The following is a 57671-nucleotide window of genomic DNA, read 5'->3' on the forward strand; positions in this document are numbered from 1 at the left end:
TGCCGGCCCACACGGCCAGTCCTGCGGGGACGACGGCGAGCGGCGCCCAGCGACGCAGCGTCATTCCCCACCAGCCGACGGCGAGCCAGCCGAGCGCGAGCCCGGCCAGGAACGGCCACGCGGTGTGAGTGAGGCCCGCGAGGGCGTCGGCCTCGCCGTGGGAGCGGCGACCGACCGCTGCGAAAACGAGCACGAGGACGACGTCGGCGAGCAGCGCTAGCAGGAACCCCGCCCTCGTCGTCGTCGGAGTCGTGCTGGTGGTGGGGCCTGCCGCGCGCCGGATCACTGCACGAGCCTAGGCTGACGACGATGAGCGTTCGCCGGGTCGTGGGCATCGAGACCGAGTACGGCGTCTCGGCGCCGGGCAACCCCGGAGCGGACCCGGTGACCCTGTCCAGCCAGGTGGTGGCGAGCTACGCCGCCCCCCTGGTGTCGGGGCGCCGCACGGGCCCCCGGTGGGACTACGAGGACGAGGCGCCCCTGCGTGACGCCCGGGGTTACGAGGTGCCGCGCAGCGCCGCCCACTCCAGCCAGCTCACCGATGCCCCCGGGCGCCGGGAGGTCGGCGACGGCTCCGCGCTGGGTGGTTCGGGCGGGTCTGGTCTGGGGGAAGACGCCGCCAGCGCCAACGTCGTCCTCACCAACGGTGCTCGCCTCTACGTCGACCACGCCCACCCCGAATACTCCTCCCCGGAGGTCACCGGGCCGCGGGCCGCGGTCCTGTGGGACCGCGCCGGGGAGATGGTCATGCGGCGGGCCGCGCAGCGGGTGGCCTCGTCGCCGGGGCTCGACCCGGTAAACCTCTACAAGAACAACACCGACGGCAAGGGCGCCTCCTACGGCACCCACGAGAACTACCTCATGGCCCGGTCCACGCCGTTCGGGGCGATCGTGCGGGGTCTGGTGCCGTTCTTCGTGAGCCGCCAGGTGGTGTGCGGCGCCGGTCGGGTGGGGCTGGGGCAGCGCGGTGAGGCGGCAGGGTTCCAGCTGTCTCAGCGGGCCGACTACTTCGAGACCGAGGTCGGGCTCGAGACCACCCTCAAGCGGCCCATCATCAACACCCGCGACGAGCCGCACGCCACCGCCGACAGGTACCGGCGGCTCCACGTGATCATCGGTGACGCGAACCTCTGCGACGTCGCCACCTACCTCAAGCTGGGCACGACGGCGCTGGTGCTCGACATGGTCGAGGCCGGCACCGCTCCGGACCTGGTGGTGTCCGCGCCCGTGGCGGAGCTGCACGCCGTCAGCCACGACCCCTCCCTGCGGCACCGGGTGCGGTTGTCCGACGGCAGCGAGCTCACCGCGGTGCAGCTGCAGTGGCGGTACCTCGAGGCGGCGCAGGCGCACGTCGCGAGCCGCGGCGGGGGTTCCGACGACGCCGCGCGGGCCGAGACCGCCGACGTGCTCGCCCGCTGGGAGCGGGTGCTCACCGACCTCGAGGCCGACCCGTTCCGGCTGGCGGGTCAGCTCGACTGGGTGGCCAAGTTGCGGCTGCTCCAGGGCTTCCGTGACCGTGACGGCTTGGAGTGGAACGCGCCGCGGCTGGCGCTCATCGACCTCCAGTACGCCGACGTCAACCCCGCCAAGGGCCTGCACGCCCGGCTGCGGGCGCGCGGCGCGGTGGAGGAGCTCGTCACGGACGCCCAGGCGGAGGCCGCCAGCACCGAGCCCCCGGAGGACACCCGGGCGTGGTTCCGCGGCCAGTGCCTGGCCCGCTACTCCCGCGACGTCGCCGCTGCCAGCTGGGACTCGGTGATCTTCGACGTCCCCGGCCGTGGGGCGCTCCAGCGGGTGCCGATGCTGGAGCCGCTGCGCGGCACCCGCGCCGGTACCGAGGCGCTGCTCGACCGTTGCCCGGACGCCGCCGCCCTGGTGGACGCGCTGTCCGGGCGCTGATCCTCTCGGGCGCTGACTCTCTCGGGTCAGCCCTGGAGCGCTCGCTCCAGGTTGGCGACCAGCTCGGTGTTCACGCGCTTGAGCCCGAGTGGAGCGAAGGTCCGCTCGAAGAAGCCCTTGACGCCGCTGGCGCCGTCCCACGTCGTCGTCGTGGTGACGGTGCACGACCGCTTGCCCGACGGGACGACCGTCCACCGCGTCACCATGGACGAGCGGGTGTCGCGCTCCACGAGGGTGCCGTCCTCCTCCTCGGTGACTTCGACGAGCTGCTCGCGTACGCGGCTCTTTGTCGCCTGGAACCGCCACCCGACCGTCGTGCCCGCGCCGGTGCCGCCGGCCTCTACGCGGTACTGGCTGTAGGCCTCCGGCATGGCCTCGCGGCGGGCCCCGGTGTAGTCGGCCAGGGCCGTGCGCAGCTGGTGGGCGGGGACGGCGGCGGTGTGCTCGCTGGAGGCGGTGACGCGGGGACTCATACGCCCATTCTCCCCGAGGGGATCACCGGGCCAGCGCCCCACCTCTCACGGCGATCACCGCGATCACCGCGATCACGGGGCGAGCGTGGTGCCGAGGCGCTGGAGCTGGTCGTCGTTCAGCGCGAGGCGGACCGCAGCGGTGTTCTCCTCGAGATGGGTGACGGACGTGGTTCCCGGGATCGGCAGGACGTGGGGCGCCCGGTGGAGCAACCACGACAGCGCGACCTGGGACCGCGTGGCTCCCAGCTCAGCGGCGACCGCGTCGACCGCACTTCCCGGGCGGGCGAGATCGCCGATGGCCAGGGGGAAGAAGGGGATGAAGGCGACCCCTGCGTCGAGGCAGTGGTCGAGCAGTGCCTCGTGGTGGCGCTCGGCGAGGTTGTAGTGGTTCTGCACCGACGCGATGGGCGTGACCCGTCGGGCCTCCTCCAGCTCCTCGACGGTGACCTCGGACAGACCCACGTGGCGGACCTTCCCCTGTTCGCGCAGCTCCGCCAGCGCCCCCACCTGGTCAGCGAGGGGGTAGGCGGGGTCGAGCCGGTGCAGCTGGACCAGGTCGAGGGTCTCGGTGCGCAGCCTCCGCAGGCCCAGCTCCACCTGCTGCCGCAGGTAGGCGGGATGACCGAGCGGCACCCATTCCGTGGGCGACGGACGGAGGTGCCCGACCTTCGTCGCGATCACGAGGTCTTCCGGATAGGGATGCAGAGCGGCCGCGATGAGCGCCTCGTTCTCTCCCAGGGCGTAGGCGTCGGCCGTGTCAAGGAGCTGGACCCCCAGCTCGACCGCGCGCCGCAGCACGAGGACGGCGTCGGCGGGGTCGGCGGGTGCCCGCCAGATCCGTGCGCCCGCCTGCGTGCCGTCACCCGTCGCGTCGGTGAGGCGCATGGCCCCGAACCCGACCCGGCGGACGGAGGTCTCACCGCCGAGGAGGAAGACGTCATCGGGTGTGGCTGTTGCTGCGGTGGTCATGGCGATCACGCTAGGAACTGACACCAGTGTCAGCTGCAAGCCCGCGGGAGGCAGAGAGTGCACGGACACCCCGATGAGCTGTCCATCGGCGAGCTCTCCCGCCAGACGGGGGTCAGCGTCCGCGCCCTGCGGCACTACGAGAGCACCGGCCTGCTCGACGCTGTGCGCACCACCGCGGGGCATCGACGGTTCCGTCGCGCCGACGTCGAGACCGTGCGCCGGGTGAAGCTGTTCCTGGCGGCGGGACTCCCGCTCGCCGTCGTCGACAAGATCATCGACTGCTTCGAGGACGGCGGCGCGCAGCTGCACCCGTGCGTGCTGGACCACCTTCGCTCTCACGCGGAGGCCGTGTGCGCCCGCCTCGAGGCGCTCGACGAGCAGCGGGACGCGCTCCGGCTGCTCGAGGAGCTCGTCTCGCCGGCGGCTCAGCCGGCGAGGGCACCGGTCGGCACCGGGCCGCCCGCCCACGGTGCGGGGCCCGAGGCGCCACGCAGTGCGAGCCCGTTGATCTCGTAGACGTCGACGTCGTCGAGGCGGTCGCCCGCACGGTCGTCGTCGTCATCGTCATCGTCGTCGTCGCGGGCCTGGAGGGTCACCTGCTGGCCGACAAGACCGTCGAGTTCGGTGGCGAACGGCTCTGCCGTGCCGTCGCCGTCGTAGTCCTGGAGAGCGGGGGCCGTGAGGATCCACTCCGACGGGCCGAAGTCGACCTCGATGCCGTTGACGGTGAAGTCGTCGTAGCGGTCGTCAGCGTCACTCGGGTCGTCAGCGTCGTCGTCGTCGCGCTGCAGCACCCCCTGCACGGTCTGCAGCGGGGCGACCGCCGTGGCGGTCGCGGGGATCGTCGGCCCGTTGGACGCGGCGGTCCCACCGCTGCTGGCGGCCGGGGTCAGCCCGGGGACGGCGACGCTGCCGACCGTGCGGCTGTCGTCGCTGCCGCAGGCAGACAGGGCGGCGGCACCGAGCAGGCCGGCGGTGACGAGGGCGAAGGTGCGCTGGCGGGTCATCTGCTGGGTCATCGTGTCCTCCTGGAGAGGGGTGGTGTTCCGGCACCAGCAACAGTTCCCGGCTCGTGTGGCGCCGACCTGTCGCGCACCTGACGCCTCTGTCATCTTCGCGCCAGGTGCGTGTCGGGGCAGGCCAGGCAGGATGTACGGCCATGGCGGTACTGGTGGTCGAAGACGAGGCGGGCATCACCGCCTTCCTTCGCAAGGGACTGGAGTCCGCGGGTTTCACGGTGCTCAGCGAGTCCAGCGGGCGCGCCGGCGCGCTCACCGCGCTCCGCGAGGACGTCGAGCTCGTCATCCTTGACCTCGGCCTGCCCGACCTCCCCGGAGAGCAGGTCCTCACGCGCATCCGCGCGGCGCGCCCCGCGTTGCCCGTCATCGTGCTGACCGCGAAGGACGCCGTCCCTGACCGCGTTGCCAACCTGGAGGCTGGTGCGGACGACTACGTGGTCAAGCCGTTCAGCTTCACCGAGCTCCTTGCCCGGGTGCGGGCCAGGCTGCGCCAGCCTGCCCAGCCGTCGTCGGTGGTCCTCAGCGCCGGTGGCCTCACCCTCGACGTCCGCACTCGTCGCGTGCGGGTGTACGAGGAGGGCGACGACGGCGCGGGGCACGCCCGCGAGGTGGCGCTCTCGTCGCGCGAGTTCGCCCTGCTGGAGACCTTGCTGCGCCACCCCGGCCAGGTGCTCTCCCAGGTGCAGCTGCTCGATCGGGTGTGGGGCTACGACTTCGACGGCGCCAGCAACGTGGTGGAGACCTGCGTGCGTCACGTGCGCCGCAAGGTGGGCGCCGAGCGCATCGAGACCGTCCGCGGCGCCGGGTACCGGCTGGTGGCATGACGCACGAGACCACCCGGCGCACCACCCACGGGGCGGTACGCCGGGGGGCCGCTCTGCACGTCAAGCTCACGGCGGTGGCGCTCGCGGTGATGGCGGCGACCCTCACGGGAGCGGCCCTCGCCACCGCCGAGCTGATCCGCGTCGGCGACCGCACCTCCCTCGACCAGCTCCTCCTTGACGAGACCGCCGTGCTCCAGCGCGACCTCCCGGACCTCGTCGTCCAGCAGGCGGGCGCCGACGGGGTGCTCACCTCCGAGGAGGCGGCGCTCGCTGCCAACGCCTACCTCGCGCTCCACGACGGCAGCGCCCGGCACATCGTCGTACTCCTCACCGAGGGGCGTCGGCAGCTCAGCAGCGGTCCAAGCGCGCTGGTGACGCTCGCTGGCTCCGAGGACGTGCCGCTCGGTGAGCCGGGCCGTGTGATGACCGTCCCGTCGGCTCTCGGCGACGTCCGCGTGCTGAACACCCCGATCGAGGTGGGCGGCCAGCGGATCGGCACCGCGCTGCTCCTCGGCTCGCTCGAACCGGGGCGCGCCCAAGCGCTCGACGCGCTGCAGCGCATCGCCCTGGCCGGCGGAGTGGGGCTTCTCGTCGGCGGGGCCGTGCTCGTCGTGGCAGTCCGGCGAGCCACCGCTCCGCTGCGTCACCTCGCGCAGGCCGCGCGGGCCGTCGACCTTGCCGCGCTGCCGGACCGGGTACCGCTGCTGCCCGGCGTCGCCCGCGGCGACGAGGTGGGCGTGGTGGCCCACGAAGTGCAGCGCATGCTCGACCGGATCAGCCGCGACGAGGCCCAACGCCGGCAGCTGCTGGCTGCCGTCTCGCACGAGCTGAGGACCCCGCTCGCCGTCGCCCAGGGTCACCTGGAGGTCTTCGAGCTCACCGCGGGCCGGGGCGGGACCGATCAGGACGACGACGCTGTGGCCGCCCGCGCCGCCGACGACGCCGCGGCCACCGCGGCGGTGCTGCGGCGGGAGCTCGACCGGCTGCGTCGCATCGTCGACGACCTCACCTCCGTCACGCGCGGCGGCTCTGCCGACGAGGCCGCGGCGGAAGCGGTGTTCGTGCCCGACCTGCTCGCGGCGGTCGCGGAGCGCGTGCGGGGGCTCGGTCTGACGGGCGTGCAGGTACAGGACGAGCGTGCCGCGCCCGCCGTCGTCGTCGTCGGCGACGAAGACCGGATGGTTCAGGCACTGCTGAACCTCGTGCTCAACGCCTGCACCCACACGCCGCCGGGCACCGGGGTGCGGGTAGCGGCGCGGCGCCGGGACGACGGATGGGTCGTGCTGGAGGTGGCTGACGACGGCCCGGGCCTGGACCCCGCGATCGCCGACGTCGCGTTCGAGCCTTTCGTGACGACGCGGGCCAGCGGTGACACCCGAGGCTCCGGGCTGGGGCTCTCGGTGGTGAGGTCGGTGACGCAGGCGCAAGGCGGCACGGTGGACCTGCGCACCGGGCCGACGGGGACGACGGTGGCGCTCGCCTTCCCCCTCGACGACGGTGATGACGACGACGGTGCTGGCGTGCGCTGAGGCTGAGCCGTCAGCTGTCGCCGAGCGTCGCTCCGGCGCGGCGGACGTCGGCGGCGAGCGTCGCGAGGCCCGGCAGCAGGTCGGCGGCGCTCAACCAGGGCTCGTCGAGCTCGAACTCGGGGTCCGCGAGGGTCTTCTCCAGGGCAGCGCGTACCGCCGGTTCGGCGCGCGGGTCATCGCGGCGCGCGAGTCCGAGGGCCGCCAGGCCACCGGTCTCACCGGGGGAGTCCAGCCGCCGGACCAGAGCATCGGCGACCGCCGGCGTGGCGGCGACACCATCCGGCTCGAGCTGCTCGGCGAGAGCGAAGACCGCCTGCTCGACGACGTCGTCGTCGCTGTCCGCGGTGGCGCTGACCAGGGTCTCGACCGCCCGCCGACCGGGGTCGCCCTGCACGATGCCGGGGTCGGAGCCCAGCGCCAGGGGCAGGCAGGCGACGGCCTGCCAGCGGACGTCGGGGTCGTCGTCGCCAATGAGGATCGTCAGGACGTCGAGCGCCGCGGCGGACGGACCGGCTGCCCCGAGGGCCTTCGCAGCGGCCCAGCGCAGGTCGGCGTCGTCGCCGGTGGACGCCTCCGAGGCATGTGCGGCCACCTGGTGACGGGCGCGCTCGCGCTCGTCGAGGGGCAGGGGGGAAGCGGGGCCGGCCAGCACCGCCGACAGCTCCAGGCCGACAAGCCGCGTCACGGGATCGGGGGAGGACCACCAGGTCGCGGCCTGGTCGAGAGCACGAGGACGACGGGCGTAGGCGGCCAGGGTCGCGGGGAAGGTGGCGCCGGTGCCCTCACGGGCCTCGAGCAGGTCTGCGGGGAGGCCTGCCACGGGTTCTGCGGGGAGCTCGTCGGGGGAAGAGGGTTGCGCGGGCACGGCGCCGATGCTGCCAGGCCCTGCGTCGATGTCACGCGCGAGCGGTCGCCCAGGGTGGTCGCACACGGTGACCAGAGGGTGATCGGACGGTGTGATCCTGCGGGTGCCCCTCGCGACGTCGGTGCCCGCGCCTACGATCGGCTCAGGACCGAGTTCGCTCGGCGCCTCACTGGCCAGCCGACACGTCACCTGGAAGGGGCAGCGATGCCAGGACAGGAGCAGCACCGCCCGTCGCGCCGCGACAAGGACGAGGTCGAGCACGAGGTCGAGCCCCTCCCGCGCTCCGGCTCGGGCACGGAGGAGGCGACGGCCTCGTCGGCCACCGACGACGTCGATGCCTTGCTGGACGAGATCGACGACGTCCTCGAGTCGAACGCGGAGCAGTTCGTCCGCCAGTACACCCAGAAGGGCGGCCAGTGACGGGAGCTCCGCTGCCGGCGGCGTTCACCACGCCCGGCAGCTCCTCGTTCACCGACTTCCTCGGCGCCCACGCCCCCGAGCTGCTGCCCGGGCGCCGCGCTGCCGCTGCTGCGCAGTCCACCCAGCACGACCAGCGCGCGGGCGAGCAGCTTGCTCCCCACGGCACGACGATCGTGGCCTTGACCTTCCCCGGTGGCGTGGTGATGGCGGGTGACCGTCGTGCCACGGCGGGGGCGATGATCGCCAGCCGCGACATCGAGAAGGTCTTCCCCGCCGACGCGTGGAGCTGCGTCGGCATCGCCGGGTCCGCGGGCCTCGCGGTGGAGCTGGTGCGCCTGTTCCAGGTGGAGCTGGAGCACTACGAGAAGATCGAGGGCGCCCTGCTCAGCCTCGACGGCAAGGCCAATCGCCTCGCCACGATGGTGCGCGGCAACCTCGGTCTGGCCATGCAGGGTCTCGCGGTGGTGCCGCTGTTCGCCGGGTACGACCTGGCCCGCGGCACCGGCCGGATCTTCAGTTACGACGTGACCGGTGGCCGCTACGAGGAGCACGAGCACCACGCCGTCGGCTCCGGCTCGCTGTTCGCCCGCGGGTCGCTGAAGAAGCTGTGGCGTCAGGGGCTCGACACGGACGGAGCGGTGCGGGTCGCCATCGAGGCCCTCTACGACGCCGCCGACGACGACTCCGCCACCGGCGGCCCCGATGTCGTGCGCCGGATTTGGCCCGTCGTCGCCGTCGTCACGGCCGAGGGCTACGTGCGCGTCAGCGAGGACGAGCTGGGTGGTGTGGCGGCCGCTGTCATCGCCGACCGCACCGCCGAGCAGGAAGGCCGCCGCCGATGAGCATGCCGTTCTATGTCAGCCCTGAGCAGCTCATCCGGGACAAGGCCGACTACGCCCGCAAGGGCATCGCCCGCGGTCGCTCGGTGGTGGTCGCCGAGTACGCCGGCGGCATCGCGTTCGTGGCGGAGAACCCGTCGAAGGCGCTGCACAAGGTGAGCGAGATCTACGACCGGATCGGCTTCGCCGCGGTCGGCAAGTACAACGAGTTCGAGAACCTGCGGGTGGCCGGCGTCCGCTACGCCGACCTGCGCGGCTACTCCTATGACCGCGCCGACGTCACCGCCCGTGGCCTGGCCAACGCCTACGCGCAGTCCCTCGGGGCCGTGTTCACCAGCGAACCCAAGCCGCTGGAGGTCGAGGTCGTCGTGGCCCAGGTAGGCCCCGAGGTAGGCACCGACCAGCTGTACCGCCTCACCTACGACGGGTCCGTCGCCGAGGAGCACGGCGTGGTGATCATCGGCGGCCAGACGGAGTCGGTGGTCGGTCCGCTGCGTGAGGGCTGGCGCGCCGATCTCGACCTGCCCGGGGTACTGGCGCTCGCGCTGCGGGCGCTGTCCGCCGATCCGGCGGGTGGCCCGGCGCGCACGCTCACCGCTGACCAGCTCGAGGTGGCCGTGCTGGAGCGCGCTCGCCCCCGGCGCACCTTCCGGCGACTGGAAGGACCGCTGCTGCAGGCGGTGCTCGACGGGAAGCCGGTTGCTGGAGCCCCTGCGGCTGCGACGGTTCCTCCGGCGACCGGTCACTCGGGGCTGCCGAGCGACACCGTCGACCTTCCCCCGGCCGACTGACCCGTCGCGCGGTTCCGGGCGCTGGGTGACTGGCGTGGGTGGATGGCGGCTGCGCCCTGCGCGGACGACGGACGCCGGTGAGGTGCTCGTGGTGTCGCTGGCGGCCTTCGTCAGCGAGGCGCAGCGCTACGGCGATCCACTGCTGCCGCCGCTGCGCGAGACGGTGGACGACGTCCGTGCCGCCATCGACGACCCCGCCCAGCGGGTCGTCGTTGCCGAGGCGGGCGCCTGGTCGGACTGGCGCCCCGACCGGATCCTCGGTGCCGTGCGCGTCCGGCTCGCTCTTGATGATGATGACGACGACGGCGGCGGTGAGGCCGGTGCTGCTGCGCTCGTCGGGCATGTGGGCCGGCTCGTCGTGGTCCCGGACGCGCAGGGGCGTGGTCTGGGGGCGGCGCTGCTCGCAGCCATCGAGGACGCCGCGAGGCGGGCCGGCGCGGTGCGGATGCAGCTGTTCACGGGGGTCGAGTCGGAAGGGCCGATTCGGCTGTACCAGCGCGCCGGTTACCGGGTGAGCGACCGTGAGGGCGATCTTGGGCGCGTCGATGACCGAGGCGTCCGCCTCGTCGTGCTCGCCAAGCCGTTGGCCTGAGCCGAGCACGGGGTCTGAGCCGAGCCCCCGAATGGATCAGAAGTCGGGTTCGTCGGGGAAGGTGATCTTCTGGCGGGCTGTGCGGGGTGTGCGCTCCTCGGGACTGGTGAGGAGGTCGAGGATCTGGCCGGGGGAGCGGTCGCTGCGGCGTCGTCCGCGCACTTCCTCTTCGGTGGGGTTGCGCGGTGGCCACGGCGTGGGCCGGTAACGCTCAGCGGGTAGCTCACGCCGACGTGGCCTGCCGTGGTAGCTGAAACCCAGCGGGGAACGCCACACCGACCCGCTGCGGTCGCAGCGCCAGTTCTGCCAGCGCGCACTCCAGCGCACCCACCCCTGGTCCAGGTCGTCGAAGGCGGGCAGGCCCGCGGCCCGGCGGGTGGTGTCGGTGCCGTGCTTGCGCAGGTGGTGACGGCGGCACTTGGGTTCCAAGTTGCACCGGCACGTGGTGCCGCCCCCGACGGCGGGCCCACCGGAGCGGAAGGCGATCACGTGGTCGACGTCGCAGCTTTGCGCCCGGCGCCGGCACCCGGGGTAGGAGCACTGCGTCCACTCCCGCCGCACCAGGCGGTCCAGCGCCGCTGGTGGGGTGTACCTGCCGCCGTCGACGTCGACCAGGGGACACCCGGAGGCCTGCACCGGGGTGCAGGTGCCCTCGGTGCACGGGTCGGTGGAGTCTTCGGCCGGGTCGCTGTCCCACCCCAGCGCCAGAGCATCAGCCAGCTCATCACCGGATCCGGCAGGGTCGCCAGCGGAGTCGCCAGCGAGCCTCTCGGCGGAGTCGCCGGCGAGCCTCTCGGCGGGGTCGCCAACGCAACCCTCCGCGAAGCCAGAGGGAGCACCGGACGCATCGACGACGACGTCGTCGTCATCGAGGTCGTCGACGTCGTCATCGAAGGGATCCCCGTGCAGATCGGGGAGCTGCTGGATCGGCCGGCCGTGGAACGTGGCCGCTGGGCCGGACCGGGCACCGGACCCACTGTCCCCACCACCGCCGCCATCACCCGGACCGCTACCACCCGGACCGTCCTCGGGACCCCGGGCGCCGTCGTCGTTGTTGTCGTCGTCGCCGTTGTCGTCATCTCCGCCGTCGTGGGGCTGGCTGCGGGGACCGGGCGGCGGGCCGGGGTCGGTCAACCACGAGGCGGGGTAGGTGTGACCGTCCACCGTGATCAGGTCACCGGTGAACGGATCAGTCAGCACCCGCCGCAACCGGCACCGCGACCAGACCAACCCCTGCCGCACCAACCACGCCGGCACCCACCCGTGCCCCTCCAACCACCCCGGCTGCTCATCGCCACCGCACAACGTCGACAACGCCGCGTGCATCTCCAACGACACCCGCGGACGCGGCGTCCCCGCCTCCGCCGGAGCCGCGTTCAACACAGCGGTGGCCAGCGCGTCGAAACGGTGCGCACCGATCCGGCGACGATCACGCACCACCACACCAGCACCCCCAGAGCCGCCAGCGCTGTCGGCGGTCGCGGCGTCTGCAGCGGCATCGGCGGCCTCGGCGTAGGGGTCACCACCATCAGCAGGCAGCCGCCCCTCGGTGATCGCCCGACGAGCCTGGGCCAGGTTCAACCCCGCCACCGCATCCACATGCTCGAACATCGCCGTCACCACCGGCGCGGGACCATCGATGATCAACCTGGCCATGCCATCGCGCAGAGGCACCTTGACCACCGACCGCGCAGACACCCTGCGCCGGCTACGGCGACGCACCGCCGCAGCATCCAACCGCGCCACCACCTCATCGACCACATCACCGAGCTCGGCGGTGGTGCACCCCAGCCCCGACCCGTCAGGACCGAAAACTTCCTCATCCAGCTCCCGCGCCAGCTGGGGATCCATGTCCTGGGTGCGATCAGCAACCACGCTCGCCAGCGCCAGGTCCAACCTGCCTGCTTCCAGGCGGGCCATCGTGCGCGGCAGGCACCCCACCAGGTGCTCCGCCAACCGCACCTGCTTACCCGCGCGGTAGTGCGTCCACGCCAGCAGCAGCGCCACCTCCGCCACCAGATCCGCCAACCCGGCGGCCTCCAACGCCTCCCGCTGACGACGCGCCGTCGACCCCTCCTGTTCAGAGTCATCGGCGTCCTCGGGGCAGGCGTCGGGGTGGTGCACCGCCGCCCGGTACAGCGGAGCCATCGCCGCCAGCACCCGGATCTGCTGACCCTGCCAGCGCCCCACCGAGGCCTGCGCCGCGCGTAGCGCCTCAGCGTGGGCGCGGGCGGCGTGCATCGCGGCCCGCTCGGCCACCACCGCCCGCACCCGACGCCGCTGGGCCTCATCAGCCTCCTGGGCCAACCAAGCCTCGAACTCGACCGCGGCACGCCGCTGAGCCTTGCGACGCTCGAAGGGATAGAACGCATCGGCCGGTGGAGCTTCTGGCGCTTCGGCCTGCCCGTCCTGCGCTGCGGAAATGTCGGAGACATCGGCGACATCGGAGATCTCGAGAGGCTCGTCGGGGATCTCGGCAGGGATCTCGGCGGGGAGCTCATCGGCGGCGGTCGCGACCCGCCAGTCACCCAAGGTCGGGTCCCAGCACCACTCCACCTCCGGCAGCGCCCGAGCGGTCAAGGCGAAGTCGATCAGAGTGGGGTCCATCCCAGCCGGACCAGGCAACCCGCGGCGGGCGACGTCCTTACGGGTGGCGGCGTGCACCCGCCGGGCTGGACCCCGCGGTGGTAGCAGTGACACCGCCGCGCGGCGGCGGCGTGCCTGGGTGCGGCTGCGGCGAGGACGCGCCGCACCCTCAGGGGCATCACCGCCGGCCGCAGACTGCGCACAGGCCTGCGCCTCGGTGGCTGCGGGGTCTTTCGGGTCGAGGCCCACAGGGGAGGCCGCACCATCGTCCACCGGGCAGCCAGCAGGGCTGCTCTCGGCGGTGTTCGCTGGCTCCTCCACGGCACCCATGGTACCGACAGGTGTTCGACAAATCAACATCAACAGGGCTCTGAGCTGGGACGATGCATCTGCTCCCAGAGGTCACAGTCGGCCCGTCGGCGACCTTAACCACCATCACCGACATCGGGTGGCTTGCGGACCCGCCCACGCGCCACCGCCCGACCGACGTACTGTGGCGAGCGTGGACCGCCGGATCCTGGGTCTGGAGACCGAGTACGGGGTCACCTGTGCTGCGGACGGCCAGCGACGTCTCTCCGCCGACGAGGTCGCCCGATACCTCTTCCGCAAGGTCGTGTCGTGGGGGCGGTCGTCGAACGTCTTCCTGCGCAACGGCGCTCGCCTCTACCTCGACGTGGGCTCCCACCCCGAGTACGCCACCCCGGAGTGCGACGACGTGCGCCAGCTCGTCATCCACGACCGTGCCGGTGAACGCATCCTCGAGGGCCTCACGGTCGACGCCGAGCGCCGCCTCGCCGAGGAGGGCATCGGCGGAGAGGTGTTCCTGTTCAAGAACAACACCGACTCCGCCGGAAACTCCTACGGCTGCCACGAGAACTACCTCGTGCCACGCGCGGGGGAGTTCTCGCGCCTGGCCGACGTCCTCATCCCGTTCCTCGTCACCCGCCAGGTGCTCGTCGGCGCAGGCAAGGTGCTGCAGACGCCCCGCGGGGCGGTCTACTGCCTGTCGCAGCGCGCCGACCACATCTGGGAGGGCGTCTCGAGCGCCACCACCCGCTCGCGCCCGATCATCAACACCCGCGACGAGCCCCACGCCGACGCCGACAGGTTCCGCCGCCTCCACGTCATCGTCGGTGACTCGAACATGTCCGAGACGACGACGATGCTCAAGGCCGGCGCGGTCGACATCGTGCTCCGCATGCTGGAAAGCGGCGTCGCCATCCGCGACCTGTCGCTGGAGAACCCCATCCGCGCCATCCGCGAGGTCAGCCACGACACGACCGGACGTCGGATGCTCAAGCTCGCCAACGGTGGTGAGGCCAGCGCGCTGGAGGTCCAGGAGGAGTACCTGGAGCGCGCCAAGGCGTTCATCGACGAGGAGGGCACCCGCAACACCACCGACAAGCGCGTGCTCGACCTGTGGGAGCGCGGCCTGCGGGCGGTCCGCGAGGGCGACCTGTCCCTGGTGGACCGTGAACTCGACTGGGTCATCAAGCTGAAACTCGTCGAGAGGTACCAGGCGCGCCACAACCTGGCTCTGTCCGATGCCCGCATCGCCCGCCTCGACCTGGCCTACCACGACGTCTCGCGCACCCGTGGGCTCTACAACATGCTGGCGGCGCGCGGCATGGTCGAGCGGGTGACCAGCGACATCGAGGTCTTCGAGGCCACCAGCGTGCCCCCGCAGACCACGCGCGCCCGCCTCCGCGGCGACTTCGTCAGGACGGCGCAGGAGAAACGCCGCGACTTCACCGTCGACTGGGTTCACCTCAAGCTCAACGACCAGTCGCAGCGCACGGTGCTCTGCAAGGACCCCTTCCGCTCGGTGGACGAGCGGGTGGAGCGCCTCATCAACAGCATGTAGCCGATCGGCCGGCAGACGGCCACAGGCCACCGATGTGCCGGATCACCCAGGTCCGTCGCGTAGCGTGCTGGGGTGCTTGCCGCTCGTCGTCGTCCTGCTCTCGTCGCCCTCCTGCTGGCCGGTGCGCTCGCTCTGAGTGCCTGCTCCGGGGGCGGGGGGGACGACGACGGCGCTGGCGACGGCGCGAGCAGCGCTGCCAGCAGCGCCGCCCCCGCCGCTGTCGGCAAGGCCGATCTCTCGAAGATCACCGTCACCCCGCCCGCCGAGGGCGCCACCGGCGCCGCCGCGGTGCCGGCCGTCACGGTCCCTGCCGGCTTCAGCACGGGCGAGACCACCACGACGGTCCTCTCCGAGGGCACCGGAGACCCCATCTCGGCGGGTGAGGTGGTCAGCGTCGAGTTCGTCGGGCTCAACGGGGCCAGCGGCAAGCAGTTCGGTGCCAGCAGCTGGAGCGGCAAGCCGGTGCAGTTCGTGCTCGGCCCCGGCGTCATCCCCGGGTTCTCCAAGGCCCTCGACGGCGCGAAGGTCGGCGACAGGGTGCTGACGGCCGTCGCACCCGTCGACGGCTACGGTCCACAGGGCGGTCTGCCCCAGGCGAGCATCGGCGCCAGCGACACGCTCGTCTACCTCATCGACGTGCTGGGCGTCTCGCCCGGCTGGGCCACGGGCACCCCCGAGACGGCCCCCCTGCCCGCAGGCGTGACGTCGGTCACGGTCGACCAGCAGACTCACGCGCCGACCATCGTCGTCGACAGCAAGGCCAGCCCGCCGACCCAGCTGGTCAAGCAGGTGCTCGTCACGGGTAAGGGCGCGCCGGTCCAGAACGGCCAACAGCTGACCATGCAGTACACGGGCGTCACCTGGTCCACCGGAAAGGAGTTCGACTCCTCCTGGAAGCGTGGCGCGCCGTTCGACTTCCAGCTCGGCGCGGGCCAGGTCATCAAGGGCTGGGACCAGGGGCTCGAAGGCGTGCCGGTCGGCAGTCAGGTGCTGCTCGTCATCCCCCCGGCCCTCGGCTACGAGGACAAAGCCCAGGGCGACATCCCCGCCAACTCGACCCTCGTGTTCGTCGTCGACGTGCTCGCGGCACAGTGAACCCATGAGCAACGCAACCCGTCCTGAGGTCGACCCGCCCGAGGGCCCGGCCCCCACCCAGCTCGTCATCACCGACATCACCGTCGGTGACGGCCCCGAGGCCACCCCCGGCGCCACCGTCACCACCCACTACGTGGGCGTCACCCACTCAACCGGCGAGCAGTTCGACGCCTCGTGGGACCGCGGCGAGCCGCTGAGCTTCCGCGTGGGCGTCGGCCAGGTCATCAAGGGCTGGGACGACGGCCTCCTCGGCATGCGCGTCGGAGGCCGCCGTCGGCTGGAGATCCCCTCCGACCAGGCCTACGGCAAGCGCGGCGCCGGTGGCGTCATCGGCCCGGACGAGGCGCTCGTCTTCGTGGTCGACCTCGTCGGCGTCCGCTGACGCCTCCCGAGACCTCCTGATCTCTCGGGGGCCCGTGGTGGGGGCCGCTCTCCGCGGCTCCCACCACAGTCCCCACCGCAGTCCCCACCGCCGCTCTCACAACGGTCTGTCTGCCGCGTGAGGGAAGTGTGCCGGAGCTGTCACACAGCGGCACCGACATGCAACACGGCGTCTTTACGTTCCTCCACATGTCTTCAGACACGTCGCAGGGCACGCGACACACACCCCCCAAGGCCGCAGCGCCCGACCGCCTCGAAGTGGTCACCACCCCCGACGCAGCCGTCGGGACGATGGACGCGCCCCGCCCCGGCCGTTGGGTCGACGTCTGGAACCCCCAGGACGAGGCGCAGTGGGAAGGCGGCGGCCGCGCCGTCGCCCGCCGCAACCTCTGGTGGTCCATCGCCGCCGAGTTCCTCGGCTTCACCGTCTGGCAGCTCTGGTCGATCGCCACCCCGGTGCTCATCGCCGCCGGCTACCCGATCACGACTGACCAGGCGCTCTGGCTCGTCTCCGTTCCCGTGCTGGTGGGCGCCACGATGCGCTTCCCGTACTCGTTCGCCGTGGCGAAGTTCGGCGGGCGCAACTGGACCATCATCTCCGCACTGCTGCTGATCATCCCCTGCCTGGGGCTGGTCTACGTCGCCAACACCCCCGGCATCTCCTTCGGGCTGATGCTCCTCATCGCCGCCACCGCCGGCTTCGGCGGCGGCAACTTCGCCTCCTCGATGAGCAACATCTCCTTCTTCTTCCCGGAGAAGGAGAAGGGCGCCGCCCTGGGCCTCAACGCGGCCGGCGGCAACATCGGCGTGGCCGTCATCCAGTTCGTCACGCCGTTCCTCGTGGTCGCAGGCGTCGCCGCGAGCACTGCACGCCCGGCGTACATCCTGATCCCGCTGGTCCTCATCGCGGCCCTGGGCGCCTGGCGCTACATGGACAACCTCTCGCAGGCCAAGTCCGACACGGAGGCCTGGAAGCTCGCCGCGCGCACCAAGCACACGTGGATCGTCTCGCTCCTCTACATCGGCACCTTCGGCTCCTTCATCGGCTACGCCGCAGCGTTCCCGCTGCTGCTCAAGACACAGTTCCCCGACGTCAACCTCGGCATCGCCTTCCTCGGGGCGCTCATCGGCTCCCTGGCCCGGCCGTGGGGCGGCAAGCTCGCCGACCGCATGGGCGGAGCCCGCGTGAGCATCGCGGCCTACGCCGTGCTCGCCCTCGGCGCCGTCGGTGCCGTGGTGGCACTGCAGGCCAAGAGCCTGCCGATGTTCTTCGCGGCATTCATGGTGCTCTTCATCGCCAGCGGCATCGGCAACGGCTCCACCTACCGCATGATCCCCGCGATCTTCCGCGGCAAGACGGCGATGGACGACGTCGACGGGCTCGTCCGGGCCAAGCGCATCGCCTCGGCGTGCATCGGCATCTCGGCTGGCATCGGCGCCTACGGCGGCTTCCTCGTGAACCGCGGCTTCGCCACCTCGACCGCGCAGTTCGGCTCCCTGCAGCCGGCCCTGTGGAGCTTCGTGGCCTTCTACGTCCTCTGCATCGGCGTGACCTGGGCGGTCTACGCCCGCAAGGGCGCCCTCGGCCTGAGCGAGCGGATCTGAGCTTGCCCAGCACCACGGTCGACCTCGGGACGCCCGCCGTCCGAGCCGGGGACCACTCCCCGGCCCGGGCGGGGGGCGCCCTGGCGAGCCAGGCGAATGACGCTCCGCAGCGCACGACGACCAAGACGCACTGCCCCTACTGCTCGCTGCAGTGCGGGATCCTCCTCACCGCCGGCGGCCGACCCGCCACCCTCGAGCCCGACCCCGACTTCCCCACCAACCGCGGTGGCCTGTGCTCCAAGGGGTGGACGGCGCACGAGCTGCTCGACCACCCCGAGCGCCTGCTCACGCCCCTCGTGCGCGCCGTCCCCGGCGACCGGACCTCCCCGCTGGTCCCCGCGACCTGGGACGAAGCCCTGGACCGCGTGCTGGCCGCCATCACCGCCACCCAGGCCCGTCACGGTCGTGACGCCGTCGGCGTCTTCGGTGGCGGGGGTCTCACCAACGAGAAGGCCTACGCCCTGGGCAAGTTCGCCCGGGTCGCGCTGCGCACCAGCGCTATCGACTACAACGGCAGGTTCTGCATGAGCAGCGCCGCCGCTGCGATGAACCGCGTCTTCGGTGTCGACAGGGGGCTGCCGTTCCCGCTGACCGATCTGGCCGAGGCCGACGCCATCATGATCAGCGGCGGCAACCCGGCCGCCACGATGCCCCCGGCGATGCAGCACTTCGACGCCGCCCGCTCCCGCGGCGCCTCGCTCGTGGTGATCGACCCGCGCCGCACCCCCACCGCCGCGGCCGCCGCCGCGCAGGGGGTGCACCTGGCTCCGGTGCCCGGCACCGACCTGCCGCTGCTGCTCGGCATGCTCCACCTGGCTGTTCGCGAAGGGCTCGTCGACCGCCCCTACATCGACGCCCGCACCACCGGCTTCGACGCCGCGGCGACAGCTGCCGCCCAGTGGTGGCCCGAGCGCGTCGAGCGCACCACGGGCGTCCCCGAGGGCGACCTGCGCCGTGCCGTGAAGCTGCTGGCGGCCGCCTCCCCGGCTCGCGGGGGCGGCGGCGCGATCATGCTGTCCGGTCGCGGCGCCGAGCAGCACGCCAACGGCACCGACACCGTGCTCGCCCAGGCCAACCTCGCCCTCGCCCTTGGACTGCCCGGCCGTCCGCGCTCCGGGTTCGGCACCGTTACCGGGCAGGGCAACGGCCAGGGCGGGCGCGAGCACGGCCTCAAGGCCGACCAGCTACCCGGCTACCGCTCCATCACCGACCCCGCCGCCCGCGCCCACGTCGCCGGGGTCTGGGGCGTGGACCCGGATGTGCTGCCCGGCCCGGGGCGCTCCGCCTACGAGATGCTCGACGCCCTCGGCGGTGGCGAGTCGGGCACCGAGCCCGGTGTGCGGACCCTCCTGCTGCTGGCTTCCAACCCCGTGGTCTCCGCCCCGGACGCCGAGCGCGTGCGCCGCCGCCTCGCGGCGCTGGACCACCTCGTCGTCGTCGACTTCTTCCTCTCCGAGACCGCGAGCCTGGCCGACGTGGTCCTGCCCACCGCTCAGTGGGCGGAGGAGGCCGGCACCATGACCAACGTCGAGGGGCGCGTCATCCTGCGCCGTCGCGCGCTGACGCCCCCCGATGGCGTCCGTGACGACCTGGAGCTGCTCAACGCCCTCGCCCACCGCCTCGACCTGCCCGAAGGGCTCGACGCCGACACCGCGTTCCCCACCGAGCCGGAGGCGGTCTTCACCGAGCTGCGCCGCGCCAGCGCGGGTGGCCGAGCCGACTACTCCGGCATCACGTACGACCGGCTCGAGGCGGAGCAGGGCGTGTTCTGGCCCTGCCCCCAGCAGGACGGCGGCGCTGGAGGGGGCGAGCAGCACCCGGGCACCCCGCGGCTGTTCGCCGAGTCCTTCCCCACCCACGACGGGAGGGCCCAGTGCGCGGTGGTGAAGTACACGCCGCGTGCCGAGCGCACCAGCCGCGGCGCCAGCGAGGAGTACCCCTACGTGCTCACGACCGGGCGGACGATGGCGCAGTACCAGTCGGGCACGCAGACGCGGCGCGTGCGCCAGCTCGTCATGACCGACCCCGATGCCCGCGCCGAGGTGCACCCCGACCTGGCCCGCCGCCACGGCGTGTCCGACGGCGACCTCGTGCGGCTCACCACCCGCCGCGGCAGCGCCCTGTTCCGCGCCCGCGTCACCCGCGACGTGGTGGCCGGAACCGTGTTCGTCCCGTTCCACTGGGGAGGCATGTCGGTGGCCAATGCGCTCACCGACACCCGTCTGGACCCGGTGAGCCGGATGCCCGAGTTCAAGGCGTGCGCTGTGCGGCTGGAACGCCACGACCCCGACGGCGCCGACCCGGATGCCGTCGACCTGACCAGAGAACCGAACCGCCCGACGACTGGAGAATCGCGATGAGCTCGACCTTCCGCTTCCTGCAGGGGGTCTTCCCCGTCACTGGCCAGGGCCTCGACAAGCTCGTGCTGCTCGACGACTCCCTCACGTACACCGTGCCCGAGGGCAACCGCGCGCAGGTCCTGTACTTCCGCGGGGGCAACGCCAGCGACGAGCTGGTCATCGTCGTCCTCGTCCGTGACGGGGTGCCCATGCGCTGGTTCCCCATCGGCGCCAAGGGCGACGTGCACGTCCCGCTGCGCGTGGTGGAGGACGTCGAGCCAGGTGAGGTGCTCGAGCTGCATCTGGCCGCGCCGACCGGCCTGGTCGCCACCGTCGTCGTCGACCTGGGCCTCGTCGAGGTCTGAGGAGAGATCCCATGCACATGAAGAAGAAGCGCCACCTCGTGCTGGTCGGCAACGGTATGGCCGGCGCGCGGCTCCTCGAGGAGCTGCTGGAGCGCGGCGCGTCCGAGACCTTCGAGATCACCGTCTTCGGTGACGAGCCGTACGGCAACTACAACCGGATCATGTTGTCGCACGTCCTGGCGGGCGAGGACGGCGAGGAGTCGATCTACCTCAACGAGATCGGCTGGTACGCCGAGAACGGCATCGACCTGCGCTCGGGGGTCCGCATCGTCGACGTCGACCTGCCGGCTCGCGAGGTGATCGACGCGACCGGCGAGCGCACCGGCTACGACGTCCTCGTCATCGCCACCGGGTCCTCCCCGCACTTCCCGCCGATGGACGGGCTGCGCCGCGAGGACGGCTCGCTGCTGCCGGGCGTCTCGGGGTTCCGGAGCCTGGACGAGACCCGCGCGATGCTCGAGGAGGCCAGGAGCGGCCATCACCGGCGCGCCGTCGTCATCGGCGGCGGGCTCCTGGGGCTCGAGGCAGCCAAGGGCCTGCAGAACCACGGCCTCGACGTCACCGTCATCCACTCCCCGGCGCACCTCATGAACCAGCAGCTCGATGCCGAGGCCGGCGCCGTGCTGCGCCGCTCCATCGAGGACTGCGGCATCTCCGTGGTCACGGGCGCCCGCACGACGGGCGTGACAGCACGCACCGACGACGGCCGCGTCTCGGGCGTGGTCCTCAAGGACGGGCGCGTCTTCGACGCCGACATGGTGGTGGTCACCGCCGGCATCCGCCCCAACACCGACGTCGGCGTGCGCGCCGGGCTCGTGGTGGAGCGCGGCATCGTCGTCGACGACCAGATGCGCTGCGTCGACCAGCCGGTCAGCGACGGTGGAGGCGGGCAGGTGTACGCCCTCGGCGAGTGCGCCCAGCACCGCGGGGAGACGTACGGCCTCGTCGCGCCCCTGTGGGAGCAGGCGACCGTGCTCGCCGACGTCCTGACCGGTTCCGACCCGGACGCCGCCTACCACGGCTCGAAGACATCGACGAAGCTCAAGGTGGCCGGCGTCGACGTCGCCGCCATCGGCCAGTCCGGCCCGGAGCACCCCGACGACGAGCACGTCGTCTTCTCCGACGTCCGCCGCGGGCTCTACCAGTCCGTGGTGGTGCGCGACGGCCGCCTGGTCGGCGCGACGCTGCTCGGCGACACCCGCAAGTCCGCCGCGTTGCAGCAGGCCTTCGACCGGGGGCTGCCGCTGCCGGAGCAGCGCGTCGAGCTGCTCTTCGACCTCGGCAGCGGCGGCGGCGAAGCCTCGGTGGAGGACCTGGCGGACGACGCGCAGGTCTGCAACTGCAACGGCGTCACCAAGGGCGACATCTGCGGCGCCGTGGCATCGGGGTGCACCAGCGTCAAGGGCGTCATGGACGCCACCCGCGCCGGCAAGGGCTGCGGCTCCTGCAAGGAGGTCGTCAGCGCGGTCGTCGAGCACGCCATCGCCGCCGGCGGTGGCACGCTCACGGAGGATGCGTCGGTCCACTGGTACGTGCCCGGCGTCCCACTGCGCAAGGACGAGCTGGTCGCCGCCATCCGCGAGCAGCACCTCACCTCGGTCTCGGCCGTCTTCGCGGCGCTCGCGCCCGGCGGCGCCGAGGACGCGAAGTCGAAGATGGGCCTCACCTCGCTGCTGCGGACCCTGTGGCCGACGGAGTTCGTCGACGAGCGCGACGCGCGCTTCATCAACGACCGCGTCCACGCCAACATCCAGCGCGACGGCACCTTCAGCGTGGTCCCGCAGATGAAGGGCGGCGTCACCACCCCCGAGCAGCTGCGCAAGATCGCCGACGTCGCCGAGAAGTACGGCGTCGGCATGCTCAAGGTCACCGGCGGCCAGCGCATCGACATGCTGGGCGTCAAGAAGGAGGACCTGCCCAAGGTCTGGGCCGACCTCGACATGCCGTCCGGGTACGCCTACGGCAAGTCGATGCGCACGGTGAAGACCTGCGTCGGCACCGACTACTGCCGGTTCGGCCTGGGTGACTCCACCGCCCTCGGCATCGCCATGGAGGAGAAGTTCCAGGGCCTGGAGACCCCCGCCAAGCTCAAGCTCGGCGTGGTCGGCTGCCCCCGCAACTGCGCCGAGGCGTACGTCAAGGACATCGGCGTCGTCGCCATCGGCAACGGCAAGTGGGAGGTCTACGTCGGCGGGGCCGCGGGCGCTTCGGTGCGCAAGGCCGACCTGCTCGCCACCGTCGACTCACCCGAGGCCGTCATCCAGCTCACGGGCCGGTTCATCCAGTTCTACCGGACCTGGGGCAACTGGCTGGAGCGCACGTACGACTTCGTGCCGCGCCTGTCCATCGAGCGGATCCGCCTCGTGCTCGTCGAGGACTCCGACGGCATGTGCGCCCAGCTCGACGACGAGATCGACGCCGCCTGCGCCGCCTACCGCGACCCGTGGAAGGAGCGCGAGGCCCCCGACGCCCCCGGTCGCTTCTCCGCACCGGCGCTGCCGCTCATCCCGCTGCCACTGGTGCCCAAGCGCCCCGTGGGCGCTCCCGGTGGCACCCCGCGCGACCTCCTCCCGACCCCGAACCCGGTGGAGATCGTTTCGCCGAACGAGGAGGCCCTCATGGCTGGAGCCCAGCAGTGACGACGACGACGACGGCGAGCGCGGCGGGCGTGCGGGTCGCTGCGCTCGCCGAGATCCCCCCGGGGGAGGGGCGCGCCTACGCCGTCCCCACCTCCGACGGGACGGGGATGCAGCAGGTCGCGGTGTTCCACCACCGCGACGGGCACGTCTCCGCCGTCGACGCGGTGTGCCCGCACTCCGGGGGGCCGCTGGCCGACGGTCAGATCGACTCCTGCGTGGTCATCTGCCCGCTGCACCTCAACACCTGGGACCTGCGCACGGGGGAGTCGACCTCCGGGCAGGACCCGGTGCGTGTGCACGGCGTGGAGGTCGCACCCGACGGGAGCGTCGTCGTGACCCCCGCCTGACCGTCGCCGAGCGACATTGACCGACCTCTGCCGGCGATGGCTACCATCGCGCAGGACCTCACAAGATCCTCGTCACGGTGAGAGGCCGGTCGCAACTGACCGCAACCTGACGCAACACCCGTGTCATACATCCGGGGGACGCTACGACCATGAGCCCGAGCTATCCGCTGCACCTGGACCTGGAGGGTCGCCGCGTCGTCGTGGTCGGCGGCGGCCCTGTGGCGGCCCGCAGGGCGCGTGGCCTCCTCGAGGCCGGCGCTGACGTCCTCGTCGTCGCCCCGGAGGCGTGCGCGGAGCTGGCCGACCTCGACGCCGCCGGTGAGATCACCTGGCGTCGGGGGCGGTTCTGCTCCACCGACCTCGACGGCGCCTGGCTCGTCCAGACCGCCACCGGTGTCCGGCGCACCGATGACGCCGTGTCCGCCGAGGCCACCTCGCGCAAGATCTGGTGCGTCCGAGCGGACGACGCGACCCGCTCGCGCGCCTGGACCCCCGCCGTGGTCCGCCACGACGACGTTGTGGTCTCCGTCACCGCCGGTGGCGACCCGCGCCGCGCCGTCGCCGTCCGCGATGGCGTCCGGCTCGGCTTGAGCTCCGGCGCGCTCCCGTTGCGCCGTCACCGCCGTCCCACCGGCGCCGAGGGAGCCCGCCCGGGCATCGGGCGGGTCACCCTCGTCGGCGGCGGCCCCGGCGATGCCGACCTCATCACCCTCGCCGGACGGCGGGCGCTCGCGGAGGCCGACGTCGTCGTCGTCGACAGGCTCGCTCCCCGCGGCCTGCTGGCGGAGCTGGACGCCGACGTCGAGGTGGTCGACGTCGGCAAGTCGCCCGACCACCACCCGGTCCCGCAGCGCGAGATCGAGAGGGTCCTCATCGACAGGGCGCTGCGCGGCCTGCGGGTGGTGCGCCTCAAGGGCGGCGACGGGTACGTCTTCGGCCGCGGTGGTGAGGAGCTGGCCGCGTGCCGCGCCGCGGGCGTCACCTGCGACGTCATTCCCGGCATCACCAGCGCGCTCGCCGTTCCCGCCGCCGCGGGTATCCCGGTCACCCACCGCGGTGTCTCGCGCTCGGTGACGGTCATGACCGGCCACGACGTCCTCGGGGACGACGAGCTGCTCGACCTCGCCGCCCAGACCCGCCGCGGCGGCACCCTCGTGGTGCTCATGGGCGTCTCCCGGCTCGGTGAGCTGGCGTCCGGACTCGTCGCGCAGGGGGCCGACCCGCAGCTGCCGATCGCCGTGATCGAGCGGGGATGCACCCCGCAGCAGAGGACGACGACGGCGACCCTCGCCGACGCCGCCGCTGTCGCCGTGCGCCGCGGCGTGAAGTCTCCGGCGGTGCTGGTCTTCGGGGCGGTGGCCGCGATGGCCCACAGCGACGTCGACCAGCGCGCGGGAGCCTCCGCGGGTTCTCGGGCGAGCGCGCCCTCCCAGTGACCTCTCAGGGACCCCACTGTGGCCCCGCGGCTGCGACGATGGGGCCGATGACCCAGTCGATGACCAGCACCAGCAGCAGCACCCGCAGCGCTCCCGGTCAGGACACAGGGCAGGGGGGCGCGGGGTCGTGTACCGAGCTCGACCCCACCCAGCTGCTCGGTGCCACCATCGGCATCACCAGCCATCGCCGCTCCGATGAGCTCATCGCCACGTTCACGCGCCGCGGCGCCGACGTGGTGCACGCGCCCACCATGCGCATCGTCCCCATCACCGAGGACGCCGCGCTCGTGGCCGACACCCGGGCCGCCATCGCCAACCCACCCGACGTGCTGATCGTCACTACCGCCATCGGGCTCCGCGGGTGGATCTCCGCCGCGGAGGCCCACGGCCTCGACGAGGCCCTCATCGCGGCGCTCGCGGACACCGAGGTGCTCGCGCGCGGCCCGAAGGCCCGCGGGGCCGTGCGCGCCGTCGGGCTGAGCGAAGCGTGGACGGCCGCCAGCGAGCAGACGGCCGAGGCCGTCGAGCACCTCATCGCGCAGGGCGTGGCCGGCAGGTCGGTGCTCGTGCAGCTTCACGGCGCCGCCGGCCTGGAGGAGCTCGAACCCCTGCGCGCGGCAGGCGCCGACCTGCGCACCGTCGCGGTGTACCGGTGGGAGCCGCCGGAAGACCTCGTCGCCGTCGACAGGCTCGTCGACGCGTTGGCCGCCCGCAGCCTCGACGCCGTGACGTTCACCTCCGCGCCCGGGGCCGTCGCCCTCCTGGAGGCCGCCGAGCGTCGCGGGCGCCTCACCGAGGTGCTCGCGGCGATGGGGGGCAGCCTGATCGGTGGCGGTGCCGCGGTGGTCTGCTGCGCCGTCGGTGACGTGACCGCCGCTCCGCTGCGCGCCCACGGCATCGATCCGCTCGTGCCCGACCGGTGGCGCCTCGGGGCGCTCATGCGCTGCCTGTCCGCCCACCTCGCGGAGCGCCCGCGAGCCCGGGTGGCCACCCCCGCTGGTGAGCTGGTGCTGCGCGCCCGGGCAGCCGTCCTGGACGGGCGCGTGCTCGACCTGGCGCCCGGCCCGCTGGCCTTGCTCGCGCGGCTCGCTGCCGAACCCGGCCGCGTCGTCTCCCGCGCTGAGCTGCTCTCCGAGCTGCCGGCCGCCACCGACGGGCACGCCGTGGAGGTGGTGGTGGCGCGGCTGCGGTCCGCGCTGCCGCGCTCACCCGAGGGCGGCGCGATGGTGCGGACGGTCGTGAAGCGCGGCTACGCACTGGAGGTGGCGTAGTGGACCAGCTGATGGACCAGAGCGTGCCCCCGGTGCTGGTGGCCGTCTCGCACGGCACCCGCTCGGCCACCGGCCGACGCACCATCGCCCAGCTGCGGTTGGCCGTGGCCGCCGCCCGGCCGGGCCTGGAGGTGGTCGCCGCCCACGTCGACGTCCAGAAGCCGGCCCTGGAGGACGTCGTCCTCAAGCTGGCCGCAGCCGGGCGGGCGTGCGTCGTCGTCCCCTTGCTCCTCTCCACCGGCTACCACGTGCGCTCCGACGTCAACGGCGCCGTCCGGGCCGCCCGCAAGGCCGGCGGCAGCGCCGTCGCCGCGGCCGCGCTCGGACCTGACCCCGCCCTCGTCGACGTGCTCTGCCACCGCCTCACCGCGGCAGGGGCCCACGACGACGACGCCGTCGTCCTCGCCGCCGCTGGCTCCCTCGCCCCGCAGGCGGTCGCCGACGTCGAGCACGCGCTCGCGGCCCTGACCGCCCGGCGCACGGCGCTCGGCGGTGGGCCCGTCGTCGCCGGGTACGCCAGCGCTCAGGAACCGACAGTGCCGCAGGCGTGCGCCGCCCTGCGGGCCGCCCACCCGGGGCGCCGGGTCGCGGTGGTGCCCTACCTGCTGGCGCCCGGAGTGTTCTCCCAGCGCCTCGACGCACTGCTCGCCCCTGCTGCTGGGACAGATGCTGGGACTGCTGACGGTCAGGCCCTGGCCGACGTCGTCGCGCAGACCCTGTGCGCCGACGGCGACATCGACCCCCGCATCGCCGCGCTCGCGCTGCGCCGCTACGACGAAGCCCTCGAGCTGGCCGCTGAGCAGGCTCGCGAGGAGAGCAGCGCGCTCGTCAGCTGACGGGCTGCCGCCCAGCTCAGCTGACGGGCTGCCGCCCGATGAACTCGGCCATACCCGGCACGGTGAACGCCACCATCCCGTGTTCGAGGGCGTAAATCAGCCCCTCGGCGATGAGGCTGGCGCGATGTATAGGGCCGTATAGCGAATCGCTACACAGCCCTATACATCGCTAGATGTCGCTCCACCCGGGGTGCGGCCGACCGGAAGCGCCCCCGATGGCGGCGCCCGGGTGAACCTGGCCTCCAATACGGGAAGCGGCTGCGGGGTAGCCTCCCCGCCGTGGCAGCAGGCTCGGGAGACCGACGGACCGAGCGCCTCCTGAACCTCGTCATCGCGCTGCTGTCCACCCGCACCTGGCTCACCAAGGAGCAGATCCGCCGCGCGGTGCCGCAGTACGAAGACTGCGCCAGCACCGAGGCGTTCGACAGGATGTTCGAGCGCGACAAGGAGGAGCTGCGCGAGCTCGGCGTCCCGCTCGTCACCGGATCCGCCTCGGCGTGGTTCGACGACGAGCAGGGCTACAAGGTCGACAGGGACGCCTACGCCCTGCCCGAGGTGGCCTTCACCCCCGCAGAGCTGGCCGTGCTGTCCCTGGCCGCCCGCGTATGGGCGCAGGCCAGCCTCGCCGGCCCGGCAGCTCGCGCCCTCACCAAGCTGCGCGCCCTCGGCGTCGACGTCGACGAGCAGTCCCTGGCCGGCATCGAACCCCGCGTCCGCACCGCCGAACCGGCGTTCCAGCCGCTGTACGCCGCCGCCCGTGACCGCCAGCGCGTGACCTTCACCTACCGCCGCCCCGGCGCCACCGAGCCCGTCCGCCGCAGCGTGCAGCCCTGGCAGGTCACCTCCTGGCACGGCCACTGGTACCTCGTCGGCCACGACCTCGACCGTGAAGCCCCCCGCGTCTTCCGGCTCTCCCGCATCGAGGGCACCGTGCGCCGCACCGGCCCCGCGGGCGCCTACGACGTTCCCGACGACGTCGACGGCCGCGCCATGATCGCCACCGCCATCGGCGGCACCGACAGCACCGTGCGCACCGCCCACCTCCGCCTCGCCGCGGGCGCCGCGGGGCAGCTGCGCCTGCGCGCAGGCGTGCCCGCCGCCGACGCCGACCGCGACGTGATCGCCGAGGTCGCCTTCACCGACCCCGGGGAGCTCGCCGCCACCGCGGCCGCCGCCGCGCCGCACGCCGTCGTCCTCGACCCCGACGACGTCCGCGACGCCGTCGTCCGGCGCCTACGTGGCGTGATCGCGGCTCACGCCGAGCACGACCTCCGCGCCGGACACCGGACCGACGTGCCCCGCGCGCCCTCCAGCGCCGCCGGCGGCGCAGGGCGTCGCTCCAGCGGACGCCCGCCCGTGCAGCCGACCGCCGCCGACCGGCTCTCCCGCCTGCTCGCCATGGTCCCCTGGGTGCTCGAGCACCAAGGAGCCCCCGCCCAAGAGGTCGCCGACAGGTTCGGCATCACCACCGACCAGCTCGTCAAGGACCTCGAGCTCCTCTTCGTCTGCGGCACCCCCGGCCACCTCCCCGACGACCTCATCGAGGCCGAGTGGGAGGGCGGACGCATCCACATCGGCAACGCCGACGCCATCGCCCGCCCCCTGCGCCTCGGCATCGACGAGGCACTCGCCCTCATCACGGGCCTGCGCACCCTCCTCGACGTCCCCGGCTTCTCCGGCGAAGAAGACCGCGAAGCCCTCACCGGAGCCCTCGCCAAGCTCACGGAAGCCGCCGGCGAGGCCGCCACCGCCTCCCGGGCGCTCGCGGTGGACCTGGCCCGCGACGTCGACCGCAGCGTGCAGCCGACCGGTGAGGACGCCGCCGCCGAGGTCCTCGCCACGCTGCGCGAAGCCCTGCGCCACCCCGCCGGACGGCGCCGCCTGCGCCTGCACTACCTCGTGCCCAGCCGCGACGAGACCACCGAGCGCGACGTCGACCCGATGCGCCTGCTCACCGTCGACGGCCGCTGGTACCTCGAAGGGTGGTGCCACCGCGCGAGCGGGGTCCGCCTGTTCCGCGTCGACAGGGTGGTCAGCGCCGCCGTCCTCGACGCCGACGGCACCCCGCCGCCGGACGCCGTCGCCCGCGACGTCGACGAGCAACTGTTCACCCCCGGCGACGACGACCTCGTGGTCACCCTCGAGCTGACCGGCGCCGCGCGCTGGGTGGCCGAGCACGTGCCGCTGGACTCCTCCGAAGAGCTCGACGACGACGGGCTGCGCGTCGTCCTGCGCACCCCTGACGACCGCTGGCTGCGCCGGTTGCTGCTGCCGCTGGGCGGTGCCGCCGTCGTCGTCGACCCTCCGGAGGTCGCCGAGGGGCTCCTCCGCGTCGCGAAAGCTGCACTTTCTTCTCATGGCCTCCAAGAGCACGTTTCCGCAGCTCAGGGGCGTGATGAGGGGGCTGCGGCAGAGGGGGGCATCCCCCATTCGGCGGGCGCTGCACCGGAGCATCCCGCGGTCTGAGCGGTCAAGGCGGTCCCCGCCGGGGTCGATGCGTTGTGTAAGCCCCGAGGAGCCGGGGCGCGCACCGACCGGAAGGACCCGCCCCATGACGACGATCAAGGCCTCCTGCCCGACCTGTGGCGATGTCGAGCTGACCCCGCCGCAGGTGCGCCTCGTGGTCTGCACCGTCCCGGCGTGGAGCTTCTACGCATTCGACTGCCCGGAGTGCACCGACGAGGTGCGCAAGCACGCCACCGAGGACGTGGTTCGCCTGCTCACCACGGGCGGCGTGCCCGCCGAGCGGTGGTCCGTGCCGGCCGAGGCGCTGGAAGAGCACGCCGGACCGGCCATCGGCTGGGACGACGTGCTGGACTTCAGCCTCTCGCTGGAGACCACCGACGTGGTGGCCGCGGCCCTGGCCGCCGTCCAGCGCCACCACGCCGCCTGAGCCACCCTGAGCGACCGAGCCGCCCACCGGCGGCGGGCAGCTCCCGGCCCGCCACGGCGGACGGCAGCTCGCCCCGGGACACTTCGCCCCAGGACAGTTCGCCCCAGAGCAGCGCACCAGCGACCCACCACTAGCCTGAACCGATGGGCTGGTGGTGGGTCGCGGTGTACCTGGGGCTCGGCCTCGTCGGCGTCGTCGTGCTCGGGATCCTCGCCTGGGGCGTGGTGAAGAAGGGCTTCGCGGTGTTCGCAGCCCTGGGCGAGGCATCAGCCCGCGCGGGGGAGCTCATGGCCCAGGTCGAGCACCTCCCGGCCCAGAAGCCGGCCCACTCCGTCATGGACGATCCCTACGTCCTGCAGGCCCAGCGCCGCCGGGACCAGGCGAAGCGGCGCCGGCTGCGGGCCAAGCGCGTGGCCGCCCAGCGCGAGGCCCGTCGCGAGCAGCTGCGGCTGCGCCGGGCAGCTAGCTGAGCACGCAGGTGAGCACCCGTTGAGCTGACTCGCAGCCGCGAGTCGCTCGGGGTGTCACCGGCCGGGGTTAGAGTGAGCCGATCCCACACCGGAGGTGGACCTCATGGGCCGCGTTTTCGAGAACCCCGTCCTGTTGCTCGTCGTCGTGCTGCTGGTTGTCCTGCTCTTCGGGGCCAAGCGTCTTCCCGATGCTGCCCGCAGCGTGGGGCGCTCCATGCGCATCTTCAAGTCCGAGGTCAAGGGCATGAAGGAAGACGACCGCGCCGATGAAGAGCGCCGCGCCTCCTCCTCCGCCGACGGTGCTCCGTCGCGCCCGCTGGAGGGCCGTGTCGTCGACGAGCCGCACCGCGCCACCAGCGACGACTACGACCAGCACCGTCGCAGCGCCTGACAAGCCGCCGGTAACGCCGGCACCGATCTCCTCGAAGACTGGGTGAGCGTGGCTACCGACACTCCGCCCCGGGGCCGCCGGCGCGACAACCCGGAGGGGCGTATGCCCCTTCGCGAGCATCTTCTCGAGCTGCGCAAGCGGGTCACCATCGCCGGGATCGCTGTGCTGCTCGGGTCCGTGGCCGGCTGGTTCCTCTACGACCCGGTGCTGGACTACCTGACCGCCCCGATCGAGGCGGCCAAGGCCCGCGGACTCGACATCGCTATCAACTTTCAGGGCGTCGGCACTCCCTTCGACCTCAAGCTGAAGCTGTCGGTCTGGATCGGGTTCATCGTCTCCAGCCCGGTGTGGATCTATCAGCTCTGGGCGTTCGTCACCCCCGGGCTCACGAAGAAGGAGCGCCGGTACGCGCTCGGCTTCATGAGCGCTGCCGTGCCGCTCTTCCTCGCGGGGGTCTGGCTCTCCAGCCTCTTCATCCCCAACGTCGTCAGCTTCTTCACGTCTTTCACACCCTCGGACGGCGCCAACATCATCGCCGCGGAGGACTACCTCGGCTTCGTGATGCGCACGGTGCTCGTCTTCGGGTGCGCGTTCCTCCTACCGGTCGTTCTCGTGGGCCTCAACCTGCTGGGGCTGCTGTCTGGCAAGGCGGTGCTCAAGGCATGGCGGTGGGTGACGGTGCTGTGCTTCCTCTTCGCGGCAATCGCCACGCCCACCCCGGACGTCGTCGCGATGTTCACCCTTGCCACACCCATGCTCTTGCTGTTCGCGGTGGCCATCGGCATCTGCCTGCTCAACGACAAGCGACGAGCCAAGCGCGAGCCCCAGTACGGCGACCTCGCCGACGACGAGGCCAGCGCGCTCTGACCACTGTCGCCGTCGGCGCTTAGGCTCGACGCATGGCACTGCCGTCGTCCACGGGGTCCTCACCGGCGGAGCGGTTCGCCGCCGCCCAGGCACGCAACCAGCGCGAGCGGCGCCTCGAGAGCAGCGAGCTGGGGAAGTTCCGCGAACTCGTCGGCTTCGACCTCGACGACTTCCAGCTCCGCGCCTGCGAAGCCCTCGAAGCTGGCCGTGGGGTGCTGGTCGCGGCGCCCACAGGAGCCGGCAAGACCGTGGTGGGCGAGTTCGCCGTCCACCTGGCCCTGGCGTCGGGACGCAAGGCGTTCTACACGACGCCCATCAAGGCGCTGAGCAACCAGAAGCACGCCGAGCTCGCCGAGCGGTTCGGGTCCGAGCAGGTCGGCCTGCTCACGGGCGACACCTCGGTCAACGGTGACGCGCCCGTCGTCGTCATGACCACCGAGGTGCTCCGCAACATGCTCTATGCGGGGTCCCCGGCGCTGGACGGGCTCGCGCACGTGGTCATGGACGAGGTGCACTATCTCGCCGACCGCGCCCGCGGCGCCGTGTGGGAAGAGGTGATCATCCACCTGCCCGACGACGTGCTCATCACGTCCCTCAGCGCCACCGTGAGCAACGCCGAGGAGTTCGGCGACTGGCTGGCGACGGTGCGCGGCGCCGTCGACGTCGTCGTCTCCGAGCACCGCCCGGTGCCGCTGTGGCAGCACGTCATGGTGGGTACCCGCGTGGTCGACCTGTTCACCGAACGGGAGGCCGGCCACAGCAGCGCTGGCCGGCCGGTGCCGAGCCGCCGCGGCACGGCCCCGGCCGAGCCCAGCACGCAGCTGGAGGTCAACCCGGAACTCGTCCGGATGTCCCGTGAGGACGTGCACCGCGGCGGCGGCCCCGGCGGGCGTGGTGGCCGGACCCACCCGGGGAAGCGGCCCCCGCGCGGCGGGCAGCGGTCCCCGGCGGTGCGCGCCCGTGTCCACGCGCCCTCGCGGGCGGAGGTGCTGGCGGAGCTGGAGGAGGCCCACCTCTTGCCGGCGATCATCTTCGTCTTCTCCCGCGCCGGCTGTGACGCCGCCGTCCGCCAGTGCGTCTCGGCCGGGGTGCGCCTCACCACCGACGCCGAGCGCCGCGAGATCCGCGCGCTCGTGGAGGAGCGGTGCGCGGCCCTGCCCGACGTCGACCTCGCCGTCCTCGGCTACTGGGACTGGCTCGACGGCCTCTCCCGCGGCGTCGCGGCCCACCACGCGGGCATGCTGCCGACGTTCAAGGAAGTGGTCGAAGACCTCTTCGCCCGCGGGCTGGTCAAAGCCGTCTTCGCCACCGAGACGCTTGCGCTGGGCATCAACATGCCCGCGCGGTGCGTCGTCATCGAGAAGCTCGTGAAGTTCAACGGTGAGTCCCACGTCGACGTCACGCCCGGGGAGTACACCCAGCTGACCGGCCGCGCGGGCCGGCGCGGCATCGACGTGGAGGGCCACGCGGTGGTGCTGTGGCAGCCCGGGCTCGACGCGGAGGGCGTCGCCGGCCTGGCGTCCACCCGCACCTACCCGCTGCGCTCCAGCTTCCGGCCGACGTACAACATGGCCGTCAACCTCGTGGCCCAGGTGGGCCGGGCGCGGGCCCGCGAGGTGCTGGAGACGTCCTTCGCACAGTTCCAGGCCGACCGCGGCGTCGTCGGCCTGGCACGCCAGGCGCGCACCCAGTCCGAGGGGCTGGCCGGCTACGCCGAGGCCATGACCTGCCACCTGGGCGACTTCTCCGAGTACGCCGCGCTGCGCCGCCGCATCGGCGAGCTGGAGGGTGAGGGAGCACGACGACGACGGCGCGGCCCCGTCGAGGAGCTCTCGCTGCGCGGCGCGGAGGCGCGCCAGAAGGGCGGTGTGGGCAGCGGTCGGACCGGCTCAGCCGATGGCCAACGTCCCCTCCGCGACGACCAGGTGGCCGCCGAGGTCGCCCGCCTGCGCCGTCAGATGCGCCAGCACCCCTGCCACGGTTGTCCCGACCGTGAAGACCACGCGCGCTGGGCCGAACGGTGGGAGCGCCTGCGCAAGGAGCACGAGGGCGTCCTGGCGCGCATCGAGTCGCGCACCGGCACCATCGCGCGGACCTTCGACAGGGTGTGCGACCTCCTCGTGGAGCTCGGCTACCTCGAGCGGGGCGCCCGCTCGGCCGAGACCGGCGACGACGACGAGCTCCGCGTGAGCGCCGCCGGGCAGGTGCTGCGGCGCGTGTACGCCGAGAAGGACCTCCTCGTGGCCGAGTGCCTGCGCTCGGGGGCGTGGGCTTCGTTGGACGCCGCCGGGCTCGCCACCGTCCTCTCGACCATCGTCTACGAAGCCCGTCGCGAGGAGGGCCCACCGGCCGCCCACACCCCCGGCGGGCACGCGGTCTCCGCGGCGCTGACGGCGACCGTGCGGGCGTGGTCGCAGCTGTCCGACGCCGAGGAGTCCCACCACCTGCGCCCCACCGGCGAGCCCGACCTGGGGCTGGTCTGGCCGGTGCACCGCTGGTGCCGAGGGGCGTCGCTGGACGCCGTCCTGGATGCGGCGCGCGGTCCCGTCGACCTGGCCGCCGGAGACTTCGTGCGGTGGGCGCGGCAGCTGCTGGACCTGCTCGACCAGGTGGTCGTGGTGGCCTCGCGTGCCGGTACGGACGAGGGTGACGCGCTGGCCCGCACCGCACGGCAGGCCATCGCCCTGGTCGACCGCGGCGTGGTCACGTACTCGGCGGGCTCGGCCGCTCGCACCGCCTGATCAGGCCTCTGAGCTGCGTCGATGCCCTCACTCTCAGCCAGAGCTTGACTCTCAACCTTCACCTGAGACTTGAGCGTTTCTATGACGATCAAGGAAGTCTCGCACGGGACGCGTGCAGAGCTTCCTTGATCGTCACGGAGGGGGTCGGGGGTGTCAGGAGGTGAGGGCGGCCAGGAGACGTTCGGCGGGGGAGCGTGCGCCCCAGCGCTCGGCCAGGGCCCCGACGGCGGCCTGGTCCAGGCGTCCCGGTGCGGGAGTGGGGACGTCAGTGGCGGCGACGCCGGCCCCGTCGCGTAGGTCGCCGTCCCCGAACGGCTCCACCACCTCGCCGTGGCGCAGCACCCGCACCACGCGCGGGGCGACATCGAGATAGTCCGCGGCCTCCGCCAGGCGCGTGCGCTGCGCGGGCGTCACCGAAGGGTCGCCGTCGAGAGCTGCCTGGAGGATGCCGAGGAGATCGCCGTGGCGCCGCAGCAGGCTCGCCGCGGTCTTCTCCCCGATGCCCGCAACCCCGGGCAGGCCGTCGCTGGGGTCGCCGCGCAAGACGGCGAGGTCGGCGTAGGCGTCTCCGGGGCGCGCACCGGCCCCTGTGGGCAGTGCGTACTTCTCGGCGAGTGCGGCGCCGCCGACCACCTCGGCCTTGCCGACGCCCTTGCCGATCCAGATCACGCGCACGCCCGCGCCGTCGTGGGCGTCGTCGTCGACGAGCTGGAGGAGGTCGCGGTCACCGCTGACCACATCAATGCCGCCATCAATGCCATCAATTCCCGTTGCCCGAGGGCGGGTGGCGAGGACCCCGGCGACGTCGTCGGCCTCGCAGGCGGGTGCTCCGATGCGCGGCACCCCGAGGGCCTCGAGGAACTCGGCGATGGCGTCGGCTTGCGCGGGCAGGTACTCGGGCACCTCCTCGCCACCCTCCGCTTCTCCACTGGTCGCCACGCGGTGGGTCTTGTAGGAGGGGATGCGGGCGACGCGCCACGCGGGGCGCCAGTCGTCATCCCAGCAGGCGACGACGAAGGCCGGGCGGAACCTCTCGACGAGCGTCGCCGTCATGTCGAGGAAGCCGCGCACCGCGCCGGATGGCGTGCCGTCGGGGGCCTTCACCGAGGAGGGGATGGCGTAGAAGGCGCGGAAGTACAGGGTGGCGGCGTCAAGCAGTAGCGTGCGCTGCGCGCCGTCGAGATGGTCTGGCACCGCGTCAGCGTAGAGCGTAGGCGAGTCCGGGCAGCGTCTGATAACAGAACCATGTATGGCATCGTGCTCCCAGGACACGACGGCAGAATGAGCCGGTGAACGCACCGCCCGTGCCGGGCCTCGACGCCCCCCGCCGCGTGCTCTACCGCGGCGGCAGCGTCTACTCCCCGGCCGACCCGTTCGCCACCGCCGTCCTCCTGGAGGGCCCGACGGTCGCCTGGGTGGGCTCCGACGAAGCCGCCGACGCCCAAGCCGCCCGGGCTCGTGCCGACGGCGAGGCCCTGGCGGTGGTCGACCTCGACGGCGCGCTCGTGACCCCGGCCTTCGTCGACGCACACGTCCACACCACCGAGACCGGCCTGGCGATGACCGGCGTCGACCTCAGCGCCACCCGGAGCCTGACGGAAGCTCTCGACCTCGTGGCCCGGGCGGCCGCCGAGCACCCCGGCGAGCCGGTGCTCGGCCACGGCTGGGACGAGACCCGCTGGCCCGAGGGTCGCCCGCCGACCGCCGCCGAGCTCGAGCGCGCCGCGGGCGCCGGCACCGAGGTCTACCTTTCCCGCATCGACGTCCACTCCGCCGTCGTCTCCCCGGCGCTGGCGGCCCGCGCCGGGACGGCGAGCTCCGGAGGCCGCGTGGAGCGCGACGCCCACCACGCGGCCCGCGACGCCGTCCACCAGCCGCTGCTCGACGACCCGGCCCGCCGTCGCCAGCTGCAGCTGCGGGCTCTGCGCGCCGCGGCTTTCGCGGGCATCGGCAGCGTCCACGAGTGCTCGGCGCCGCACGTCGGCAGCCACGACGACCTGCGCGACCTCGTCGCCCTCTCGCAAGCAGGTGAGCACGACGGCGACGACGAGCGCGCCGCGCTGTCACGGGCTCTGCCCGACGTGCTCGCCCTGTGGGGCGAGCTGGTTCCCGACGAGCAGACCGCGCGGGCGCTCGTGGCCGACCTGGCCCTTCCGGAGGGGACCCTCATGGGGCTGGGCGGTGACCTCTGCGTCGACGGTGCCCTCGGGTCCCGCACGGCGTGGCTGCGCGAGCCGTACGCCGACCTGCCAGCTGGAGCCGAGGGATCGCGCGGGTACGCCTACCTCGACGTCGAGGCGCTGCGCGACCACGTCCTCGCGTGCACCCGCGCCGGCCTGCAAGCAGGGGTGCACGCCATCGGTGACGCCGGCCTCGACCTCGCGCTCGAGGCCTTCGGCGCCGCCGCCGACGTCCTGGCCGCCGAGGGTGCGCTGCCGCTGGCGGCCGCGCGCCACCGCATCGAGCACGTGACCTCCGTGGACGCCGCTGGCATCGCCACGATGGCCCGCCTGGGGCTGGTGGCCAGCGTCCAGCCCGCCTTCGACGCCGCGTGGGGCGGCCCTGACGGTGTCTACGCCGCACGCCTGGGCCGCGAGCGGGCGCTGGGGCTGCACCCCTTCGGCCCACTCGCCGCCGCCGGAGTGCCGCTGGCGCTGGGATCGGACAGCCCCGTCACGCCGTTCGCCCCCTGGGAGGCGGTGCGGGCCGCAGCGTTCCCGCACCTCCACGAGCACGCGATCTCCGCGCGGGCCGCGTTCCTCGCCTCCACGCGGGGGGGCTGGCGCGCCGCCCGCCGCGACGGCGAGGGCGCGCTCGTCCCAGGAAGTGCCGCGACGCTGGCGGTGTGGGAGCCGTCCGACCTCGTGGTGCAGGCCCCCGACGACAGGTTCCAGGCGTGGAGCACCGACGCGCGCTCCGGCACCCCGGGCCTGCCCGACCTCACGCCCGGCACCCCGGCTCCGCGCTGCCTGCTCACGCTCGTGCGCGGCCGCACCGCCCACGACGCCGGAGTGCTCGCATGAACCCCGTGATCTCGGCTGGCTCCGTGCCGGTGCTGCGGGCCCGCGCGGCCGTCCCGGTGGCGATCGGCGCCGGGCTGTTGCTCTATCTCGCCTTCCCCGGGCACGACCTGTGGTTCCTCGCCCCGCTGGGCATCGCCGGGCTGCTCGTCGCCGTCACCGCTCGGCGCGCCTGGCCAGCCGCGGGCCTGGGCCTGCTCACCGGGCTCGCGTTCTACCTGCCGCTGGTCTCGTGGTCGGGCATCTACCTGGGGCTCATCGCCTGGATCCCCCTGTCGGTGGCGTGCGCGCTGTCCGTGGCGGTGGCCGCGGTGCTCATGGCGTGGACGTCGCGGCTGCGCTTCCCGCTGCGGAGCACACTGAGCGCCCTGACCACGCCGAGCGCCGGTCTGCTGGCAGCGCTGCTGCGGGCGCTCACCGCCGCCGGGGCGTGGACGGCGATCGAGGCCGGCTTCGCCCGCTGGCCGTTCGGCGGCTTCGGGTGGGGACGCATCGCCTTCAGCCAGGCCGACGCCCCCACCCTCGGCCTGGCAGCGCTCGGGGGGGCGCCCCTGGTGAGCTTCGCCGTCGCCCTGACGGGCGCGCTCCTGGCTCAGGGGTTACTGGCCCGGCGCGACGAGCGCGCGGCGCTCGCGGGACGGCCCGGGCGGCCCGGCGTCGTCGTCCCCGTCACCGCCGTGGTGACGGTGCTCACAGCGCTGGCCGTGACGACTGTCGGGGCGCTCGTGCCCCGGCCCACGGGAGCCGAGGACGGCGACCTGTCGGTGGCGGCCGTGCAGGGCAACGTGCCGCGGGCGGGGCTGGAGTTCAACGCCCAGCGCCGTGCCGTCCTGGACAACCACGTCAAGGGCACCCTGGGGCTGTCCCAGCGGGTGCGCGAGGGGCAGGCGCCCGCGCCGCAGCTCGTGGTGTGGCCGGAGAACTCCTCCGACATCGACCCGCTGCGCAACCTCGACGCCAACTCCGAGATCCAGGCGGCCGCTGATGCGGTGAAGGCGCCGATCGTGCTCGGGGCGGTGCTGGTCGGCAACGAGCCGGGCACGGTGCGGAACACGTCGCTGGTGTGGGAGCCGGACGGCACCACCCGCGCCGGGCTGAACGGCCGCGGCGGTGTCGTCGAGTCCTACGACAAGCGCCACCCGGTGCCGTTCGCGGAGTACATCCCCTACAAATCCTTCTTCAGGCTCATCACGAAGAAGGTCGACCTCGTGGTGAACCAGTTCGTTCCCGGGGACCGGGTGGGGCGTCTGGACGCCGGGGGCGCGAAGCTGGGCGTGATGATCTGCTTCGAGGTGGTCGAGGACGGCCTGGTCGACGACACCATCGACGACGGCGCCGACCTGCTCGTCGTCCAGACCAACAACGCCACCTTCGGGTACTCGGCGGAGAACGTCCAGCAGCTGGCGATGTCGCGGCTGCGGGCGGTCGAGCACGGCCGCGCCGTCGTCCACGTCTCCACCGTGGGCACCAGCGCGCTGGTCATGCCCGACGGCACCCTCGTGGACCCCACGCAGCTGTACACCCCGGCGGTGATCTCGGGTCAGCTGCCGCTGCGGACGTCGCTGAGCGTGGCCGACCGCGTCCGGCAGGCGGGCGTGCCGCTGGAGGGGCTGCTCTCCGCGCTGGGGTTGCTCGGGGCGGCCGGTGGGCTGCTGCTCAGCCGCCGACGCCTCAGCGCCGACGGACCCGTCGTGGACGAGCGGCCCGTCGAACGCGAGCCGGTCGCGTGAGCGGCCAGCGCGTGCTGGTCATCACCCCCACCTACGACGAGCGCGAGTCCCTGCCGGTCACGCTGGCGCGCCTGCGGGCGGCGGTGCCGGACGCCGACGTCCTCGTCGTCGACGACGGCAGCCCCGACGGCACCGGCGAGATCGCCGACGCCATCGCCGTCTCCGACCCCGCAGTCCACGTCCTGCACCGCCCCCGCAAGAGCGGCCTCGGCGGCGCGTACACGGCGGGGTTCACCTGGGGCCTGCAGCGCGGGTACGACGTGCTCGTGGAGATGGACGCCGACGGCTCCCACGCCCCCGAGCAGCTGCCTTCACTGCTGGCTGCCGTCGGAGTACCCGGGGACGACGCCGGTCGCCGGGGTGCCGCTGGTGCCGACCTCGCCCTCGGCTCGCGCTGGGTGCCCGGCGGGCGGGTGGTCGACTGGCCGCTGACCCGCCAGCTGCTCTCGCGGGCCGGCAGCATCTGGGCGCGCTGGGCCACGGGAGCCCCGCTGCACGACGCCACCGGGGGCTTTCGCGCCTACCGGGCCCACGCGCTGCGCGCGATCGACCTGCCCTCGGTGCGCTCGGAGGGGTACTGCTACCAGATCGACCTCGCCACGCGCGTGGTCAGAGCCGGGCTGCGCGTGGTGGAAGTGCCCATCACCTTCACCGAGCGGGCGGCCGGCGCGAGCAAGATGAGCCGCGCGATCGTCGTCGAGGCCCTGTGGCGCACCACCGTCTGGGGCGCGCAGCGCCGCACCGACCAGGCCAGGACGGCGGCGGGCGTCGTCGTCCTCAGAGCCCAGAAGGCCCTGGCACACGTCCGGGAACGACGACGGGCCGGGCCCTCCCGGTAGGGAGAGCACCGGCCCGTTCCCGGGGGACCCGCGGGGGCGAGGTCCTCACCCGGGTCCGCACGGCGCTGCGGGCGGGCGCGCGCCGCGCGGGGGTGCGGTCAGCGTCAGGCGCTGCGCCGCTGGTGCAGGGTGCCGTTGCGCAGCTTGGTGAGCCGCTCCTCGAGCAGCACCTCCAGGTCAGCCACGGAACGGCGCTCCAAGAGCATGTCCCAGTGGGTGCGCGCCGGCTTGGTCGGCTTCACCTCGGGGGTCTCGCCGTTACGCAGCAGCGCCTCGGCGCCGCAGCGGCACTCCCAGACCGCGGGCACGTCGGCCTCGGCGGCGAACGGCAGCTGGGTCACGTGCCCCTGCGGGCAGTCGTAGACCGCGAGCTGACGGGGCGCCAGCTCGACGCCCTCCTCGCTCTCCATGCTCGAGCCACCAAGGCGCGTTCCGCGCAGGCTCCTGTCACTCATGATGTCCTCCAGTCGCTTCTCACGCCGTCTCGCCCCGGCGCTGGCGTCGTCGTGCGTCGGGAACCACGGCCGAGTCGGATCAGTCGCAGGGGGGCTGCCGTGCGCCCCCACTGCAGCAGCCGGTACTCCGACCACAACGGTCAACTACCCCGATCTGTTCCCTTCGGTCGCGCCCGATCCGACGCTGAGTGTGATCTCGGTGACACCCTGTACCCCATGGACGACGTCAGCCACCCCTCGAGCAGCCTGCGGGCGGCGCTCGCGGCCGGTTCCGTGCTCCTGGACGGCGGCCTGTCCACCGAACTGGAGACCAGGGGGCACGACGTCTCCACGGCCCTCTGGTCAGCGCGTTTGCTCCTGGACGACCCGGCCGCCGTCGTCGCCGCGCACGCCGCCTTCGCCGCCGCCGGAGCTCAGGTGGTCACCACCGCCAGCTACCAGGCGACGCTGCCCGGCCTGATGGCCGCAGGACTCGAACGGCGCGAGGCCGAACGGGTCATCTCCTCTTCGGTGGCGCTGGCACGCCAGGGCCTGGATGCCGGTCAGGAGCACGGTGTGGACTCCGCGGGGCGGCGCGGCTGGGTCGCCGGATCCATCGGCGCCTACGGGGCGCACCTGGCGGACGGCTCGGAGTACACCGGTTCCTACCTGCACGGCCCCGAGCGCGTCTCGCAGCGGCAGCTGCGCGAGCACCACCGCCCGCACCTGGACCTGCTCGCCGCCGCGGGAGCCGACGTGGTCGCGTGCGAGACGTTGCCCGGCGCCGCCGAGGTAGAGGCGCTCGTCCTCGAGCTCGAGGCGCTGGCGGTGCCCGCGTGGGTGTCGATGAGCGCGGTGGTCGACGACGACGGCGTCGCGCGCACCCGCTGTGGCGAGCCGCTGGCGCCGGTGCTCGCGGCGGCGGCGCGGGTGCCGACCGTCATCGCCGTCGGCGTGAACTGCCTGGACCCCTCGGCGGTGCTGCCGGCGCTGCAGCAGGTGGGGGCGGCGGTGCCGGCGGGCGAGGCGGCGCTGGTGGTCTACCCCAACAGCGGAGAGGCCTGGGATGCCGCCGCCCGCGCCTGGACGGGTGCCGGCTCTGCTGGTGAGCGCGCTGGGGTGGGTGATGACCTCTCCCGTGGGGCAACGCAGTGGCTCGACGCGGGCGCCCGCCTGGTCGGAGGGTGCTGTCGGGTGCGTCCCGCGCACATCGCCGCCCTGGCCGGTGTGCTCACCCCCTGACGCGCGACGATCCCCTTCAGGGATGGTGCGCTAGGGGGTGGTGCGCTGGGCCTGTGCCCGACCGCGCGCCACGTCGAGGCGTGCCAGCAGCACCCCACCGACGACGAAGAACACCACGAGCGAGGCGATCGCGGGCCGGTAGGACCCGGTGAGCTGGAACACCAGTCCGAAGACGAGTGTGCCGAGCCAGCTCGTGCCGCGCTCGGCGGACTGGTACAGCCCAAACCACTCCGCCTCTCGCCCGACGGGCACCAGCTGGCTGAACAGCGACCGCGACAGCGCCTGCGTGCCACCGAGCACCAGCCCGATGCTGGCCGCCAGCACGAGGAACAGCCCGAACCGGCCGGCCGGGATGAGCATCCCGGCCACCACCACCCCGATCCAGATGACCAGCGAGCCGAGGATCGTCGCCTTCGCCGAGGTCCGCTGCGCGATGCCTCCGGCCAGTAGCGCTCCCAGCAGCGCCACCACCTGCACGAGGAGGATGGCGATCACCAACTGGTTCGACGCCAGCCCCAGCTGCTGCTGCCCGTAGATGCTGGCCGCCGCGATGACCGTCTGCACGCCGTCGTTGAAGAACAGGTAAGCGATGAGGAACAGCAGGGTCTGCGGGTACGCCGGCGCCCCGCGCAGCGTGCGCACCAGCTGCCCGAGGGATCCGAGGACGACGCGCGCGGTGCCCCCTCGGGGAAGGGCGCTGCCGGGGGCGACGACGACGGCGGGCTCTCCGTCCAGCCGCCGCAGTCCCAGGTGCGGCACGAGGGTGAACGCGCCCCACCACAGTCCCGCGGTGAGCAGCGACAGCCGCACGGCGCTGCCCTGGTCCAGCCCGAGGGCGTCGGCGCTGGACAGCAGGACGAGGTTGGCCGCGAGCAGCAGCGCCCCACCGGCGTACCCCATCGCCCAACCCCGGCTGGAGATCCGGTCACGCTCCTCAGGACGCGCCAGCCGCACGAGCAGGGAGTCGTAGACGACGAGCGAGGCGCCCAGGCACAGGCTCGCCACGAGCTGCAGGAGTGCCCCCAGCACCCAGCGGTCTCCGGAGACGAAGACCATCGCCGCGGCCGCAGTGGCGCCCACCCATGCGAAGCCGCTGAGCAGCCGTCGCGGGGAACGAGACCTGTCGGCCACCGCGCCCACCGCCGGCAGCACGATCGCGGACAGCAGCGTCGCGAAGGTCACCACGTACAGCGCCAGCGATCCCGGGGCCACGGGGATCCCCAGCACGCTGAGAGCCACCGGGCAGGTAGTGGCGCCGTCGCGCACTACCTCCCCGACCCCGCCCGGGCACGCCGCCGCCTCCGCGATGGCGGTGAGGTAGGGAGAGAACAGGACGGTGGCGGTCGTGGTGACGTAGGCGGAGTTGGCCCAGTCGTAGACGTACCAGGCGCGGCGCGCTCGCCCGCGCTGCGCCTCGGTGAGCACCGGCTCCCGGGGTGTGGGGCTCTGAGGTGCGTTCACGAGCGGGGCTCCTCCGCGGCGGCAGGGCCATTGGCCGTCGGGCGGGCAGTCGATGTGGTGGTCGGGTCCTCGATGCGGGGTGGCCACGCCCCGCGCTCGCGGAGCACCTCGCGGACGGCGGCGGCGTCGTCGGTGACGATCCCGTCCACCCCGAGGTCGAGCAGGCGGTGGACGTCGGTGGGGTCGTCGACGGTCCAGACGTGCACGGACAGGCCTGCGGAGTGGGCGGCCTCGACCAGGAGGCCGGTGACGATGCGCACCTGCCGTCCGGCCACCGCTGACGTCTGGGGCACCTGCAGCGCGTCGGCGCCGACGAGTGCCCGCAAGATCTTGCCGCGCAGCCCCAGGCGCGCCCCGACGAGGAACCTGAGCACCCCGGCGGTCCCGGCGGAGCTGGTCACCGGGACACCGCGCGCTGCCAGCGCCGCGACGACGGCGCGGCGGCGGCCGTCGGAGAAGGAGGCCACGCAGACCCGGTGGGCGTCGCGACGTCGGGCAGCGAGCAACGCCACCATCGGCGCAACCGCACCGACCTCCTTGACGTCGACGTTGAGTCGCACCCGTGGGCGCTGGTCGGCCCAGGCGTCGAGCAGGTCCTCCAGGCGCACCGGGGCGTGCTGCGTCACCGCACCGGTGGCGTCACGCAGGCGCAGGCGGGAGACCTGCTCCCAGGTGAGCGCCGACAGCGGACCCGTGCCGTCGGTGGTGCGGTCCAGGGTGGGGTCGTGCAGAGCGACCAGGACACCGTCGGCGGTGGCGTGAACGTCCGTCTCCAGGAACCGGTACCCCAGCGCCACCGCGTCGTCGAAGGCTGCCAGGGAGTTCTCCGGGTGTGCGGCTCCGCCGCGGTGAGCCAGCGCCACGGGGCCACTGGCCCCCAGGAAGGTCCTGCCCGGCGCACGGGCAGGCTCGGGCACATGCGCAGGCTCGGGCACACCGGAAGGCACCGGGGAAGTGTGGCCTAGCGCCCCGCGACTCCCGGCCCGCTGCGCCTTCGGACGCGGTGACGTGCTGGTGAACATCAGGCGCGGCTGTCCCCGGCGTGAGCCGATCGGACGTGGGATCGAGCCGTCACGCATCACTCATGATGTGATGTTCAATGTGGATAAGCCACAGACTGATGTTGGGCCGACTGATGGTGGGCCGAGCGGCCGCGAGGTCGTCGTCGCGGTCATCGGTGACCTCGTCGGCTCCCGGCGCGCGACCGACCGCGCTGGCCTGCAGCGCACCCTCGTCGCCGCCCTGCACGACGCTGGCGCGCTCGTCCCGGCCCGGCAGCCCCTCGCGCCCACCATCGGCGATGAGTTCCAGGGCACCTTCAGCACCCTCGGCGCCGCAGCGCGGGCCGCCCTGCTGGTGCGCCTGGCCCTGCTCGAGGCCGGCGCCGACGTCCGGGTAGGGCTCGGAGCTGGCACCGCCGTCGTCGTCGACCCTGCCGCGACACCCCCCGTCCAGGACGGCCCAGCCTGGTGGGCCGCGCGCAGGGCTGTGGAGACCGCCGAGCGCCTCGCCGCGTCACCGCGCTCGCGGAGCACCCGGACCTGGTTCGTCGACAGGAGCCTCGACCACGGTGGTCCGGACGCGGGGGGCGATCACGATGACGATGACGACGGCAACGGCAACGGCAACGGCAATGGCGATGACGACGGCGACGTGAGCGCCGCGGCCACCGCCAACGCTTTCCTCGCCATCCGTGACGACGTCGTCGCGCGGATGAGTCCGCGCGCCCGCCGGTTGCTGGCCCACCAGCTGCGCGGACATCCCCAGCAGGTGGTCGCCCACGCCGAAGGGGTCACCCAGCCCGCCGTCAGTCAGGCCCTGGCCCGGTCCGGCGCGCTCGCCATCTGGCGCGGTCAGCAGCTGCTGGACTCCCACCACCTTGCCCATCAGCTCGCCCACTCGGTCGGACATCAGGCCGGGCGCGCCTCGGTCCGGCAGGAGGTCTGATGCTGCTGCTCGCCGCGCTGTGGACCGGGCTGGCCGTCGCCGACCTGGTGCGCTGGACCCCCGGCCCGGTCAGCCTGCCCCGACGCGTGATGGCAGGCCTCGCCGCGGCCCTGTCGGGCCTGCTGCTGGCCACTGTGACCACCACTGTGACCACCACTGTGACCACCACTGTGACCACCACTGTGACCACCACGGGTGCCGTTCACGTGGCCGCCGTGGCGCTCGCGGCAGCCGGTGGCGCACTCGTGTGGATCGTCCTCAGCGAGGCGCCCGGTGGTCTGCGCCCCGCACGGCAGGCGCGTCCCGGACGAGCTGCCCGAGATGCGCGAACTGTCCGAGCTGGGCGCACCTCGAGGCCGGAGGGGGCCGCGATCGCGGCGCTCGCGGGCCTGGCGGGGATGCACGCCGTCGTCGTCCTCCTGGCTCCTCTGGTGCCGGGTCTGCAACCGTCGGCGCCCCTGGCCCGCTGGTGGGCGGCCCTCGAGGCAGCGGGGCTGCCCGGTCTGGCCTCGGTCGGGGCTGGGCGCGCACTGCTGGCGGTCGTGGGCACGGGGTTGCTGCTGGCTACCGCCAATCGGGTCGTACGGCTCGTGCTCACCGCCAGTGGCACACCTCCCGACGCGGGTGAGGCGGCTCTGCGGGGAGGGAGACTCCTCGGCCCACTCGAACGCGTGTTCCTCCTCGGTCTGGCTCTCGGGGGAGACCTCACTGCCGCCGCCGCGGTCATCGCCGCCAAGGGGCTGCTGCGCCTGCCCGAGGTGCGCACCGCCAGTCGCCTGGCGCTGGCAGGAGAGCCGGCAGGGTCAGGAGCGGCGGAGCCTGCTCGGGCGCTGCGCGGCGCCGATGTCGTCACCGAGTACTTCCTCGTGGGGACGTTCACGAGCTGGCTGCTCGCCCTCGCCGTCGCCGGGGTGGTCGTGCTGGGAGGCGCCTGAGTCGGAAGACCCGGAGGCGACATCCCTACGATGCACGTCGTGGCGCCCGAGACGATCTCCGAGCAGGCAGACGACGGTACGACCGGCAGCACGACCGGCAGCACGACCGGCAGCGAGACCGGCGTACCCGTGGGGCCGGTGGACTCCTCCCGGGTCCCGCGCTTCGCTGGACCGGCCACGTTCGCCCGCCTGCCCCGTGCGGACGAGGTGGGGCGTGCCGACGTCGCCGTCATCGGGGTGCCGTTCGACTCCGGGGTCTCCTACCGCCCCGGTGCCCGCTTCGGCCCGGCCGCCGTGCGCGAGGCCTCCCGCTTGCTGCGCCCGCACCACCCCGGGCTCGACGTCGACCCGTTCGCGCGTCAGCAGGTGGTCGACGCCGGCGACGTCGTCGCCAATCCCTTCTCCATCGAACAGGCGATCGAACAGGTGGAGCGTGGTGCGGACGAGCTCTCCGGCGCCGGCGCCCGCCTGGTCACCATCGGCGGCGACCACACCATCGCCCTGCCCCTGCTGCGCTCCGTCGTGCGCCGCCACGGCCCCGTCGCCCTGGTCCACTTCGACGCCCACCTGGACACCTGGGACACCTACTTCGGCGCCCCCTACACCCACGGCACCCCCTTCCGCCGCGCCGTGGAGGAAGGCCTGCTCGAACCCGGCGCCCTCACCCACGTCGGCACCCGCGGCCCCCTGTACGGCCGCTCCGACCTCACCGACGACGCCCGCCTCGGCTTCGGCCTGGTCACCAGCGCCGACGTCATGCGCCGCGGCGTCGACGAGATCGTCGACGGACTGCGCTCGCGGATCGGCGACCGCCCGCTCTACCTCAGCATCGACATCGACGTCCTCGACCCCGCCCACGCCCCCGGCACCGGCACCCCCGAAGCCGGCGGCATGACCAGCCGCGAACTCCTCGAGGTGCTCCGCGGCCTCGCGGGCCTGCAGCTGGTCGGCGCCGACGTCGTCGAGGTGGCCCCCGCCTACGACCACGCCCAGATGACCGCCGTGGCCGCCAGCCACGTTGCCTACGACCTTGTCTCCCTCATGGCCCTCTCTCCGACGAACGGGACCCCCCAGTGACCGCAGCCACCGGCGAGGGGGTGCTCGGCACCCTGGCCCACCCGGAGGTGACCATGCTCACCCCCGACTTCCCCTTCCAGTACGACCGCTGGCTCGCCCACCCCGCCGGGCTGGGCTCGGTGCCGGCGAGTGCCCGCGGCGCCCGCGTCGCCGTCGTCGGAGCCGGGATCTCCGGCCTGGTCACCGCCTACGAACTCGCCCGCCTGGGGCTGCGCCCCGTCATCTACGAAGCCGACCAGATCGGCGGCCGCCTGCGCTCGGTGCCCTTCCCTGGCGGTGTCCCCGGGGTGCTCGCCGAACTCGGCGGCATGCGCTTCCCCTCCTCCGGACGGGCCTTCTTCCACTACGCCGACCTCCTCGGCGTGACCACTCAGCCCTTCCCCAACCCCCTGACACCCTCGGCGGGCTCCACCGTCATCGACCTCGGCGGCACCAGCCACTACGCCGAGACCCCCGCCGACCTGCCACCGTTCTTCACCGAGGTCGCCCGCGCCTGGGCCGCCGCGCTCGCGGAGATCGGCGTGCCCGACCTACAGGCCGCCATCGCCGCCCGCGACCTGCCCCGCGTCAAGGCGCTGTGGGACCCCATCGTGCGCGCCCGCGACGAGCAGAGCTTCTACGGCTTCGTCGCAGCCTCCGCCAGCTTCCGGGCCCTGCCCTACGCCCACCGCGAGGCCTTCGGACAGGTCGGCTTCGGCACCGGGGGCTGGGACACCGACTTCCCCCACTCCATCCTGGAGATCCTGCGGGTCATCACCACCAACGCCGACGAAGACCACCGCCGCATCCTCGGCGGCGCCCAGCAGGTGCCGCTGCGCCTGTGGGCTGCCGCCCTGCCCGACGGACCGCTCGCCGGGCGCAGCCTCAGCGACCTGCACGGGGGAGCCCCCCGCCCCGGCGTCACCGCGTTGCACCGCGCCCCCGGCACCGACGGCGCGCACGGCCCCGTCGTCGTCACCGACCGCTGGGGACAGTCCCACGCCTACGACGCCGTCGTCGTCACCTGCCAGTCGTGGATGCTGTCGGCGCGCATCGCCACCGAGGAGTCCCTGTTCGACCACGCCACGTGGATGGCGATGGACAGGTCCCACTACTCCCAGTCCTCCAAGACCTTCGTCATGGTCGACCGGCCCTTCTGGCGCGACCGCGACCCCGCCACCGGTCGCCGCGTCATGAGCTGCACCCTCACCGACCGCATGACCCGCGCCACCTACCTCCTGGACGGGGAAGGTGGCGGCGATGACGAACCCGCCGTCATCTGCCTCAGCTACACCTGGAACGACGACGCCCTGAAGTGGCTCGCCCTGTCCACCGACGAGCGCGTCCGCCTCATGCTGCGCTCCTTGGCCGAGGTCTACCCCGACGTCGACATCGCCAGCCACATCATCGGCGAGCCCGTCACCGTCTCCTGGGAGTCCGACCCCAACTTCATGGGCGCCTTCCGCGGAGCCCTACCCGGCCACTACCGCTACCAGCGCCGCCTGTTCAGCCACTTCGCCCGCACCGGCGCGTCCCCTGCCCAGCAGGGCCTCTTCCTCGCCGGCGACGACATCTCCTTCACCCCCGGCTGGGCCGACGGCGCCGTCACCACCGCCCTCAACGCCGTCGCCGGGGTCGTCGCCCACCTCGGCGGCGCCGCCCACCCCGACAACCCCGGCCCCAGCCAGGCCTTCGAGGACCTCGCGCCCCTCGACCTGGACGCCACGGACCCTTCAACCAGCACAGATCCTTCCACCAGCATCGATCCCTCGACCAGCACCCTCGGACCAGCCGGGGGATGAGGAACCCCTACCGAGAGGTCCTACGCACCCCCGGAGCCCCCGCCTTCGTGGCCGCCGGGCTCCTCGCCCGCCTGCCCATCTCCATGTACGGGCTCATCTACGTCTTCCTCATCGAAGATGCGACGGGCTCCTACGGCGCCGCCGGCGCCGTCGCCGCCTGTGCCTCCATTGCCTCCGCGCTCGGCGCGCCCGTCCTGTCCCGCCTCGTCGACCGCCACGGCCAGGCCCGCGTCGCCATCCCCGCACTCACGGTCCACACCGCCGGCATCCTCATCGTCCTGGCCGCGACCGCCCTCAGTGCTCCGGTCCTGGTCATAGGGCTCGCCGCCGCGCTCGCGGGCGCCAGCTTCACCAGCTGGGGCTCCCTGGTGCGCGCCCGCTGGGCCTGGGCCCTGCGCGACGACAGCGGCCGCCTCCACCCTGCCTTCTCCCTGGAGTCCGTCCTCGACGAGGTCACCTTCACCGTCGGACCGCCCCTGGCCACCGTCCTCGCTGTCACCGTCTCACCCTCGGTGGCGCTAGGCACCGCCCTCGCGGCGACCGTGCTCGGCGGGACGGCGCTGGTGGTGCAACGGTCCACCCAGCCGCCGGTGACGAAGAAGGCTGCGCCGACAGCGGCCACGGAGGCCACGGCAGCCGGCGCCGCCCGGACACTTTCTGCGACCAGGGGGATGATCAGCAGCATGGTCGGCGTCATGGAGTACGGCGGCATCCGTGCCCTCGCGCTGGCGTTCGTGGCCACCGGCGTCGTCTTCGGGTCGGTGGAGGTCATCGCCGTAGCCTTCACCGCCGAGCGGGGAGCGCCCGCTGCGGCCGGCGTCGTGCTGGCGCTGTACTCGATCGGCAGCCTGCTGGCCGGGCTCGTCTTCGGAGCGATCACCTGGAGGGGGAGCCTGCCGCGCCGGTTCCGACTGGGGGCGGTGGGGATGGCGGTGCTCATCGCGCCGGTGGCGACCTCGGGCAGCATCCCGGTGCTGGCGGCGACGCTGTTCCTGTCCGGGCTGGCGATCTCCCCGACGTTGATCTCCGGTAACGCGCTCGTCGCCGAGCTCGTGCCGGCCCGTCAGCTCACCGAGGGGCTGGCGTGGATCGGCACCTCCCTCGGGCTGGGCGTCTCCCTCGGGGCGGCGTTCGCGGGACGGTTCATCGACAGCGCCGGCTCACAGACGGCGCTGCTGTTGCCCGTGGTTGCTGCGGCGGTGGCGGCGCTCGTCGTCGTCGCCTTCTCCCGCGCCCTCGGGGTGGTTCCGCGCAGCGCCTGAGCAGCGCCTGAGCCCTCAAGCGGCGACGAGCACCGGCGCGCTGGGAGCACCGGAGCGCACGGCCTCCAGCCGGTAGGCCAGCGAGGCGGCGTCCTCACCGGGGGCGGGGACGGCGACGACGCGGGCGAGCGCGCTCAGCGGCGCGGCCCGCACCAGGCCCGGGCGCCCCAGCGCCGTCGGGGCGACCACCGCGACCGTGCGCTCGGCCCGCGCCACGGCCGCCGCCGCCAGGGCCGACCCCGCCGAGGTGGCCGCCCACGCGCCGCGGGCGTCCAGCCCCGTGGGGGTCAGGACGGCGACGTCGAGGTGCAGGTCGTCCAGCGCCGCCAACGCTGCCGGGCCGACCAGGTCGGGGCCAGCGGCTTCGGCTTCACCGCCGAGCACGATCAGCCGGATGCCGGGCACCCCCGCGAGGACGCTCGCGGGAGCCAGCGCCGTCACGGCGACGGTCAGGGCGGCGCCGGGTAGGCGCCCCGCCAAGGTCGTCGCGGTGCGGGCCAGGTGATGGGCGAGCGCCAGGCAGCCGGTGCCGCCGGTGAGGAGCACCGCCGAGCCGGGGGAGAGGTCGGCGAGGGCGACCTGCGCGGCCCGCGCCCACGGGTCCTCCGACGCCCCGCCGACAGTGCCCGTGGTGGGGTGCTGTGGCTGGGTGGGGTGCGGGGCGTGAGGGGAGGCCGTGGGGGGAGTCGACGACGACGGGGGCACGTCCCATCCGGGAGGGGCGGCGTCAACGGTGGAGCCAACGCTGGAACGCGGGGGTTCGTGAGGCGAGGGCGCGGACGAGCCGGCCGACGGGGCCCCGGTCTGAGTTGGCGTCTGGGTTGGGGTCTCGGCGCGCGGTGCCGGCGGTGCCTCCGAGGAGCGAACCGCCGGCGGTGGGAACCCGGCAGGAAACGCCCCCGCCCATGACGCGATAACGGAACCAAGTGATGACGGCGCCCTGGACGATGTGTCGGCAGGGGAGTGGACACCCCCACCGACGACTCGACGTCCCTCGTCGGAAGCGGCACCCGACGACGGACCCGTGGAGGCGGCAGCGGTTGGCGTCGACGCCGGCCGGACTGGTGCCGGGGGCGGCGTCGACGCGGCAGGCTCATGAGGCACGGCGGGCTCATGGGGCTCGGCAGGGTCAGCTGTTCCCGCCGGATTGACAGGTGGCGCAGCACTCGCGCCGGGGGCCGGAGCTGAACCGCCGAGGCTGACCGCGCCGCCGCGAACCCGCCGGAGCCGCCCGGCGGCGGTCAGCGCGTCGAGGTCGCGTCGGATGGTCATCTCCGAGACCTCGAAGCGCGCAGCGAGCGCGCCGAGCGCCACGCGCCCCTCGGCGTCGACCCATCGCGTGATCTCGTCCCACCGCTCCGCGCTCACACGACCACTCAACCAGACAACCGGGCATAACGAACACCATGGTCACAAGAACGTGATGTCAGGCCTAGGGTCCGCCGCTGTTCGCACACGCCGTCGTGCGACTGCAAACTGTGCGATATGTGAGATGAGAGGTCCTTGATGTGAGGTCGCTTCGTGATGACTGTGAGAGCGGATGACTCCCCAAGCCACACATGTGAGATACGTGCAGGATGGGTCATGTGAGGTTTTTGGCGCGAGATGACAGCTTGCGGCGGCGTCGTGAACCTCTCACGGAGACAGGAGTGCCGCGATGACGGCGATGGTCGGCACGGACAGCGCCGTCGTCGTGAAGATGGCGTCGCGCGCGAGGGTCACGCCCCGGTCGTACCGGGTGGCGTGCACGAAGATGTTCTGCGCCGTCGGCAGGGCGGCGAGTACGGTCACGGCCAGCAGGGGAGCGCCCTGCATCTCCAGGGCGAAGCGGCCCACCAGGTAGGCCACCGCGGGCATCACGGCGACCTTGAGCGCTGTGATCGTCGCCAGCTCGGCGATGGCTCCTCCGGTGCCGGGGCGCGGCCCCAGGCGCAGCGAGATTCCGTAGGCGATGAGCATGGCGGGCACGGCCATGCCGGCCACCAGCTGCAGCGGGTCGGCCAGCAGCGACGGGATCCGCAGACCGCTGAGGGAGAGGGCGAGTCCTATGAGCGAGCCCACGGTCAGGGGCGTGCTCAGAGGGCGCAGCAGCACGGCGCGCAGTGGAGGGCGGCGGTCCGCGACGCCCACGTCGAGCACGAGCAGCGCCAGCGGTTGGAGCACGAGCAGCTGCAGCAGCCAGGTGGGAGCCACGAGGGCGGCATCCCCCAGTACGTATGCCGCGATGGGCAGCCCCAGGTTGCCGGCGTTGACGTAGGCGGCCGAGAGTGCGCCGATGGTGGAGCGGGCCAGGTCGTGCCGGAAGGCCAGGCGCGAGAGGGCCACGTACAGGGCCGCGGTGACCGCGAAGGCGGTTGCGCTCGCCACGAGGTTGGCGGAGAGCACCTGGTGGACGTCGGCGTCGGCGAGCGTGACCACCATGAGGGCGGGGGAGGCGACATAGAAGGCCAGGCGCGAGAGCACCCGCTGGGCGTCCAGGTCGAGCACCCGCAGCTGCGCCAGCACGGCTCCGAGGGTGATGAGCGCGATGATCGTCGCGAACCCCGCCAGCACGCCTCCCATCCCGCGATCCTCGCGCAGCCGCTGGCGACGCCCTCAGGGGTGTCGGCAACTGCTCACCTCGGCCTGATAACAGAACCAAGCACGTGGAGGTGGCATGTTCTGGGGGAGTTGCACGCCGGGTCGCATGCTGGGCCAGCCGCGACGCTCCTGACGGCGGCCGCCAGAAGCTAGGAGCGCTGTAGAGAACGAGGATGGCGCAGGCGGCTCGGCGAGGGCGAAGGCGGCACGGCCACCGCGTCAGTCACCGTGAGCCGCTTTCGCCACCGAGAGGGAGGGTCGCGAGCCCGACGACGCCCAGCCGATGCTCCGGGGTCGACGGCATCCGAGCGAGGCCGGCCAGGTGTCGCCGCACGCCGACGATCTCGCGCCCGGGAGGCTGCGTGCACACTCCCAGCGATCGAGCCGACCATCGAGCTGTCGACCCGAACTGGCAGCTGACCAGGGGCAGTCTGGCAACAGATGAGAACGGGACCGGGGGATTCGGCGACGAACGCCGGGTCTTCTCGGCATCCACGAAGAACGGCCCCCCCCAGAGCGATCACGGGCGAGCGCGCCAGCAGCCCGCACTCAACGACTGCCCGAGGGCACCCGTTCTGGAGCTGCTCCCCTGGGTCATCCCGTACCGCCGATAATCAACGTTATGTCAGATAGCGGGGAGAAGGGGCAGGGGGTGCGCCTTCCCAAGTTCCTGTCGTGACCCCCTCTGCTCACTGACTTGCGAGCGCCGTGGTGACTCCTCACCCGACCCTCATCGGCGCGGCTTGATGTCGTCGAGGCACGTCACTGAAGCGGTCAGGTCACCGCGCCAGCTGACGCCGTTCTCCTCGAGCAAGGCCATGGAGCGCACGAGCGCTTCGGTGCGCGCGTCGTCGTCGGCCTCCACGGATGACGGCGCTTCGATGCTCAGCAGGTGGCGCACGGTGAAGCGCGTCAGGGTCGGCCCGTAGGTCCAGCAGCCGTCCTCGGTGAAAGCCGAGGAGAACACGTCGTGGGCGCTCTGGTCGGCCAGCAGTCGTTCGCGGACGTCGTCGTCGGGGCGCTGGAACTGACCGATGACTTCGGTGCGGTACGTGCGAGTGGCCACGGTGCGTCAGTCTGCTTCACCTCCTGCGGATCCCCGAGGGGTTTTCTTCGCGTCGTCGCCAGAGTCGCCATCGTCCGCGTCGTCTCGCTGCCGACTCCCCTGACGGCGTCTGCGGCTGCTGCCAGGCGGAGTCCGAGCCGTTGCCCCCGAAGGCTGCCCTCCCTCTTATCGGCCTCATCAACCCACTCCTTGATAACGGAACCACGCGGGAACCGTCCCCTCATGCAGTCCGGCTCCGTCAGTACGTCCAGGTCAGACCCCAGCCCGAACGACGTTCGTGGGGACCCGCGGGTCTTTGGTGGCGACCGGGGATGGACGGGGTGAGCTTGGTTCCGTTATCAACGGCTGTAGAATGGGGTGCGTGAGTCAGGACGACGACGCCCCGCGTACTGGCGGTGGAGCCGCCAGCGCCTCCACCGCCCTGGCCCGGCTCGTGGAGGACTACCTGGCCACCCTGGGCGCCACCAGCCCCTCCACCCAGCGCCAGCGGACGTGGGCGCTGCGCGAGCTCCTCGCGCACGCACCCGCCTCCCCCACCGCAGCCCTCGCCCCCGTCCCCGTACGCGCCTGGCTGGACACCGCGGCCACCGCTGACCCACCCGCTTCTCTGCCCGGCCTGCGCGCCCGCGCCTCCGCCGTGCGCGCCCTCACCCAGCACGCCGAGCACACCGGAGCCGTTCCCCCGGGCACCGCAGCCTCTCTGGCCGGCGTCCTGCGGATGCCGGCGCCGCCCTTGGCGCCCGGCCCGGACCCCGACCCTGTGCGCCGCCTCCTCATCAAGGCCCACCCCGACGCACGCCCGCTGGCCGTGCATCCGGCGGTCTGGACCCGCTTCTGCGCACATGTCCACCTGCTCGCACTCACCGGCGAGCGTGAAGACGTCATGGCCGGTCTGCGCCTGCGCGACGTCGCCGCCGCTCCACCTGACACGCCCGAACATTCCGCACACGACACGCCTATCGAACACTTCTTACAGACTGCCGATGCGTCTGAATCTCACACTCGCCAGGGGGGCGTCGACTCACGGTCGTCCGATGGATCTCACATCGACGGTGAGTCCGTCACTCCCCCACTCTTCGATGACTCCCCCACCTCATCTCACACTTCCTCACAGGGCGATGTCCCCTACGGCGATGTCTCACAGGGCGCGGACAGCGACCCCGGAGACGCTGGCGACGTGGTCCTGGACGAGCGGGCCGCCGACGGGTGGCCCGCTCGATCACACCGGACCGCCCCCGCGGTGGCCACCCACGTCCGCATCGAGGCCGGGCTGGCGCCGCGCTCGTGGAAGCTGCCCGAACCAGCGCGCACAGCTCTGTCGGGCTGGCTCGCCGACAGAGCCGTGCTGGCGTCGCTGCTGCGGGGTTCGGACCCCGGCGCGTTGTGGCTGCGGGTGCGTCCCTCCACCGACCTGCGCACCGGGGCGCTGCGCCCGGCAGGGTTGCCGCTGTCCGACCGCGGCCTGCGGCTGGCGTTCACGACCACGCTGTCCGTCCTGGCTCTGGAGGACCGCGACCTGGAGGACCTCTCCACGGCGGCGGTGCGGGCCTACGCTCGTGGGCGTGGCCCCCTCTGACCGGTGCGCTCCGTGAGCCCCACCGGCGCCTCCGGTTCGGCGCACCCGGAGGAGTCCGGGCGTGAAGCCGGGTCTGACGCCAGGTATGGGGTCGGGTGGCCTTCAGGAACCCTGCAGCTTGGTCCCCCGGTGCACCCAGGCCGGCCCTCGAGCATCACTGCTGTGACCGCGACAGCCGCCGGAGCGCCGCACATCCAGGCCGGCACCCCCGGTGACGGCCGAGCCGGCACACCAGCGGGAGCTGAACCAGCTGCCCGCTCCAGTGCCCGTCCGAGCGCCGGTTCGAGTGCTGATGCCGCCACGGTGCTCGACGTCGTCGTCCCCGTCTACAACGAAGAGACCGACCTTCCCGGCTGCGTACGCGCCCTGCACGCCCACCTGCGCGAGCACCTGCCGTACTCCTTCACCGTCACGGTGGTCGACAACGCCAGCACCGATGCCACCCTGGCGACAGCGCGGGCGCTGGCGGCGGAGCTGGACTCCCCCGGCGCCGGGGTGGCGGTGGTGCATCTAGACCGCAAGGGCCGCGGTGGGGCGCTGCGGGCGGCGTGGTCGACCTCGAGCGCGCAGGTGGTCGCCTACATGGACGTGGACCTGTCCACCGACCTGGCCGCGCTGCTGCCGCTGGTGGCTCCTCTGGTCTCGGGGCACTCCGACGTCGCGATCGGCACCCGGCTGCACCGGGCCTCCCGGGTGGTGCGCGGGCCCAAGCGCGAGGTGGTCTCGCGCTGCTACAACACCCTGCTGCGCTCGACGCTGCGGGTGCGTTTCTCCGATGCCCAGTGCGGGTTCAAGGCCGTCCGCAAAGAGGTCGCCGACGCGTTGCTGCCGCTGGTGGTCGACGACGGTTGGTTCTTCGACACCGAGCTGCTCGTGCTCGCCGAGCGTGCGGGCCTGCGCATCCACGAGGTGCCGGTGGACTGGGTCGACGACCCCGACTCCCGCGTCGACATCGTCTCCACCGCCGCTGCCGACCTGCGCGGCCTGGCCCGCTTGGCCTCCTCCCTGGCCCGCCGCGAGCTACCGCTGGCCGACGTCCGCGCGGCGCTGGTGACCCGCCCCTCCCCCACCACGCCCACCGGCCTGCTCAGTCAGGTGCTGCGCTTCGCGGTGGTCGGGGTGGCGTGCACCATCGCCTACGCCCTGCTGTACCTGCTGCTGCGCGAGCCGCTCGGCCCTCAGGCAGCCAACCTGTCCGCGCTGCTGCTCACCGCGGTGGCCAACACCGCAGCGAACCGGGCCTTCACCTTCGGTGTCTCCGGGCGCTCCGGCGCGGCCCGCCACCAGGCGCAGGGCCTGGTGGTCTTCGGCATCTGCTGGGCGCTCACCGCCGGATCGCTGGCGCTGCTGCACGCTGTCTCCCCCGAGCCCTCGCGCCTGGTGGAGGTGGTGGCGCTGACCGCCGCGAACCTCGCCGGAACGGTGCTGCGCTTCCTGCTGCTGCGGGTGTGGGTGTTCCGCCGCCAGCGCGTGCCCAGCGCCGACTGGCGCAGCTGAGCCCGCGGCTGCGTCCTGGGGTCTGAGGTGCAGCGGAACAGGATCCGGCGCTAAGGGCCGATTCGGGTCGCCCTAGGTTGGCGGCCGTGCCGGTGGAGTTCCTGAGCGATGACCAGGCGGCGGCGTACGGCCGGTTCAGCGGGCCGCCGTCGCAGGCCGAGTTGGAGCGGTTCTTCTTCCTGGATGACGCTGACCGGGAGCTGGTGGGTCGCCGGCGCGGTGATCACAATCGGCTGGGGTTCGCGGTGCAGCTGGGCACGGTGCGGTTCCTGGGTACGTTCCTGGTGGACCCGCTGGAGGTGCCGTGGCCGGTGGTGGAGTACCTGGGCCGGCAGCTCGGCACCACCGACGTGTCGGTGGTGAAGCGCTACTGCGAGCGGGACAAGACGCCGCTGGAGCACTCGTGGGAGATACGCGAGGCGCTCGGTTTCGCCGACTTCGCGGCCGAGGCGGCGAGGCTGCGCGGCTTCCTGGAGGCGCGGGCGTGGACTCGTGCGGAGCGGCCGAGTGAGCTGTTCGACCATGCCGTGGCGTGGCTGCGCGCCGAGCGGGTGCTGCTGCCGGGGGTGAGCGTGCTGGCCCGGGCGGTGGCCGAGGTGCGGGCCGAGGTCGCCGACCGGCTCCACGCGGCGCTGGCCGGCCGTGTCGACGCCGGGCTGCAGCGGAGCCTGGACGGGCTGCTCACGGTGCCGGAGGGTGCCCGCGCCTCGGAGCTGGAGCGGCTTCGCCGCGCCCCCACGCGGGCGTCGGGGCGGGAGATGGTCCGTGCGCTGGACCGGGCGGCGGAGGTCGCCGGGATCGGCGCGGGGTCGGTCAACGTCGCCGATGTGCCGCCGGGGCGGGTGGAGGCGCTGGCCCGGCACGGGCTGACCGCGAAG

Annotated in this window: 50 protein-coding genes and 1 pseudogene (2 of these 51 running past the window's edge); 37 read left to right on the forward strand and 14 right to left on the reverse strand. The window is 73.1% G+C overall.

Going from position 1 to position 57671, the window contains the following annotated elements; translation table 11 throughout:
• A protein-coding gene (locus BXY45_RS12175) for a DUF3054 domain-containing protein (RefSeq protein WP_342799553.1) crosses the window boundary here: on the reverse strand, positions 1–283 show its 5' portion. Its footprint begins 173 nt before the window's first position; only the first 283 of its 456 coding nucleotides appear in the window; the start codon lies at positions 281–283; its stop codon lies beyond the left edge, outside the window.
• Between the two features lie 26 nt (positions 284–309).
• On the opposite strand from BXY45_RS12175, the gene dop reads away from it, so the two are divergent.
• Positions 310–1899: a depupylase/deamidase Dop gene (gene dop / locus BXY45_RS12180; RefSeq protein WP_109774776.1), complete on the forward strand. Its 1590-nt coding sequence runs from the start codon at positions 310–312 to the stop codon at positions 1897–1899.
• A 26-nt stretch (positions 1900–1925) separates the two neighbouring features.
• On the opposite strand, the gene BXY45_RS12185 is transcribed toward dop, so the two are convergent.
• Both BXY45_RS12185 and BXY45_RS12190 read right to left on the reverse strand, forming a co-directional pair.
• Positions 1926–2372 carry an SRPBCC family protein gene (locus tag BXY45_RS12185; protein ID WP_109774777.1) on the reverse strand — a complete coding sequence of 149 codons (447 nt, stop codon included), beginning with the start codon at positions 2370–2372 and terminating at the stop codon, positions 1926–1928.
• A gap of 72 nt (positions 2373–2444) precedes the next feature.
• Positions 2445–3341 (reverse strand): aldo/keto reductase, encoded by an 897-nt coding sequence (locus tag BXY45_RS12190; protein ID WP_109774831.1) that lies wholly within the window; start codon positions 3339–3341, stop codon positions 2445–2447.
• A gap of 57 nt (positions 3342–3398) precedes the next feature.
• Here BXY45_RS12190 and BXY45_RS12195 point away from each other — a divergent pair, with 57 nt between their 5' ends.
• On the forward strand, positions 3399–3857 hold the full coding sequence (locus BXY45_RS12195) for a MerR family transcriptional regulator (RefSeq protein ID WP_109774778.1): 459 nt from the start codon (positions 3399–3401) through the stop codon (positions 3855–3857).
• Here the strand turns inward: BXY45_RS12195 and BXY45_RS12200 are convergent.
• Positions 3767–4360, reverse strand: a complete 594-nt coding sequence (locus tag BXY45_RS12200) for a hypothetical protein (RefSeq protein WP_109774779.1) — start codon at positions 4358–4360, stop codon at positions 3767–3769. The genes BXY45_RS12195 and BXY45_RS12200 overlap by 91 nt on opposite strands.
• A gap of 140 nt (positions 4361–4500) precedes the next feature.
• On the opposite strand from BXY45_RS12200, the gene BXY45_RS12205 reads away from it, so the two are divergent.
• Together BXY45_RS12205 and BXY45_RS12210 are read left to right on the forward strand one after the other, a co-directional pair.
• The gene (locus tag BXY45_RS12205) at positions 4501–5184 is read left to right on the forward strand and encodes a response regulator transcription factor (protein ID WP_109774780.1); all 684 of its coding nucleotides are present in this window, start codon (positions 4501–4503) and stop codon (positions 5182–5184) included.
• On the forward strand, positions 5181–6713 hold the full coding sequence (locus tag BXY45_RS12210; protein ID WP_109774781.1) for a HAMP domain-containing sensor histidine kinase: 1533 nt from the start codon (positions 5181–5183) through the stop codon (positions 6711–6713). Before BXY45_RS12205 ends, BXY45_RS12210 begins: the two co-directional genes overlap by 4 nt.
• A gap of 10 nt (positions 6714–6723) precedes the next feature.
• On the opposite strand, the gene BXY45_RS22900 is transcribed toward BXY45_RS12210, so the two are convergent.
• On the reverse strand, positions 6724–7578 hold the full coding sequence (locus BXY45_RS22900; protein ID WP_211319513.1) for a HEAT repeat domain-containing protein: 855 nt from the start codon (positions 7576–7578) through the stop codon (positions 6724–6726).
• Between the two features lie 204 nt (positions 7579–7782).
• Between BXY45_RS22900 and BXY45_RS12220 the strand changes: the two genes are divergently transcribed.
• From BXY45_RS12220 to BXY45_RS12235, 4 genes are read left to right on the forward strand one after another with little or no spacing between them, the layout of a single operon-like run.
• Positions 7783–7998, forward strand: a complete 216-nt coding sequence (locus tag BXY45_RS12220; RefSeq protein WP_109774783.1) for a ubiquitin-like protein Pup — start codon at positions 7783–7785, stop codon at positions 7996–7998.
• On the forward strand, positions 7995–8840 hold the full coding sequence (gene prcB / locus BXY45_RS12225; RefSeq protein ID WP_109774784.1) for a proteasome subunit beta: 846 nt from the start codon (positions 7995–7997) through the stop codon (positions 8838–8840). Before BXY45_RS12220 ends, prcB begins: the two co-directional genes overlap by 4 nt.
• The gene (gene prcA / locus BXY45_RS12230) at positions 8837–9628 is read left to right on the forward strand and encodes a proteasome subunit alpha (RefSeq protein WP_109774785.1); all 792 of its coding nucleotides are present in this window, start codon (positions 8837–8839) and stop codon (positions 9626–9628) included. Before prcB ends, prcA begins: the two co-directional genes overlap by 4 nt.
• A gap of 34 nt (positions 9629–9662) precedes the next feature.
• Positions 9663–10220 (forward strand): GNAT family N-acetyltransferase, encoded by a 558-nt coding sequence (locus tag BXY45_RS12235; protein WP_109774786.1) that lies wholly within the window; start codon positions 9663–9665, stop codon positions 10218–10220.
• A 36-nt stretch (positions 10221–10256) separates the two neighbouring features.
• On the opposite strand, the gene BXY45_RS12240 is transcribed toward BXY45_RS12235, so the two are convergent.
• The gene (locus BXY45_RS12240) at positions 10257–13127 is read right to left on the reverse strand and encodes an HNH endonuclease signature motif containing protein (protein WP_146211176.1); all 2871 of its coding nucleotides are present in this window, start codon (positions 13125–13127) and stop codon (positions 10257–10259) included.
• A gap of 181 nt (positions 13128–13308) precedes the next feature.
• On the opposite strand from BXY45_RS12240, the gene pafA reads away from it, so the two are divergent.
• The 17 genes from pafA (at position 13309) to BXY45_RS12325 (ending at position 34346) form a co-directional block, all read left to right on the forward strand.
• Entirely contained in the window at positions 13309–14670 is a 1362-nt protein-coding gene (gene pafA / locus BXY45_RS12245; RefSeq protein WP_109774832.1) for a Pup--protein ligase, read from the forward strand.
• A gap of 72 nt (positions 14671–14742) precedes the next feature.
• Positions 14743–15765, forward strand: a complete 1023-nt coding sequence (locus tag BXY45_RS12250) for an FKBP-type peptidyl-prolyl cis-trans isomerase (RefSeq protein ID WP_109774788.1) — start codon at positions 14743–14745, stop codon at positions 15763–15765.
• 4 nt (positions 15766–15769) lie between these two features.
• Complete coding sequence (locus tag BXY45_RS12255) at positions 15770–16147, forward strand: FKBP-type peptidyl-prolyl cis-trans isomerase (protein ID WP_109774789.1); 378 nt, start codon at positions 15770–15772, stop codon at positions 16145–16147.
• 188 nt (positions 16148–16335) lie between these two features.
• The gene (locus tag BXY45_RS12260; protein ID WP_109774833.1) at positions 16336–17751 is read left to right on the forward strand and encodes an MFS transporter; all 1416 of its coding nucleotides are present in this window, start codon (positions 16336–16338) and stop codon (positions 17749–17751) included.
• A gap of 80 nt (positions 17752–17831) precedes the next feature.
• Positions 17832–20111 (forward strand): molybdopterin-dependent oxidoreductase, encoded by a 2280-nt coding sequence (locus BXY45_RS12265; RefSeq protein WP_109774834.1) that lies wholly within the window; start codon positions 17832–17834, stop codon positions 20109–20111.
• Positions 20108–20455, forward strand: coding sequence for a molybdopterin oxidoreductase (locus BXY45_RS12270; RefSeq protein ID WP_109774790.1), 348 nt, complete (start codon positions 20108–20110; stop codon positions 20453–20455). The genes BXY45_RS12265 and BXY45_RS12270 overlap by 4 nt, the downstream gene beginning before the upstream one ends.
• 11 nt (positions 20456–20466) lie before the next feature.
• A complete protein-coding gene (gene nirB / locus BXY45_RS12275) occupies positions 20467–23094 on the forward strand; it encodes a nitrite reductase large subunit NirB (RefSeq protein WP_109774791.1) in 2628 nt (875 codons plus the stop codon).
• Complete coding sequence (locus BXY45_RS12280; protein WP_109774792.1) at positions 23091–23441, forward strand: Rieske (2Fe-2S) protein; 351 nt, start codon at positions 23091–23093, stop codon at positions 23439–23441. Before nirB ends, BXY45_RS12280 begins: the two co-directional genes overlap by 4 nt.
• Before the next feature lie 149 nt (positions 23442–23590).
• Positions 23591–24877 carry a uroporphyrinogen-III C-methyltransferase gene (cobA, locus tag BXY45_RS12285; RefSeq protein WP_109774793.1) on the forward strand — a complete coding sequence of 429 codons (1287 nt, stop codon included), beginning with the start codon at positions 23591–23593 and terminating at the stop codon, positions 24875–24877.
• A gap of 47 nt (positions 24878–24924) precedes the next feature.
• Complete coding sequence (locus BXY45_RS12290; RefSeq protein WP_109774794.1) at positions 24925–26148, forward strand: uroporphyrinogen-III synthase; 1224 nt, start codon at positions 24925–24927, stop codon at positions 26146–26148.
• Positions 26148–26984 (forward strand): sirohydrochlorin chelatase, encoded by an 837-nt coding sequence (locus BXY45_RS12295; RefSeq protein WP_211319515.1) that lies wholly within the window; start codon positions 26148–26150, stop codon positions 26982–26984. Before BXY45_RS12290 ends, BXY45_RS12295 begins: the two co-directional genes overlap by 1 nt.
• A 279-nt stretch (positions 26985–27263) precedes the next feature.
• Positions 27264–29450: a helix-turn-helix transcriptional regulator gene (locus tag BXY45_RS12300; protein WP_109774795.1), complete on the forward strand. Its 2187-nt coding sequence runs from the start codon at positions 27264–27266 to the stop codon at positions 29448–29450.
• 85 nt (positions 29451–29535) lie between these two features.
• The gene (locus tag BXY45_RS12305; RefSeq protein WP_109774796.1) at positions 29536–29877 is read left to right on the forward strand and encodes a hypothetical protein; all 342 of its coding nucleotides are present in this window, start codon (positions 29536–29538) and stop codon (positions 29875–29877) included.
• Between the two features lie 143 nt (positions 29878–30020).
• Positions 30021–30347 (forward strand): hypothetical protein, encoded by a 327-nt coding sequence (locus BXY45_RS12310; protein ID WP_109774797.1) that lies wholly within the window; start codon positions 30021–30023, stop codon positions 30345–30347.
• Positions 30348–30450: 103 nt separating this feature from the next.
• Positions 30451–30738, forward strand: coding sequence for a Sec-independent protein translocase subunit TatA (gene tatA / locus BXY45_RS12315; RefSeq protein WP_109774798.1), 288 nt, complete (start codon positions 30451–30453; stop codon positions 30736–30738).
• Positions 30739–30840: 102 nt separating this feature from the next.
• Positions 30841–31605, forward strand: a complete 765-nt coding sequence (tatC, locus tag BXY45_RS12320) for a twin-arginine translocase subunit TatC (RefSeq protein ID WP_109774799.1) — start codon at positions 30841–30843, stop codon at positions 31603–31605.
• Positions 31606–31637: 32 nt separating this feature from the next.
• Complete coding sequence (locus BXY45_RS12325; RefSeq protein ID WP_109774800.1) at positions 31638–34346, forward strand: DEAD/DEAH box helicase; 2709 nt, start codon at positions 31638–31640, stop codon at positions 34344–34346.
• Positions 34347–34499: 153 nt separating this feature from the next.
• Here the strand turns inward: BXY45_RS12325 and BXY45_RS12330 are convergent, their stop codons facing one another.
• Positions 34500–35540 carry a 5'-3' exonuclease gene (locus tag BXY45_RS12330; RefSeq protein ID WP_109774801.1) on the reverse strand — a complete coding sequence of 347 codons (1041 nt, stop codon included), beginning with the start codon at positions 35538–35540 and terminating at the stop codon, positions 34500–34502.
• A 95-nt stretch (positions 35541–35635) separates the two neighbouring features.
• Between BXY45_RS12330 and BXY45_RS12335 the strand changes: the two genes are divergently transcribed.
• Genes BXY45_RS12335 through BXY45_RS12345 form a run of 3 tightly spaced genes read left to right on the forward strand, consistent with a single transcriptional unit; the run spans position 35636 to position 39935 of the window.
• Complete coding sequence (locus tag BXY45_RS12335; RefSeq protein WP_245961781.1) at positions 35636–37369, forward strand: amidohydrolase; 1734 nt, start codon at positions 35636–35638, stop codon at positions 37367–37369.
• Entirely contained in the window at positions 37366–39096 is a 1731-nt protein-coding gene (gene lnt, locus BXY45_RS12340) for an apolipoprotein N-acyltransferase (protein WP_109774802.1), read from the forward strand. Before BXY45_RS12335 ends, lnt begins: the two co-directional genes overlap by 4 nt.
• Complete coding sequence (locus tag BXY45_RS12345; RefSeq protein WP_109774803.1) at positions 39093–39935, forward strand: polyprenol monophosphomannose synthase; 843 nt, start codon at positions 39093–39095, stop codon at positions 39933–39935. Before lnt ends, BXY45_RS12345 begins: the two co-directional genes overlap by 4 nt.
• 104 nt (positions 39936–40039) lie before the next feature.
• Here BXY45_RS12345 and BXY45_RS12350 read toward each other — a convergent pair whose 3' ends face one another.
• Positions 40040–40390 carry an RNA polymerase-binding protein RbpA gene (locus BXY45_RS12350; protein ID WP_109774804.1) on the reverse strand — a complete coding sequence of 117 codons (351 nt, stop codon included), beginning with the start codon at positions 40388–40390 and terminating at the stop codon, positions 40040–40042.
• 216 nt (positions 40391–40606) lie between these two features.
• On the opposite strand from BXY45_RS12350, the gene mmuM reads away from it, so the two are divergent.
• Positions 40607–41611 carry a homocysteine S-methyltransferase gene (mmuM, locus tag BXY45_RS12355; protein WP_109774805.1) on the forward strand — a complete coding sequence of 335 codons (1005 nt, stop codon included), beginning with the start codon at positions 40607–40609 and terminating at the stop codon, positions 41609–41611.
• A gap of 30 nt (positions 41612–41641) precedes the next feature.
• On the opposite strand, the gene BXY45_RS12360 is transcribed toward mmuM, so the two are convergent.
• Positions 41642–43072, reverse strand: a complete 1431-nt coding sequence (locus BXY45_RS12360) for an MFS transporter (protein ID WP_245961782.1) — start codon at positions 43070–43072, stop codon at positions 41642–41644.
• A complete protein-coding gene (locus BXY45_RS12365) occupies positions 43069–43989 on the reverse strand; it encodes a glycerophosphodiester phosphodiesterase family protein (protein ID WP_245961783.1) in 921 nt (306 codons plus the stop codon). Before BXY45_RS12365 ends, BXY45_RS12360 begins: the two co-directional genes overlap by 4 nt.
• A 175-nt stretch (positions 43990–44164) precedes the next feature.
• On the opposite strand from BXY45_RS12365, the gene BXY45_RS12370 reads away from it, so the two are divergent.
• The 5 genes from BXY45_RS12370 (at position 44165) to BXY45_RS12390 (ending at position 50074) form a co-directional block, all read left to right on the forward strand.
• Positions 44165–45019 carry a SatD family protein gene (locus BXY45_RS12370; protein WP_109774806.1) on the forward strand — a complete coding sequence of 285 codons (855 nt, stop codon included), beginning with the start codon at positions 44165–44167 and terminating at the stop codon, positions 45017–45019.
• On the forward strand, positions 45019–45954 hold the full coding sequence (locus tag BXY45_RS12375; RefSeq protein WP_109774807.1) for a hypothetical protein: 936 nt from the start codon (positions 45019–45021) through the stop codon (positions 45952–45954). The genes BXY45_RS12370 and BXY45_RS12375 overlap by 1 nt, the downstream gene beginning before the upstream one ends.
• A gap of 129 nt (positions 45955–46083) precedes the next feature.
• Entirely contained in the window at positions 46084–47031 is a 948-nt protein-coding gene (speB, locus tag BXY45_RS12380) for an agmatinase (RefSeq protein WP_342799554.1), read from the forward strand.
• A 53-nt stretch (positions 47032–47084) separates the two neighbouring features.
• Entirely contained in the window at positions 47085–48812 is a 1728-nt protein-coding gene (locus BXY45_RS12385) for an FAD-dependent oxidoreductase (protein WP_109774839.1), read from the forward strand.
• On the forward strand, positions 48809–50074 hold the full coding sequence (locus BXY45_RS12390; protein ID WP_109774809.1) for an MFS transporter: 1266 nt from the start codon (positions 48809–48811) through the stop codon (positions 50072–50074). Before BXY45_RS12385 ends, BXY45_RS12390 begins: the two co-directional genes overlap by 4 nt.
• A 15-nt stretch (positions 50075–50089) precedes the next feature.
• Here the strand turns inward: BXY45_RS12390 and BXY45_RS24215 are convergent, their stop codons facing one another.
• The 4 genes and pseudogenes from BXY45_RS24215 to BXY45_RS12405 all read right to left on the reverse strand — a co-directional run bounded on the left by BXY45_RS24215 (position 50090) and on the right by BXY45_RS12405 (position 53720).
• The gene (locus BXY45_RS24215; protein ID WP_245961787.1) at positions 50090–50779 is read right to left on the reverse strand and encodes a DeoR/GlpR family DNA-binding transcription regulator; all 690 of its coding nucleotides are present in this window, start codon (positions 50777–50779) and stop codon (positions 50090–50092) included.
• A 504-nt stretch (positions 50780–51283) separates the two neighbouring features.
• A pseudogene (locus BXY45_RS24845) lies at positions 51284–51442 on the reverse strand (DeoR family transcriptional regulator); the annotation flags it as partial.
• A gap of 267 nt (positions 51443–51709) precedes the next feature.
• Positions 51710–52636 carry an AEC family transporter gene (locus BXY45_RS12400; RefSeq protein WP_109774811.1) on the reverse strand — a complete coding sequence of 309 codons (927 nt, stop codon included), beginning with the start codon at positions 52634–52636 and terminating at the stop codon, positions 51710–51712.
• 748 nt (positions 52637–53384) lie between these two features.
• Positions 53385–53720 carry a DUF6204 family protein gene (locus tag BXY45_RS12405; RefSeq protein ID WP_109774812.1) on the reverse strand — a complete coding sequence of 112 codons (336 nt, stop codon included), beginning with the start codon at positions 53718–53720 and terminating at the stop codon, positions 53385–53387.
• Between the two features lie 361 nt (positions 53721–54081).
• On the opposite strand from BXY45_RS12405, the gene BXY45_RS23290 reads away from it, so the two are divergent.
• From BXY45_RS23290 to BXY45_RS12425, 3 genes are all read left to right on the forward strand, one after another.
• Positions 54082–55296, forward strand: coding sequence for a hypothetical protein (locus tag BXY45_RS23290; protein ID WP_170131477.1), 1215 nt, complete (start codon positions 54082–54084; stop codon positions 55294–55296).
• A gap of 303 nt (positions 55297–55599) precedes the next feature.
• Positions 55600–56793, forward strand: coding sequence for a bifunctional glycosyltransferase family 2/GtrA family protein (locus BXY45_RS12420; protein ID WP_211319523.1), 1194 nt, complete (start codon positions 55600–55602; stop codon positions 56791–56793).
• 86 nt (positions 56794–56879) lie between these two features.
• Positions 56880–57671: the 5' end (the start) of a Tn3 family transposase gene (locus BXY45_RS12425; RefSeq protein WP_109774841.1), read on the forward strand. 2301 nt of this gene lie beyond the right edge of the window; the window shows 792 of its 3093 coding nt (coding positions 1–792); the start codon lies at positions 56880–56882; its stop codon lies beyond the right edge, outside the window.

This window comes from Quadrisphaera granulorum, from assembly GCF_003149145.1.
Taxonomy (GTDB): domain Bacteria; phylum Actinomycetota; class Actinomycetes; order Actinomycetales; family Quadrisphaeraceae; genus Quadrisphaera; species Quadrisphaera granulorum.

What these genes read in the sequence shown, in the direction of transcription:
- BXY45_RS12400 (WP_109774811.1), bottom strand. Translation starts at nt 52,636, where the DNA reads ATGGGAGGCGTGCTGGCGGGGTTCGCGACGATCATCGCGCTCATCACC.
- BXY45_RS12255 (WP_109774789.1), top strand. Translation starts at nt 15,770, where the DNA reads ATGAGCAACGCAACCCGTCCTGAGGTCGACCCGCCCGAGGGCCCGGCC.
- dop (WP_109774776.1), top strand. Translation starts at nt 310, where the DNA reads ATGAGCGTTCGCCGGGTCGTGGGCATCGAGACCGAGTACGGCGTCTCG.
- BXY45_RS12260 (WP_109774833.1), top strand. Translation starts at nt 16,336, where the DNA reads ATGTCTTCAGACACGTCGCAGGGCACGCGACACACACCCCCCAAGGCC.
- BXY45_RS12305 (WP_109774796.1), top strand. Translation starts at nt 29,536, where the DNA reads ATGACGACGATCAAGGCCTCCTGCCCGACCTGTGGCGATGTCGAGCTG.
- BXY45_RS12200 (WP_109774779.1), bottom strand. Translation starts at nt 4,360, where the DNA reads ATGACCCAGCAGATGACCCGCCAGCGCACCTTCGCCCTCGTCACCGCC.
- BXY45_RS12390 (WP_109774809.1), top strand. Translation starts at nt 48,809, where the DNA reads ATGAGGAACCCCTACCGAGAGGTCCTACGCACCCCCGGAGCCCCCGCC.
- BXY45_RS12325 (WP_109774800.1), top strand. Translation starts at nt 31,638, where the DNA reads ATGGCACTGCCGTCGTCCACGGGGTCCTCACCGGCGGAGCGGTTCGCC.
- mmuM (WP_109774805.1), top strand. Translation starts at nt 40,607, where the DNA reads ATGGACGACGTCAGCCACCCCTCGAGCAGCCTGCGGGCGGCGCTCGCG.
- nirB (WP_109774791.1), top strand. Translation starts at nt 20,467, where the DNA reads ATGCACATGAAGAAGAAGCGCCACCTCGTGCTGGTCGGCAACGGTATG.
- BXY45_RS12370 (WP_109774806.1), top strand. Translation starts at nt 44,165, where the DNA reads ATGTTCAATGTGGATAAGCCACAGACTGATGTTGGGCCGACTGATGGT.
- BXY45_RS12270 (WP_109774790.1), top strand. Translation starts at nt 20,108, where the DNA reads ATGAGCTCGACCTTCCGCTTCCTGCAGGGGGTCTTCCCCGTCACTGGC.
- BXY45_RS12220 (WP_109774783.1), top strand. Translation starts at nt 7,783, where the DNA reads ATGCCAGGACAGGAGCAGCACCGCCCGTCGCGCCGCGACAAGGACGAG.
- BXY45_RS12185 (WP_109774777.1), bottom strand. Translation starts at nt 2,372, where the DNA reads ATGAGTCCCCGCGTCACCGCCTCCAGCGAGCACACCGCCGCCGTCCCC.
- lnt (WP_109774802.1), top strand. Translation starts at nt 37,366, where the DNA reads ATGAACCCCGTGATCTCGGCTGGCTCCGTGCCGGTGCTGCGGGCCCGC.
- BXY45_RS12385 (WP_109774839.1), top strand. Translation starts at nt 47,085, where the DNA reads ATGCTCACCCCCGACTTCCCCTTCCAGTACGACCGCTGGCTCGCCCAC.
- BXY45_RS12350 (WP_109774804.1), bottom strand. Translation starts at nt 40,390, where the DNA reads ATGAGTGACAGGAGCCTGCGCGGAACGCGCCTTGGTGGCTCGAGCATG.
- BXY45_RS12210 (WP_109774781.1), top strand. Translation starts at nt 5,181, where the DNA reads ATGACGCACGAGACCACCCGGCGCACCACCCACGGGGCGGTACGCCGG.
- prcA (WP_109774785.1), top strand. Translation starts at nt 8,837, where the DNA reads ATGAGCATGCCGTTCTATGTCAGCCCTGAGCAGCTCATCCGGGACAAG.
- BXY45_RS12190 (WP_109774831.1), bottom strand. Translation starts at nt 3,341, where the DNA reads ATGACCACCGCAGCAACAGCCACACCCGATGACGTCTTCCTCCTCGGC.
- BXY45_RS12375 (WP_109774807.1), top strand. Translation starts at nt 45,019, where the DNA reads ATGCTGCTGCTCGCCGCGCTGTGGACCGGGCTGGCCGTCGCCGACCTG.
- BXY45_RS12310 (WP_109774797.1), top strand. Translation starts at nt 30,021, where the DNA reads ATGGGCTGGTGGTGGGTCGCGGTGTACCTGGGGCTCGGCCTCGTCGGC.
- BXY45_RS12205 (WP_109774780.1), top strand. Translation starts at nt 4,501, where the DNA reads ATGGCGGTACTGGTGGTCGAAGACGAGGCGGGCATCACCGCCTTCCTT.
- BXY45_RS12290 (WP_109774794.1), top strand. Translation starts at nt 24,925, where the DNA reads ATGACCCAGTCGATGACCAGCACCAGCAGCAGCACCCGCAGCGCTCCC.
- tatC (WP_109774799.1), top strand. Translation starts at nt 30,841, where the DNA reads ATGCCCCTTCGCGAGCATCTTCTCGAGCTGCGCAAGCGGGTCACCATC.
- tatA (WP_109774798.1), top strand. Translation starts at nt 30,451, where the DNA reads ATGGGCCGCGTTTTCGAGAACCCCGTCCTGTTGCTCGTCGTCGTGCTG.
- cobA (WP_109774793.1), top strand. Translation starts at nt 23,591, where the DNA reads ATGAGCCCGAGCTATCCGCTGCACCTGGACCTGGAGGGTCGCCGCGTC.